Origin of the sequence: Arcobacter cryaerophilus gv. crypticus (assembly GCF_002993025.1) — a bacterium.
In the GTDB taxonomy this organism is placed as follows: Bacteria; Campylobacterota; Campylobacteria; order Campylobacterales; family Arcobacteraceae; genus Aliarcobacter; species Aliarcobacter cryaerophilus_B.
Map to the genome: position 1 here is coordinate 57,672 of NZ_NXGI01000005.1, position 57,671 is coordinate 115,342.

The 57,671-nt window shown below is 27.9% G+C and carries 63 protein-coding genes (2 of these 63 cut by a window edge); 29 read left to right on the forward strand and 34 right to left on the reverse strand.

Annotated elements, in window-relative coordinates:
- The 7 genes from queC to accA form a co-directional block, all read left to right on the forward strand.
- Window positions 1-148, forward strand: partial view of a 7-cyano-7-deazaguanine synthase QueC gene (gene queC, locus CJ670_RS03610; protein WP_105938878.1) — the final stretch only. Its footprint begins 539 nt before the window's first position; 148 of the gene's 687 nt are visible here — the last part of the coding sequence; its start codon lies off the left edge, out of view; its stop codon occupies window positions 146-148.
- Window positions 149-676 carry a 6-carboxytetrahydropterin synthase gene (locus tag CJ670_RS03615; protein WP_105938879.1) on the forward strand — a complete coding sequence of 176 codons (528 nt, stop codon included), beginning with the start codon at window positions 149-151 and terminating at the stop codon, window positions 674-676.
- On the forward strand, window positions 663-1,427 hold the full coding sequence (locus tag CJ670_RS03620) for a 7-carboxy-7-deazaguanine synthase QueE (RefSeq protein WP_105938880.1): 765 nt from the start codon (window positions 663-665) through the stop codon (window positions 1,425-1,427). The genes CJ670_RS03615 and CJ670_RS03620 overlap by 14 nt, the downstream gene beginning before the upstream one ends.
- 57 nt (window positions 1,428-1,484) lie before the next feature.
- Window positions 1,485-2,228 (forward strand): 3-oxoacyl-ACP reductase FabG, encoded by a 744-nt coding sequence (gene fabG / locus CJ670_RS03625; RefSeq protein WP_105938881.1) that lies wholly within the window; start codon window positions 1,485-1,487, stop codon window positions 2,226-2,228.
- Window positions 2,229-2,319: 91 nt separating this feature from the next.
- Window positions 2,320-2,550, forward strand: coding sequence for an acyl carrier protein (gene acpP / locus CJ670_RS03630; RefSeq protein ID WP_066156446.1), 231 nt, complete (start codon window positions 2,320-2,322; stop codon window positions 2,548-2,550).
- Between the two features lie 110 nt (window positions 2,551-2,660).
- Window positions 2,661-3,920 carry a beta-ketoacyl-ACP synthase II gene (locus tag CJ670_RS03635; RefSeq protein ID WP_105938882.1) on the forward strand — a complete coding sequence of 420 codons (1,260 nt, stop codon included), beginning with the start codon at window positions 2,661-2,663 and terminating at the stop codon, window positions 3,918-3,920.
- Window positions 3,921-3,967: 47 nt separating this feature from the next.
- On the forward strand, window positions 3,968-4,903 hold the full coding sequence (accA, locus tag CJ670_RS03640; RefSeq protein WP_105911585.1) for an acetyl-CoA carboxylase carboxyl transferase subunit alpha: 936 nt from the start codon (window positions 3,968-3,970) through the stop codon (window positions 4,901-4,903).
- 28 nt (window positions 4,904-4,931) lie between these two features.
- Here accA and CJ670_RS03645 read toward each other — a convergent pair whose 3' ends face one another.
- Entirely contained in the window at window positions 4,932-5,276 is a 345-nt protein-coding gene (locus CJ670_RS03645) for a histidine triad nucleotide-binding protein (protein ID WP_105938883.1), read from the reverse strand.
- 125 nt (window positions 5,277-5,401) lie between these two features.
- On the opposite strand from CJ670_RS03645, the gene pheS reads away from it, so the two are divergent.
- From pheS to efp, 7 genes are all read left to right on the forward strand, one after another.
- Window positions 5,402-6,394 (forward strand): phenylalanine--tRNA ligase subunit alpha, encoded by a 993-nt coding sequence (pheS, locus tag CJ670_RS03650; RefSeq protein ID WP_105938884.1) that lies wholly within the window; start codon window positions 5,402-5,404, stop codon window positions 6,392-6,394.
- Window positions 6,391-8,712 carry a phenylalanine--tRNA ligase subunit beta gene (gene pheT / locus CJ670_RS03655; RefSeq protein WP_105938885.1) on the forward strand — a complete coding sequence of 774 codons (2,322 nt, stop codon included), beginning with the start codon at window positions 6,391-6,393 and terminating at the stop codon, window positions 8,710-8,712. The genes pheS and pheT overlap by 4 nt, the downstream gene beginning before the upstream one ends.
- 9 nt (window positions 8,713-8,721) lie before the next feature.
- Window positions 8,722-9,999, forward strand: coding sequence for a 3-phosphoshikimate 1-carboxyvinyltransferase (gene aroA / locus CJ670_RS03660; RefSeq protein ID WP_105938886.1), 1,278 nt, complete (start codon window positions 8,722-8,724; stop codon window positions 9,997-9,999).
- Between the two features lie 9 nt (window positions 10,000-10,008).
- Window positions 10,009-10,848, forward strand: coding sequence for a 4-hydroxy-3-methylbut-2-enyl diphosphate reductase (locus CJ670_RS03665; protein WP_105938887.1), 840 nt, complete (start codon window positions 10,009-10,011; stop codon window positions 10,846-10,848).
- Window positions 10,849-10,912: 64 nt separating this feature from the next.
- Complete coding sequence (locus CJ670_RS03670) at window positions 10,913-12,568, forward strand: 30S ribosomal protein S1 (RefSeq protein ID WP_105911473.1); 1,656 nt, start codon at window positions 10,913-10,915, stop codon at window positions 12,566-12,568.
- A gap of 10 nt (window positions 12,569-12,578) precedes the next feature.
- On the forward strand, window positions 12,579-14,168 hold the full coding sequence (gene serA, locus CJ670_RS03675) for a phosphoglycerate dehydrogenase (protein WP_105938888.1): 1,590 nt from the start codon (window positions 12,579-12,581) through the stop codon (window positions 14,166-14,168).
- A 9-nt stretch (window positions 14,169-14,177) separates the two neighbouring features.
- Window positions 14,178-14,738 carry an elongation factor P gene (gene efp, locus CJ670_RS03680; RefSeq protein ID WP_105911475.1) on the forward strand — a complete coding sequence of 187 codons (561 nt, stop codon included), beginning with the start codon at window positions 14,178-14,180 and terminating at the stop codon, window positions 14,736-14,738.
- Window positions 14,739-14,783: 45 nt separating this feature from the next.
- On the opposite strand, the gene ribD is transcribed toward efp, so the two are convergent.
- From ribD to nadA, 12 genes are all read right to left on the reverse strand, one after another.
- Window positions 14,784-15,791, reverse strand: coding sequence for a bifunctional diaminohydroxyphosphoribosylaminopyrimidine deaminase/5-amino-6-(5-phosphoribosylamino)uracil reductase RibD (gene ribD / locus CJ670_RS03685; RefSeq protein ID WP_105938889.1), 1,008 nt, complete (start codon window positions 15,789-15,791; stop codon window positions 14,784-14,786).
- 13 nt (window positions 15,792-15,804) lie between these two features.
- Window positions 15,805-16,233 (reverse strand): ribosome maturation factor RimP, encoded by a 429-nt coding sequence (gene rimP / locus CJ670_RS03690; protein ID WP_105938890.1) that lies wholly within the window; start codon window positions 16,231-16,233, stop codon window positions 15,805-15,807.
- Complete coding sequence (gene rbfA / locus CJ670_RS03695) at window positions 16,230-16,595, reverse strand: 30S ribosome-binding factor RbfA (RefSeq protein WP_105911478.1); 366 nt, start codon at window positions 16,593-16,595, stop codon at window positions 16,230-16,232. The genes rimP and rbfA overlap by 4 nt, the downstream gene beginning before the upstream one ends.
- On the reverse strand, window positions 16,595-19,243 hold the full coding sequence (gene infB, locus CJ670_RS03700) for a translation initiation factor IF-2 (RefSeq protein ID WP_105938891.1): 2,649 nt from the start codon (window positions 19,241-19,243) through the stop codon (window positions 16,595-16,597). Before infB ends, rbfA begins: the two co-directional genes overlap by 1 nt.
- Complete coding sequence (locus CJ670_RS11085) at window positions 19,233-19,499, reverse strand: DUF448 domain-containing protein (protein ID WP_105911480.1); 267 nt, start codon at window positions 19,497-19,499, stop codon at window positions 19,233-19,235. Before CJ670_RS11085 ends, infB begins: the two co-directional genes overlap by 11 nt.
- Before the next feature lie 37 nt (window positions 19,500-19,536).
- On the reverse strand, window positions 19,537-20,418 hold the full coding sequence (gene thrB, locus CJ670_RS03710) for a homoserine kinase (RefSeq protein ID WP_105911481.1): 882 nt from the start codon (window positions 20,416-20,418) through the stop codon (window positions 19,537-19,539).
- 145 nt (window positions 20,419-20,563) lie between these two features.
- Window positions 20,564-21,016: a hypothetical protein gene (locus tag CJ670_RS03715; protein WP_105911482.1), complete on the reverse strand. Its 453-nt coding sequence runs from the start codon at window positions 21,014-21,016 to the stop codon at window positions 20,564-20,566.
- A gap of 4 nt (window positions 21,017-21,020) precedes the next feature.
- Window positions 21,021-21,932, reverse strand: a complete 912-nt coding sequence (gene lpxC, locus CJ670_RS03720) for a UDP-3-O-acyl-N-acetylglucosamine deacetylase (protein ID WP_105938892.1) — start codon at window positions 21,930-21,932, stop codon at window positions 21,021-21,023.
- Complete coding sequence (locus CJ670_RS03725) at window positions 21,929-23,314, reverse strand: M23 family metallopeptidase (RefSeq protein ID WP_105938893.1); 1,386 nt, start codon at window positions 23,312-23,314, stop codon at window positions 21,929-21,931. The genes lpxC and CJ670_RS03725 overlap by 4 nt, the downstream gene beginning before the upstream one ends.
- Complete coding sequence (locus CJ670_RS03730) at window positions 23,307-24,293, reverse strand: DHH family phosphoesterase (protein WP_105938989.1); 987 nt, start codon at window positions 24,291-24,293, stop codon at window positions 23,307-23,309. The genes CJ670_RS03725 and CJ670_RS03730 overlap by 8 nt, the downstream gene beginning before the upstream one ends.
- A 2-nt stretch (window positions 24,294-24,295) precedes the next feature.
- Complete coding sequence (nadC, locus tag CJ670_RS03735; RefSeq protein WP_105911485.1) at window positions 24,296-25,117, reverse strand: carboxylating nicotinate-nucleotide diphosphorylase; 822 nt, start codon at window positions 25,115-25,117, stop codon at window positions 24,296-24,298.
- A complete protein-coding gene (nadA, locus tag CJ670_RS03740) occupies window positions 25,114-26,103 on the reverse strand; it encodes a quinolinate synthase NadA (RefSeq protein ID WP_105938894.1) in 990 nt (329 codons plus the stop codon). Before nadA ends, nadC begins: the two co-directional genes overlap by 4 nt.
- Before the next feature lie 91 nt (window positions 26,104-26,194).
- Between nadA and plsY the strand changes: the two genes are divergently transcribed.
- From plsY to prfB, 4 genes are all read left to right on the forward strand, one after another.
- The gene (gene plsY, locus CJ670_RS03745) at window positions 26,195-26,821 is read left to right on the forward strand and encodes a glycerol-3-phosphate 1-O-acyltransferase PlsY (RefSeq protein WP_105938895.1); all 627 of its coding nucleotides are present in this window, start codon (window positions 26,195-26,197) and stop codon (window positions 26,819-26,821) included.
- A complete protein-coding gene (locus CJ670_RS03750) occupies window positions 26,818-27,129 on the forward strand; it encodes a dihydroneopterin aldolase (RefSeq protein ID WP_105938896.1) in 312 nt (103 codons plus the stop codon). The genes plsY and CJ670_RS03750 overlap by 4 nt, the downstream gene beginning before the upstream one ends.
- Before the next feature lie 55 nt (window positions 27,130-27,184).
- The gene (locus CJ670_RS03755) at window positions 27,185-27,799 is read left to right on the forward strand and encodes a c-type cytochrome (protein WP_165785174.1); all 615 of its coding nucleotides are present in this window, start codon (window positions 27,185-27,187) and stop codon (window positions 27,797-27,799) included.
- 92 nt (window positions 27,800-27,891) lie between these two features.
- Entirely contained in the window at window positions 27,892-28,989 is a 1,098-nt protein-coding gene (prfB, locus tag CJ670_RS03760) for a peptide chain release factor 2 (protein WP_105938897.1), read from the forward strand.
- 78 nt (window positions 28,990-29,067) lie between these two features.
- Here the strand turns inward: prfB and rpsR are convergent, their stop codons facing one another.
- The 4 genes from rpsR to holA form a co-directional block, all read right to left on the reverse strand.
- On the reverse strand, window positions 29,068-29,334 hold the full coding sequence (rpsR, locus tag CJ670_RS03765; protein ID WP_066156531.1) for a 30S ribosomal protein S18: 267 nt from the start codon (window positions 29,332-29,334) through the stop codon (window positions 29,068-29,070).
- 17 nt (window positions 29,335-29,351) lie between these two features.
- Window positions 29,352-29,843, reverse strand: a complete 492-nt coding sequence (gene ssb / locus CJ670_RS03770) for a single-stranded DNA-binding protein (protein ID WP_105938898.1) — start codon at window positions 29,841-29,843, stop codon at window positions 29,352-29,354.
- Window positions 29,844-29,866: 23 nt separating this feature from the next.
- Complete coding sequence (gene rpsF, locus CJ670_RS03775; protein ID WP_105911491.1) at window positions 29,867-30,223, reverse strand: 30S ribosomal protein S6; 357 nt, start codon at window positions 30,221-30,223, stop codon at window positions 29,867-29,869.
- Window positions 30,224-30,304: 81 nt separating this feature from the next.
- Complete coding sequence (holA, locus tag CJ670_RS03780) at window positions 30,305-31,285, reverse strand: DNA polymerase III subunit delta (RefSeq protein WP_105911492.1); 981 nt, start codon at window positions 31,283-31,285, stop codon at window positions 30,305-30,307.
- A gap of 68 nt (window positions 31,286-31,353) precedes the next feature.
- Between holA and fliW the strand changes: the two genes are divergently transcribed.
- Window positions 31,354-31,728 (forward strand): flagellar assembly protein FliW, encoded by a 375-nt coding sequence (gene fliW / locus CJ670_RS03785; RefSeq protein ID WP_105938899.1) that lies wholly within the window; start codon window positions 31,354-31,356, stop codon window positions 31,726-31,728.
- Here the strand turns inward: fliW and CJ670_RS03790 are convergent.
- Window positions 31,723-33,582, reverse strand: coding sequence for an RNB domain-containing ribonuclease (locus CJ670_RS03790; RefSeq protein WP_105938900.1), 1,860 nt, complete (start codon window positions 33,580-33,582; stop codon window positions 31,723-31,725). The genes fliW and CJ670_RS03790 overlap by 6 nt on opposite strands.
- A 108-nt stretch (window positions 33,583-33,690) precedes the next feature.
- On the opposite strand from CJ670_RS03790, the gene ilvC reads away from it, so the two are divergent.
- From ilvC to CJ670_RS03805, 3 genes are read left to right on the forward strand one after another with little or no spacing between them, the layout of a single operon-like run.
- Window positions 33,691-34,713, forward strand: coding sequence for a ketol-acid reductoisomerase (gene ilvC / locus CJ670_RS03795; RefSeq protein ID WP_105911495.1), 1,023 nt, complete (start codon window positions 33,691-33,693; stop codon window positions 34,711-34,713).
- A gap of 39 nt (window positions 34,714-34,752) precedes the next feature.
- Window positions 34,753-35,937 carry a divergent polysaccharide deacetylase family protein gene (locus CJ670_RS03800; RefSeq protein ID WP_105938901.1) on the forward strand — a complete coding sequence of 395 codons (1,185 nt, stop codon included), beginning with the start codon at window positions 34,753-34,755 and terminating at the stop codon, window positions 35,935-35,937.
- 42 nt (window positions 35,938-35,979) lie between these two features.
- Entirely contained in the window at window positions 35,980-36,762 is a 783-nt protein-coding gene (locus tag CJ670_RS03805; RefSeq protein ID WP_105938902.1) for a DNA-processing protein DprA, read from the forward strand.
- A 32-nt stretch (window positions 36,763-36,794) separates the two neighbouring features.
- On the opposite strand, the gene murC is transcribed toward CJ670_RS03805, so the two are convergent.
- From murC to CJ670_RS03820, 3 genes are read right to left on the reverse strand one after another with little or no spacing between them, the layout of a single operon-like run.
- Window positions 36,795-38,099 (reverse strand): UDP-N-acetylmuramate--L-alanine ligase, encoded by a 1,305-nt coding sequence (gene murC / locus CJ670_RS03810; protein ID WP_105938903.1) that lies wholly within the window; start codon window positions 38,097-38,099, stop codon window positions 36,795-36,797.
- A 1-nt stretch (window position 38,100) separates the two neighbouring features.
- Window positions 38,101-38,688: a hypothetical protein gene (locus CJ670_RS03815; protein WP_105938904.1), complete on the reverse strand. Its 588-nt coding sequence runs from the start codon at window positions 38,686-38,688 to the stop codon at window positions 38,101-38,103.
- Entirely contained in the window at window positions 38,685-40,124 is a 1,440-nt protein-coding gene (locus CJ670_RS03820) for a COG3400 family protein (protein ID WP_105911500.1), read from the reverse strand. Before CJ670_RS03820 ends, CJ670_RS03815 begins: the two co-directional genes overlap by 4 nt.
- Window positions 40,125-40,205: 81 nt before the next feature.
- Between CJ670_RS03820 and tgt the strand changes: the two genes are divergently transcribed.
- From tgt to CJ670_RS03835, 3 genes are read left to right on the forward strand one after another with little or no spacing between them, the layout of a single operon-like run.
- Window positions 40,206-41,327, forward strand: coding sequence for a tRNA guanosine(34) transglycosylase Tgt (gene tgt / locus CJ670_RS03825; protein ID WP_105938905.1), 1,122 nt, complete (start codon window positions 40,206-40,208; stop codon window positions 41,325-41,327).
- Between the two features lie 50 nt (window positions 41,328-41,377).
- On the forward strand, window positions 41,378-41,668 hold the full coding sequence (gene gatC, locus CJ670_RS03830) for an Asp-tRNA(Asn)/Glu-tRNA(Gln) amidotransferase subunit GatC (RefSeq protein WP_066168445.1): 291 nt from the start codon (window positions 41,378-41,380) through the stop codon (window positions 41,666-41,668).
- Between the two features lie 4 nt (window positions 41,669-41,672).
- A complete protein-coding gene (locus CJ670_RS03835) occupies window positions 41,673-42,014 on the forward strand; it encodes an arsenate reductase family protein (protein ID WP_105938906.1) in 342 nt (113 codons plus the stop codon).
- A 26-nt stretch (window positions 42,015-42,040) separates the two neighbouring features.
- Here CJ670_RS03835 and cysS read toward each other — a convergent pair whose 3' ends face one another.
- Together cysS and nusA are read right to left on the reverse strand one after the other, a co-directional pair.
- Entirely contained in the window at window positions 42,041-43,444 is a 1,404-nt protein-coding gene (cysS, locus tag CJ670_RS03840) for a cysteine--tRNA ligase (RefSeq protein ID WP_105938907.1), read from the reverse strand.
- Window position 43,445: 1 nt separating this feature from the next.
- Complete coding sequence (gene nusA / locus CJ670_RS03845; RefSeq protein ID WP_105911506.1) at window positions 43,446-44,615, reverse strand: transcription termination factor NusA; 1,170 nt, start codon at window positions 44,613-44,615, stop codon at window positions 43,446-43,448.
- 153 nt (window positions 44,616-44,768) lie between these two features.
- Between nusA and CJ670_RS03850 the strand changes: the two genes are divergently transcribed.
- The 4 genes from CJ670_RS03850 to CJ670_RS03865 are packed head-to-tail and all read left to right on the forward strand — an operon-like array spanning window position 44,769 to window position 48,536.
- Entirely contained in the window at window positions 44,769-45,011 is a 243-nt protein-coding gene (locus tag CJ670_RS03850; RefSeq protein WP_105911507.1) for an HP0268 family nuclease, read from the forward strand.
- Window positions 45,012-45,032: 21 nt separating this feature from the next.
- Entirely contained in the window at window positions 45,033-46,337 is a 1,305-nt protein-coding gene (gene miaB, locus CJ670_RS03855) for a tRNA (N6-isopentenyl adenosine(37)-C2)-methylthiotransferase MiaB (RefSeq protein ID WP_105938908.1), read from the forward strand.
- Window positions 46,337-46,948 carry a lysophospholipid acyltransferase family protein gene (locus CJ670_RS03860; protein ID WP_105938909.1) on the forward strand — a complete coding sequence of 204 codons (612 nt, stop codon included), beginning with the start codon at window positions 46,337-46,339 and terminating at the stop codon, window positions 46,946-46,948. The genes miaB and CJ670_RS03860 overlap by 1 nt, the downstream gene beginning before the upstream one ends.
- Before the next feature lie 13 nt (window positions 46,949-46,961).
- Window positions 46,962-48,536, forward strand: a complete 1,575-nt coding sequence (locus CJ670_RS03865; protein ID WP_105938910.1) for a DUF8569 domain-containing protein — start codon at window positions 46,962-46,964, stop codon at window positions 48,534-48,536.
- Window positions 48,537-48,571: 35 nt separating this feature from the next.
- Here the strand turns inward: CJ670_RS03865 and mltA are convergent, their stop codons facing one another.
- The 11 genes from mltA to coaBC all read right to left on the reverse strand — a co-directional run.
- Window positions 48,572-49,699 (reverse strand): murein transglycosylase A, encoded by a 1,128-nt coding sequence (gene mltA / locus CJ670_RS03870; protein ID WP_105938911.1) that lies wholly within the window; start codon window positions 49,697-49,699, stop codon window positions 48,572-48,574.
- On the reverse strand, window positions 49,696-49,998 hold the full coding sequence (locus tag CJ670_RS03875) for a hypothetical protein (RefSeq protein WP_105938912.1): 303 nt from the start codon (window positions 49,996-49,998) through the stop codon (window positions 49,696-49,698). The genes mltA and CJ670_RS03875 overlap by 4 nt, the downstream gene beginning before the upstream one ends.
- Before the next feature lie 11 nt (window positions 49,999-50,009).
- A complete protein-coding gene (gene dnaK, locus CJ670_RS03880) occupies window positions 50,010-51,893 on the reverse strand; it encodes a molecular chaperone DnaK (protein ID WP_105938913.1) in 1,884 nt (627 codons plus the stop codon).
- A 151-nt stretch (window positions 51,894-52,044) separates the two neighbouring features.
- A complete protein-coding gene (gene grpE, locus CJ670_RS03885) occupies window positions 52,045-52,620 on the reverse strand; it encodes a nucleotide exchange factor GrpE (protein WP_105938914.1) in 576 nt (191 codons plus the stop codon).
- 9 nt (window positions 52,621-52,629) lie between these two features.
- Window positions 52,630-53,421, reverse strand: a complete 792-nt coding sequence (locus CJ670_RS03890; RefSeq protein ID WP_105938915.1) for a heat-shock protein — start codon at window positions 53,419-53,421, stop codon at window positions 52,630-52,632.
- A 115-nt stretch (window positions 53,422-53,536) separates the two neighbouring features.
- Complete coding sequence (locus tag CJ670_RS03895; RefSeq protein ID WP_105938916.1) at window positions 53,537-54,187, reverse strand: transglutaminase-like cysteine peptidase; 651 nt, start codon at window positions 54,185-54,187, stop codon at window positions 53,537-53,539.
- Window positions 54,184-54,909 carry a tRNA pseudouridine(38-40) synthase TruA gene (gene truA, locus CJ670_RS03900; protein WP_105938917.1) on the reverse strand — a complete coding sequence of 242 codons (726 nt, stop codon included), beginning with the start codon at window positions 54,907-54,909 and terminating at the stop codon, window positions 54,184-54,186. The genes CJ670_RS03895 and truA overlap by 4 nt, the downstream gene beginning before the upstream one ends.
- A 2-nt stretch (window positions 54,910-54,911) precedes the next feature.
- The gene (locus tag CJ670_RS03905; protein WP_105938918.1) at window positions 54,912-55,928 is read right to left on the reverse strand and encodes an LptF/LptG family permease; all 1,017 of its coding nucleotides are present in this window, start codon (window positions 55,926-55,928) and stop codon (window positions 54,912-54,914) included.
- Window positions 55,925-56,431 (reverse strand): prepilin peptidase, encoded by a 507-nt coding sequence (locus CJ670_RS03910; RefSeq protein WP_228154197.1) that lies wholly within the window; start codon window positions 56,429-56,431, stop codon window positions 55,925-55,927. The genes CJ670_RS03905 and CJ670_RS03910 overlap by 4 nt, the downstream gene beginning before the upstream one ends.
- A gap of 4 nt (window positions 56,432-56,435) precedes the next feature.
- The gene (locus CJ670_RS03915; protein WP_105938920.1) at window positions 56,436-57,122 is read right to left on the reverse strand and encodes a di-trans,poly-cis-decaprenylcistransferase; all 687 of its coding nucleotides are present in this window, start codon (window positions 57,120-57,122) and stop codon (window positions 56,436-56,438) included.
- A protein-coding gene (gene coaBC, locus CJ670_RS03920) for a bifunctional phosphopantothenoylcysteine decarboxylase/phosphopantothenate--cysteine ligase CoaBC (RefSeq protein ID WP_105938921.1) crosses the window boundary here: on the reverse strand, window positions 57,119-57,671 show its 3' portion. 659 nt of this gene lie beyond the right edge of the window; only the last 553 of its 1,212 coding nucleotides appear in the window; its start codon lies off the right edge, out of view; the stop codon is at window positions 57,119-57,121. Before coaBC ends, CJ670_RS03915 begins: the two co-directional genes overlap by 4 nt.

Genomic DNA, 57,671 nt, shown 5'->3' on the forward strand with positions numbered 1-57,671 from the left:
AATAAAATTAGATGTTCCTTTGAATCTTACTTGGTCATGTTATAAAGAAGAGATCGAAGCTTGTGGAGTTTGTGATTCATGTAGATTAAGATTAAATGGATTTAAAGAAGCAAATCAAAAAGATCCAATACAATACAAGGAGAGTTAAATGTGGGAAATTTCAAAAGAGTTTGACTTTTGTTATGGTCATAGAGTTTGGTCTCAAGCTTTAAATGTAGAATTTTCACTTGATAGCTGTTTAATGTGCAGACATCTTCACGGGCATCAAGGAAAAGCAATTGTGTATTTAAAAGCTAGCAATTTAGAAAATGGAATGGTTACAGATTTTAAACACTTAAATTGGTTTAAAAAGTTTTTAGATGATGTAATTGATCATAAATTTATTATTGATATAAATGATCCACTATTTTCAACACTTCTTCCAAATATAGATAAAAATGATTTAATAAGTTTTAAAGAAGGCTACAAAACAGTAAATCTAACAAATTTTGAAAATGAACTATTAGAACTTTATGAGAGCTACATTATTGTTGATTTTGTTCCAACAAGCGAAAACATATCAGCTTGGCTTTTAAAAATTGTTCAAGAAAAAATGGATAAATTAAATATAAAAGTTTCAAAAATAGAGTTTTTGGAAACTCCAAAGAGTAAAAGCACATTTTATGCTAGAGATTAATGAAATTTTTGGTCCAACTATTCAAGGAGAGGGAAAATTAATTGGCTCTCCTTCAATTTTTATTAGATTTGGAAAATGCAATTTTAAATGTGTTGGATTTAATGTTTTGTATGAAACTCCAAGCGGGGTTAAAAAGTGTGCTTGTGATTCATACTATGCTGTTGATATGGAGTTTAAAGATAGTTGGAAAAGCTATGAAAATCATCTTGATATAGTAAATATTACCAATAAACTTCTTGAAACTTATAGTTATAAAAATAGTATTGATGTAGTAATTACAGGAGGTGAGCCACTTTTATATTGGAATAACATAGAATTTCAAAATTTGATAAAACATTATATTAATAAAAATCACAAAGTTACAATTGAGACAAATGGCTCTTTAAATATAGATTTAAAAGAGGATTATCAAAAAAAAATCATATTTTCAATGAGTGTAAAACTAAGCAACTCTTTAGAACCTTTAAAAAAAAGAGTTAATAAATTTACATTAACAAAAATTTTAAACAATACAAAAGAGTCTTATTTAAAATTTGTTATTGGAGATGATTTTTTAGAAAAAGCAATAGATGAGATAGAAGATATTTTAAGAGATATTCCAAAGTGTGAAGTATATCTTATGCCACTTGGAGATAGTTCAAAAGCTATTGATAAAAATTCAAAAGATGTTGTAAATCTTGCAATTAAGTATGGATTTAAATACTCTGATAGATTACATATTAGATTGTGGGATAATAAAAGAGGAGTTTAGTCTAATAAAAATATTGATATAATAAATCTTTATGCAAAAAATTAAAAGGATAAAAATATGAAATTTAGTGGAAAAAATGTTTTAATAACAGGTGCAAGCAAAGGAATTGGTGCAGAAATTGCAAAAAATCTAGCTTCTTATGGATTAAAAGTTTGGATAAATTACAGAAGTAAAATTGAAGAAGCAGAAGTTGTTAAAGAGGCTATTGAAAAAGCTGGTGGAACAGCAGCAATTATAAAAGCTGATGTATCAATAGAAGAACAATTTATCGCAGCTATTAAAACAATTATTGAAAGCGATGGTGAATTAGCATATTTAGTAAATAATGCTGGAATTACAAAAGATAAATTAGCTCTTAAAATGAGTGTTGAAGATTTTACATCTGTAATAGATGCAAATCTTACTTCAGCATTTATTGGTTGTAGAGAATTTTTCAAACAAAGAGGGAAAAAAGGCTTTGGTTCTGTTGTAAATATATCTTCAATTGTTGGTGAAATGGGAAATCCTGGTCAAGCAAACTATTCAGCTTCAAAAGGTGGATTAAATGCCATGACAAAATCATTCGCAAAAGAAGCAGCAAGTAGAAATATCAGATACAATGCTATAACTCCTGGATTTATTCAAACAGATATGACAGATTTATTAAAAAATGAAGTAAAAGCAGAATATGAGAAAAATATTCCTCTTTCAAGATTTGGAAATCCAAGCGAAATAGCAGATGCAGTCGCATTTCTACTAAGTGATCACTCATCGTATATTACAGGTGAAATATTAAAAGTAAATGGTGGATTATACGTTTAAAACTTATCTTTAAACTATAATTTCTTCAAATTAAAAAGTTTTTAAAACTTTTTTGCTATAATTTTGGGACAATTTTATTAAAGGAATTAAAATGGCATTATTAGATGATGTAAAAGCTGTTGTTGTTGATCAATTAGATTGCGATCCAGCTGAAGTTAAAGAAGATTCGAAGTTCATTGAAGACTTAGGAGCAGATTCACTAGATGTAGTTGAGCTTGTAATGGCTTTAGAAGAGAAATTTGATATCGAAATCCCTGATGAAGAAGCTGAAAAAATATTAACTGTTGGTGATGCAATATCATATATTGAAAACAACAAATAGTTTTTTCTTTTTTTTAGATAAAAGAGTTTCTCTTTTATCTATTTGTTTTTGTTATTGAGTTTTTAGCTTAAAGATTGAATAGTTTAAATAAAATATTGGAGCATTATTAGATGAAAAGAGTTGTTATTACAGGACTAGGTACTATAAATTCTACTGGACATAGTGTAAACGAATCTTTTGATGCCGTTGTAAACGGTGTTTGCGGGATTGATAAAATTACACTGTTTGATACAACTGATTTTTCAGTACAAATTGCAGGTGAGGTAAAAAATTTCGATCCTGAAACTGTTATGGATAAAAAAGAGGTGAAAAAAGCTGATAGATTTATTCAATTAGGTATAAAAGCGGCTTTAGAAGCTATGATTGATAGCGGTTTTGTTACAAGTGAAAATAAAAAAGTAGATGAATCTATAGCAAATAGATTTGGAATAATTTCAGGTTCTGGAATTGGTGGATTAAGTACAATTCAAAGAAATTCTACAATTTGCGATACAAAAGGTTCAAGAAAAATATCTCCATTTTTTATACCATCATCTTTAGCAAATATGCTAAGTGGATTTATATCTATCGAACACAACTTAAAAGGTCCATCTTTAAGTCATGTTACTGCTTGTGCTGCTTCAACTCATGCATTAAATGACGCTATGAAAACAATAGTTTTAGGTGGTGCTGATAGAATTTTAGTTGTTGGTGCTGAAAGTGCTGTTTGTGGTGCTGGAGTTGGTGGATTTGCTGCTATGAAAGCACTATCTACTAGAAATGATGATCCTAAAAAATCTTCAAGACCTTTTGATATAGATAGAGATGGATTTGTAATGGGAGAAGGTGCTGGTGCTTTAGTTGTTGAAACTCTTGATAGTGCACTGGCAAGAAATGCAAAAATTTATTGTGAGATTATTGGATTTGGAGAAAGTGGTGATGCAAATCATATCACTGCACCTGTAATGGACGGTCCACTAAGAGCTATGAGAGCTGCATTTGAAATGGCAAAAGATTTAACTGGAGAGTATCCAAAAATTGATTACATAAATACTCATGGAACTTCAACTCCAGTTGGTGATAAAAATGAGACAGCTGCTATTAAAGAACTTTTTAGTGGAAAAGAAAATTGCCCTCCTGTATCTTCTACAAAAGGTCAAATTGGTCATTGTTTAGGTGCTGCTGGAGCTATTGAAGCTATTATGGCGATTAAAGCTTTAAATGAAGGTATTATTCCTCCTACAATAAATGTTGAAAATCAAGATCCAGAATGTGATTTGGATATTGTTCCAAATGTTGCTAGAAAAGTTGATTTAACAACTGTTATGAGTAACAATTTTGGTTTTGGTGGAACAAACGGTTCAGTAATTTTTAAAAAATTTACAAAATAAATCTAAACCTTAAAGGGTATTATTACCCTTTTTCTTAAGGAAAAACATTGGCTACTTACTTAGAATTTGAAGAAAAAATAAAAAAAATTGAAGAAGATATAATAATCGCAAAAACAAAAGCAGATGAACCTGCTGTTGAGATATTAAATAAAAAATTAAATAAAGAAGTTGAAAAAACTTTTAAAAATTTGAATGACTATCAAAAACTTCAGCTAGCACGACATCCAGACCGTCCTTATGCACTTGATTATATTAATTCTCTTTTATCAAATGCTTATGAAATTCATGGAGATAGACACTTTGTAGATGATAATGCAATTGTTTGTTATTTAGGTTTTATAGGAACTCAAAAAACTTTGATAATTGGTGAGCAAAAAGGTAGAGGAACAAAAGAAAAGTTAAAAAGAAACTTTGGAATGCCTAGTCCTGAAGGTTATAGAAAAGCTTTAAGGGCTGCTTTACTTGCTGAAAAATTTCAAATTCCAATTCTTATGTTAGTTGATACTCCAGGTGCATATCCAGGGCTTGGAGCTGAAGAGAGAAATCAAAGTGAAGCAATTGCAAAAAATCTTTATGAATTTGCAAATCTTACAACTCCAACTGTTTCAGTAGTAATTGGAGAAGGTGGAAGTGGTGGGGCTTTAGCTATATCTATTGCTGACAAACTTGCTATGATGAGATATTCTGTATATGCTGTTATTTCACCTGAGGGGTGTAGTGCAATTTTATGGAATGACCCATCAAAAGTTGAAACAGCAGCTCAAGCGCTTAAGATTACAGCTGAAAATCTAAAACAACAAAATCTAATAGATGATGTTATAAATGAGCCTTTAATTGGTGCTCATAGAAATAAAGATGAAGCATTTATGGCTTTAAAAGAGTATTTTTTAAACTCTGTTGATGAACTTAAAAAACTAACGCCACAAGAAAGACAAGAGAAAAAATATCAAAAAATTATGAATTTAGGATCTTTTTCTGAGTAATAAGTAAGATAAACTAAAAAAGTTTATCTTATAAATCATTTTTTTCTCGAACTAACCTTCCAACTTTTTCGCCACCAATCAAATGAAAATGTAAATGTGGAACTTCTTGTCCTCCATCATTTCCAATATTTGTAATCATTCTATATCCAGTTTTATCTATTTTTAACTCTTTTGTAACTTTTTTTATAAAACTACTTAAACCTGACATAATATCCGATGGAGCATCTTCAAATGAGTCATAATGAGATTTTGGAATAACCAAAACATGCACCTTTCTTGTAGGATTTATATCATGAAAAGCCAAAAAATTATCATCTTCTAATACAATATTACTAGGTATCTCTTTATTTATAATTTTGCAAAAAATGCACATATTTTCTCCTTGATTTTTTATAAAAAATTATAACCAAACTCTAATAAAAAATTAGGTATAATCGCAACTTTTAGAGATTATAAATATATATTTTGTAAAAATAAATTAGAGATTAGGAATAAAAATTGGAACTTTGGATAAAGAAAATCGAATCTGCTTCAACACTTGAAGAACTGGAGAGTTTAAGAGTTGATACACTTGGGAAAAAGGGAATTTTGACTATAGAATTTGCAAAAATGAAAGATATTCCAGCTGATGATAAAAAATCATTTGCAGAAAATCTAAATAGACAAAAAGATCAAATAACGAAAGCTTTAGATAGCAAAAAAGCAGAACTAGAAGTAATTGCTTTGGATAAAAAATTACAATATGAAAAAATTGATGTTACAAAGTTTAATAACGAACTTAGCTGTGGTTCTGCTCACCCAGTTGCTGAAACTATGAATAGAATTATTAACTACTTTTTAAACCTTAATTTTACAGTTGAAGAGGGTCCTTTGGTTGAAGATGATTTTCATAATTTTCAAGCTTTGAATCTACCTGAATATCATCCAGCACGAGATATGGCTGATACTTTTTATAACAAAGATTATACACTTTTAAGAACTCATACTTCTCCTGTTCAAATAAGAACAATGTTAAGCCAAAAAGCTCCTATACGAATGATTGCACCAGGAACTGTTTTTAGAAGAGATTTTGATATTACTCACACTCCAATGTTTCATCAAATTGAAGCTTTAGTTGTAGATGATGCTGATAAAATCTCATTTGCAAACTTAAAACATGTTTTAGTTGAATTTTTACAGCATATGTTTGGAGAAGTTGAAGTTAGATTTAGACCTTCATATTTCCCATTTACAGAGCCTAGTGCCGAAGTTGATATTTCATGTGTATTTTGTAAAGGAAATGGTTGCAGAGTTTGCTCACAAACAGGTTGGCTTGAAGTTTTAGGATGTGGAGTTGTGGATCAAAATGTTTTTGATGCTGTTGGATATAAAGATAAATCAGGTTATGCATTTGGTTTAGGAATAGAAAGATTTGCTATGCTAATTCATAGTATTGGTGATTTAAGATCTCTATTTGAGAGTGATACAAGACTATTAGGACAATTTAAATGATAATTACAAGAAGATGGCTAGAAGAGTTTATAAATATATCAAACATAAGTACAGATGAGATTTGTAAAACATTAAATAGCATTGGTTTAGAAGTTGATAGTGTAGAAAAAAATAGTATTGCTTCGAAAGTTGTTGTTGCAAAAGTTTTAAGCAAAGAGAAGCATCCAGATGCTGATAAATTAAATGTTTGTCAAGTAGATTTAGGAGATGAAGTTACTCAAATTGTTTGTGGAGCATCAAATGTAGAAGCTGGACAAACTGTTGCAGTTGCTACTATTGGAGCTATTTTAGGAGATGATTTTAAAATAAAAGCAGCAAAACTAAGAGGTGTTGAATCAAATGGAATGATTTGCTCATCAACAGAACTAGGACTTCCAAAATTAAATGATGGAATTATGGTTTTAGACAACTCTATTGGAGAGCTTATTTTAGGAAAAGAGTTAAAAGATTACCCTATTTTAAATGATGATATTATAGAAATTGGTCTTACTCCAAATAGAGGTGATTGCTTAAGTATTTTAGGAGTTGCTAGAGAATTAGCAGCTTTTTATGATTTACCTTTGATAGAATTAGATAAAAATATAAATGATCACGAACTTAGTATTGGTCAAATATTTGAGATAAATAGTTCAAATATTGACACTTTTTTAGTATACAAAGCCATAGATTTTTCAAATTTCAAACTAGATTTAATAACAAATCTAAGAGTAGCTTTAATTGGTAAGTTTAAAGAAAATAGTAATATTAGAAACTCACTTTTCTATGCAACTCATTGTGTTGGTACTATTTTAAATGCATATCCTAGAGAAGATTTTGTTTTAAAAAATGAACTTAGTGTTTTGGATTTAAGAAAAAATGAAAAAGGATTTGATTGCTCTTATTCAAGCACAAATTGTCTAAGTCAAATCTGCGTAGAACAAAAAGATTTTAGTGAAAGCTCAAGTGATTTTTTACTTGAAGCATCTTATATAAATCCTGAAGTTATATCAAAAAGAGTTTTTGATGCAAAGATAAAAACAGGAGATATATTTTACAAAGCATCAAGAGGTAGCAATCCTGATTTAAATTATGGAGTTAATTATTTTTCTAGTTTTGCTTCTAAAATGGGAGCAACTATATACTCTGGAGCAAAAGAATTTTTGGAAGATATTGAAAAAACAACTCTTAGTATTAGTGCAAAAAATATAAACTCTATTATTGGACAAAAAATAGAAAAAATAGAGATAGAGAGAATTTTAACTTCTTTAGAATTTGAAATAAAAGAGTCTGTGGAAGATATTTTATTGATTAAAGTTCCACACTATAGACATGATATAAAAAATATTGCTGATATTGCTGAAGAAGTTATAAGAATGGTTGGAATTGATAATATTATTTCAAAACCTTTGGCTATTGATGAAGTAAATAGAGTGAATAAAACTAGTCTAGATTTACAAAAAAAGAATAAATTAAGATATAAAGCTATTGAAAATGGATTTTTTGAGACATTAACATATGTTTTTTCTTCAAAAGAAAATTTAGAAAAATATGGTTTTAAAACTGTAAAAGATGAGCTAGATCTTATTAATCCAATTGTAAAAGAGTTAAATACTTACAGAACTACACTACTTTTAAATATTGTTGAGGCCTGTTCAAATAACTTTAAAATAGGTGCTAGAAGTGCTAGTTTTTTTGAAATTGGAACTATTTTTGATGAAAATAGAGTTGAAAGTAAAAAAATTGCATTTGTTCACAGTGGAGCTTCATCACTAGAAGATGTAAGCAATGCTGGAAAACCAAAAAATATAGATTTTTTCTCATTTTCAAAAAAAGTTTTAAATACTATTGGTGAATTTGAGCTTGAACCTATGACAAATATTGATAATAAATTTATTCATCCATATCAAAGTGCAAATATTTTAATAGATGGAAAAATATCGGGATTTATCTCTAAGCTTCACCCAAGTGTTGCCTCTGATTTCGATTTAAGTGATACTTTTTTTGCACAAATAGATTTTGATAGTTTAAAAGATGGTCTAATAAAAGCATCTTCTTACTCTAAGTTTCAAGCTTCTAGAAAAGATTTAAGCATAATTGCTCCAAAAACTTTAGAGTTTAAAGAGATTAAAAAAGTTATAAACTCACTAAATAATAACCTGATTAAACAGTACAACTTAATCGATATATACAGTGATGATAAACTTGGAGAAGATGAGAGTTTAACTATTAGATTTACTCTTCAAAGTGATGATAAAACACTTGAAGATGAAGATATAAATCAAGTTATAAGTTCAATTTTAGATGCTTTAAAAGAGAAATTAAATATTACTTTAAGATAAGGGAAAAAGATGTCAAGTTTTAATATAAAAAGATTAAATAAGCCTTTTGATATTGTTATAGAAAATATTGCAAGTGATAAATCAATATCACACAGATGTGCTATGTTTTCACTATTTTCAAATAAAACTTCATATATTAAAAACTATTTAACGGCTGAAGATACTTTAAATACTCTAAAAATTGTAGAACAATTAGGTGCAAAAATAAAAAGAGATGGAAGTAGTGTTGAAATTACTCCTGTTGATAATTTAAGCGAACCAGATGATGTGCTTGATTGTGGAAACTCTGGAACTGCTATGAGACTTTTTTGTGGATTATTAGCAAGTGTTGATGGCTCTTTTGTTTTAAGTGGAGATAAATACTTACGAAGTAGACCAATGAAAAGAGTTGCCGATCCTTTAAGAAATATTGGAGCAAATATTGATGGAAGAGAAAATGGAAACAAAGCACCTTTATTTATAAGAGGTGAAAAATATTTAAAACCTTTCTCTTATATATCTCCAGTAGACTCAGCTCAAGTTAAATCAGCTATGATTTTGGCAGCTTTAAGAGCTACAAATGTTAGTAAATATAAAGAAAATGAACTAACACGTGACCATACTGAACGAATGCTAAAAGGTATGGGAGCAGAAATTTTTACAGATAATGAAGGCTTTATTAATATAAAACCTCTAACATCTCACTTAAAACCCTTAAATATAACTGTTCCAGCAGACCCTTCTAGTGGATTTTTCTTTGCTGTTGCAGCTGCAATTTCAAAAGGTTCTAGAGTTGTAATAAAAAATGCATCTTTAAACCCTACAAGAGTTGAAGCTTATGTTGTTTTAAAAAAAATGGGAGCAGTAGTAAACTTTATTGAAAAAGAGAATGTTTATGAACCTATTGGAGATATTGAAATTATTGGAGACGAACTAAATGGTGTTGAAGTAAGTGAAAATATATCTTGGCTAATAGATGAGCTTCCAGCACTTAGTATTGCAATGAGCTTAGCAAAAGGAAAATCAAAAGTAAGCAATGCAAAAGAGCTAAGAGTAAAAGAGAGTGACCGTATAAAAGCTGTTGTAGATAATTTAGCACTTTGTGGAGTTGATTTTACAGAGTTTGAAGATGGTTATGAAATAAGAGGTGGAAGCTTAAAAAGTGCAACTATTGACTCTTATGGTGACCATAGAATTGCTATGAGTTTTGCAATAGCTGGGTTAAATTGTGATATGAAAATAGATGATGTAGAGTGCATAAACTCATCTTTTCCAAACTTTAAAGAGATTTTAGACTCTTTGTATTAAGGATAAATTTTGAAAATAGAACTAGCGAGTAGCTATGGTTTTTGTTTTGGAGTAAAAAGAGCTATTGAAATTGCACAAAAATATGAAAATAGTGCAACTATGGGACCACTTATTCATAATGAAGATGAGATAAATAGATTAAAAAAAGATTTTAATGTTGGACTTTACTCAAACTTAAGTGATGCAAAACCAGATGATACTGTTATTATTAGAACTCATGGTATTCCAAAAAATGATTTAAGAGATCTTAAAAAAGGAGTTAAGAAAGTTATAAATGCTACTTGCCCATTTGTAACAACTCCACAAAATATAGTAAAAAATATGTCAAAAGAGGGTTACTCTATTCTTATTTTTGGAGATATTGAGCATCCTGAAGTAAAAGGTGTTAAATCTTATGCTTGCGATTTAGATGATGTTCATATAATATTATGCACTGAAGATTTAAAAAATATAAAATTTAAAAATAATAAAATTGCTTGTGTTGCACAAACTACAAAGAAAAAAGAGACTTACCTAGAAATCATAAATGAGCTAATTCTAAAAAATAAAGAAGTGCGAGTTTTTAATACAATTTGTGATGCAACTTTTGAAAACCAAGATGCAGCAAAAGATATCTCAATAAAATCTGATGTTATGATTGTAATTGGTGGAAAAAGCTCATCAAATACAAAACAACTTCACTCTATTTGTCTTGAAAATTGTGAAGATTCATATTTAATAGAAAATGAACAAGATCTTGAAATTTCTTGGTTTAAAGATAAAAAATTCTGTGGAATCACTGCAGGTGCGAGTACGCCTGACTGGGTTATTCAAAAAGTATGTGATAAAATAAAGAGTTTTAAACCATAATTTAAGCGATTTTTTTGTACAATCTTGCTATTTTAAATAAACTGGTAAACAAAGAAGGTACAAAATGCGTATGGAAGATATAGATTTAGGTGAAGACTTTGACTTTGAGCAAATGCTAAATGAGTCTTTTGAACAATCAGAGAATAACTCTGTGGTTGATGGTGTAATTGTTGATATAAATGATGAGAGAGTTTTAGTTGATGTTGGACAAAAAATAGAAGGTTTATTGTCAGTATCTGAAATTACAACAAATGGTGAATTAAAGTATAAAGTTGGAGATACAATTCCTGTTATGCTTATGGGAAGCAGAGGTGAAAGACCTAGTATTTCTCATAGAAAAGTACTACAAAGAGAGAAGTTTAATAACTTTATAGCTACTCATGGTGAAAACTTTGAAGATGTTACTATTGAAGCTAAAATAGTATCTGTTAAACAAAGAGGTGGTTTCACTCTTGAAGATACAGATGGTTGTGAATACTTTATGCCTCTAGCTCAATCTTACATGAAAACTATTGGTGCTATTGGAAAAACAATAAAAGCAAAAGTTATTAAAGTAAACAAAAATCAAAGCTCAATTATTGTTTCAAGAAAAAAATTAATTGAAGAGAGTAAATCTGTAAAAGATAGCAAAATTGCTGAAATTTTAGAGAATAAAGAGCCAATTGATGGAGTTATTAAAAAAATTACTTCTTATGGAATGTTTGTAGATTTAGGTGGAATAGATGGTCTTGTAAACTACAATGAGATTTCTTATAAAGGTCCTGTAAATCCTGCAAACTATTACTCAGAAGGAGATACTGTTTCTGTTATTGTATTATCTTATGATAAAAATAAACAACATTTAAGCCTATCGATCAAAGCTGCTTTATCAAATCCATGGGAAGAGATAAAAGATAGATTAGAAGTTGGTGATACTATTACTGTAACTGTTTCAAATTTTGAATCTTATGGTGCTTTTGTTGATTTAGGAAATGATATAGAAGGACTTTTACATATTTCAGAACTTTCATGGAATAAAAATATCAAAAATCCAAAAGAGATTTTAAACATTGGTGATGAGATAAATGTTGAAGTAATTGAGCTAAACTTTGACCAAAAAAGATTAAGAGTTAGTTTAAAAAACCTTCAAGAAAAACCATTTAATAAATTTGTAAACTCTCACAAAGTTGGAGATGTTTTAAAAGGAAAAATTGCAACTTTAACTGAATTTGGAGCTTTTGTTACTATAGGTGATGTTGATGGATTACTTCACAATGAAGAGTCAAGTTGGGAGCCAAATAGTAAATGTAAAAATCTTTTCAAAAAAGGCGATGAAGTTGAAGTTAAAATTATCAAAATAGATAGAGAAAAAGAAAATATCTCACTTTCTATCAAAGAAATAGCTACTTCTCCTGCAAAAGATTTCCAAGACAAATACAAAATTGGTGATATTGTAAAAGGTGCTATAAAAGATAAAAAAGATTTCGGTCTATTTATAAAACTTGAAAACAACCTAGATGGACTTGTAAGAACTGAAGATTTTGGTCCATTAAATATTGATGAAGTATCAATTGGTGATGAAATTGAAGCTGTTGTTATAAATATTGACACTAAAAAAAATAGAGTTAGATTATCTATAAGAAGATTAGAGCAACAACAAGAAAGAGATATTCTAAAGTCTGTAAATGATGATATGTCTATGACTTTGGGTGATGCTATAAAAGATCAATTCAAAAAGTAGGAATATTTTAATGAGTAAAAAAACAATTGTAGTTTGTGATCATATTCACGAAGCTGGATTAAAAATTTTAGAAAAAACAGAAGATATAAATTATGTATTTGCAGCTGATGTTGATAAAGTAAAACTATTAGATATTATAAAAGATGCAGATGTTGCAATTACTAGATCTTCAACAGATGTTGATGAAAAATTTTTAAATGCAGCAGTTAATTTAAAAGCAATTATACGAGCTGGTGTTGGTTATGATAATGTTGATATTGAAGGTTGCAGTAAAAGAGGAATAATTGCTATGAATGTTCCTACTGCAAACACAATAGCAGCAGTTGAACTTACAATGGCTCATATGTTATCTTGTATGAGAAAATTTCCATATGCTCACAATCAATTAAAAATTGATAGAGTTTGGAAAAGAGAAGATTGGTATGGAAATGAGCTTTATGGTAAAAAACTAGGTGTTATTGGTTTTGGAAATATTGGTCACAGAGTTGCTTTAAGAGCAAAAGCATTTGAAATGGATGTTATTACTTATGACCCATTTATTCCAAGCACAAAAGCAACTGATTTAGGTATTACTTATACTACAAATTTTGAAGACATATTAGCTTGTGATATTATTACAATTCATACTCCAAAAAACAAAGATACTATCGATATGATTAGTTTCGATGAGATAAAAAAGATGAAAGATGGTGTTGTATTAATAAACTGCGCAAGAGGTGGATTATACAATGAAGAAGCACTTGTAGAAAATTTAAAAAATGGAAAAATTGCAATGGCAGGAATTGATGTATTCAAAAAAGAGCCAGCAACTTCTCATCCACTTTTAGATTTACCAAATGTAACTTTAACAGCACATCTTGGAGCAAATACAAAAGAGAGTCAAAAAGAGATCTCTATTCAAAGTGCAAACAATGCAATAGAAAGTGCAAGAGGAATATCATATCCAAATGCATTAAACCTTCCAATAGATGAGAGCAAAATTCCTTCATTTGTAAAACCATATATTGAATTAACTCAAAAAATGGCATTTTTACTAGCACAAATTAGTAAAAGCGAAATTAGAGCTATTGAAGTAAGTGCAGAGGGTGAATTAGCTGAATTTGTTGAATCTTTACAAACTTTTGCAAGTGTTGGAGTTTTAAGTGCAAGTGCTAGTAGCAGTAGTGTAAACTATGTAAATGCAAACTTTATTGCTAAAGAGAAAAATATAGAATTAACTACTAAGAAATTAACAAATAGCAGTGGTTATAAAAATAAAGTATCTGTTAAAATAACAAATGCAAAAGGTGTAAAAACTATATCTGGAACTGTATTTGGTGATGATGTTCAAAGAGTTGTTAATCTTGATGGTTTTGCTATTGATGTTGAACCAAAAGGTAAAATGATTATTATGAAAAACAAAGATATTCCAGGTGTTGTAGGAAAAGTTGGAAATATTTTGGGTGAAAACGGTATCAACATATCTGACTTCAGACTTAGTCGTGGTAAAGAAGGAACTGCATTAGCAGTTATATTAATAGATGAAAAAGCAAACTCAAAAGTAACTAGCGAACTTGATAATTTAGAAGCTAGCATTGCTGTTGCTTATGCTGAAATATAAGGAGTAAAAATGGCAATTGGAATGAGCGAATTAAAAAAAGGTCTTAAGATTGAAGTTGAGGGAATTCCATATAAAATTGTAGAGTATCAACATGTAAAACCTGGAAAAGGTGCTGCATTTGTAAGAGCAAAAATTAAATCATTTTTAAATGGAAAAACTATTGAAAAAACTTTCCACGCTGGTGATAAATGTGAAACTCCAAATTTACAACAAAAACAGATGCAATTTTTATATGATGATGGTGAATTATTACAATTTATGGATACTTCAAATTATGAGCAAGAGGGTTTAACTTACGAACAAGTCGGAGAAGCTTTTGATTGGATAATAGATGGAATGCAAGTAGATATGATGTATTTCAACGGAAAAGCTATTACAGTTGAGCCTCCAATGGTAGTTGAACTAAAAATTGTAGAGACTCCACCAAACTTCAAAGGTGACTCTCAAGGTGGAAGAAAACCAGCTACTTTAGAATCAGGGGCTGTTGTACAAATTCCTTTTCATATTCTTGAAGGTGATGTAATCAAAGTTGACACTAGAACTGGTGAATACTTAGAAAAAGTAAAATAATTAAAAAGCTAGATTTACTCTAGCTTTTTATCAAATTTCAATATATTAACTCTTCTTTTTTAAAAAAACTATCTTTTCATCTCCCAAATAGTTTTCGTGCAATATTTCAAAATCTATATTTAGTTCATTTAAAGCATTAATCCCATTTCTAATTTTTGGGCTTATTATTAGAATAAAAAAATCTATTTTATCTTTTAAAATATCAAGAAGATTATAAACACCCTCAACCATAATAAACTTATAATCAAGTAGTTTAAATAGATCATCGCTAATGATTACATTTCTATTTGCTACGTTAAAAAGTGGTATATTTTGAGAAAAAAGCTTATTTTTACTATAAATAAAAACATCTGGTTCAGCTCCCTTTATATATCTTGTATCCAAAGTTGGTTTATCAGTTCGTACAGTGTTTCCACCAATCACTAGAAGGTCAATCTTATCTCTAAGCATATGAACATATAGTTTTGCTCTTTGTGAGCTTATTTGACCATCTATTGAACCATTTAAAGTTTGTGCCATTTTGAAAAATATACAAGTTTTATTTTGCCAAGATTTAAAAGGGATTAAAAGATTTTCACACTCTTTTTCTAAAACTTTTGTTGTAATATTTATGTTTTTATTTTCTAAAGTTTTTATACCACCACTTGCAATTTTGTTTGTATCAATTGAGCCAATAATTACTCTTTTTGGTTTTAAAATTGATAATAAATTTGCACAAGATGGTGTTTTTCCATCATGATTACAAGGCTCTAAAGTTGTATAAATTTCACAATCATTAAAGAAGTTATTATGATTTTTTATTAAATACTCGTGTATTTCAGAACTTTTATTTTTTATTTTTAGAACAGAATTTGGTTCTTGTGTAAGAAATGCGGTTTTTAGTGCATTTATTTCAGCATGAGCAAATCCAGCCTCTTTGTGAGCCTCTATTGCTATAAGCTTTCCATCTTTAACAACAACGCACCCAACTGCAGGATTTGGGTAGGTTAAAAGTTGATATTTCCAAGCCTCATCAATGGCTAATTTCATATAGAAATTATCATCAATCTTCATAAAAAACTACTTTTTACCACTCAAAATATGTTGCAGCACTTAAGATATTATCATAAGTAATTTCTTCTTCTCCAAGCTCTGTTTTTATAGTTATTTTTTTGTTGTCAGCATTCAAAAGTTCACCTTTAAAACTATCTGTTTCAATATTTTTTACTCTTACTTTTTCACCAACACTTGCTATAAAATGTTCTGGTTTTTTTAATTTTCTTTCAATACCAGGAGAACTTACTTCAAGATTATATTTTCCACCCATTGGCTCATCAATATCTAAAATTGGAGATATTAATCTTGAAATTTCAGCACATTTATCTAAATTTACACCATCTTTTGATGTTACAACAACTCTAAAAATATTTCTCTCATGCTCTTTTTTTGTAACAATATCATAAAGCTTTAGCCCACTATTTTCAACTATTAGTTTAATTTGCTCTTCTAAATTCATTCTTTTTCACTTTTTATTTTATCTTTTTTTATTTTTGCAAATAGGTCTTCGATATTTTTTGATTTTTCTAAAGATGTATCTAGTTCAAATTTAAAATTTGGACATTTATACCATCCAGTACTTGCCAATACATCACTTTTTATTCTTCCATTTGCTTTTTTTAGAGATTCAATTACCTCTTTTACCTCATTTTTATCAAAATCACTACCATCAAAATATACAATTGCATCGTATTTTCCGTTCTTACAGTTTACACCTGTTATTGGTAAAGAGTTTATTTTACTATTTTGTAGTTGCGACAGAGCTTGAGGTATAAGCTCCATCAATAAGGATTCAGTTCTTTGAAGATTTATACTTTTCATTAATTGTCAATTTTTACTTTCTCTTCAATTTGAATAAATGTCTCAATATAGTCTCCAACTTTTATATCATTGAATTTATCGAACATAATTCCACACTCATATCCACTAGCAACTTCTTTTGCATCATCTTTAAATCTTTTTAGTGATGAAATTTTTCCAGTATATGTAACAATTCCATCTCTAATAATTCTAGCATGACCGCCTCTTATTACTTTACCATCTGTTACTAAACATCCAGCAACAGTTCCTATTTTTGGTACAACAAATGTCTCTCTAACTTCTGCTTGACCAGTATTCTCTTCTCTTATAATAGCGCTCATCATCCCAGATAGAGTATTTTTTACGTCATCAAGTAAATCATAGATAATTGAGTATGTATTTATCTCAACTCCATCAGATTTTGCTTTAGCCTTTATTGCTCCTGTAGGTCGAACATTAAATCCTAAGATTATACAACCTTCACTAGCACTTGCTAAAACTATATCACTTTCAGTAATTCCACCAACAGCTGAATGAATAACTTTTACTTTTACTTCATCATTTGCAATTTTTTCTAAAGAACCTTTAATTGCTTCTAAAGAACCACCAACGTCTGCTTTAATAATTACTGGTAATTGTTTAATTTTACCTTCAGCTATTAATCCACTCAGCTCTTCAAGTGATACTTTTGTAGATTTTGATAACTCTTTTGATCTTGCGTGTTCAGCTCTTGTTGTTGCAATATCTCTTACTTCTTTTTCACTGTCCATTGCAACTAAACTTGAACCAGTTGTTGGTACTTCATTTAGACCTAAAACAGTTCCAGTTTCGCTAAGTCCTAACTCTTTTACAATTTCTCCCATATCATTTGTAATAGCTTTTACTCTTCCAAAAGTAGTATCACAAACAATATTATCTCCAACTCTTAAAGTTCCATTTTGAACGATAATATTTGCAACAGGTCCTCTTCCTTTTTCTAAAGAAGATTCTATAACAGTTACTTTTGCTTTAGCAGTAGGATCAGCTTTTAGATCAAGAAGTTCCGATTGTATTAAGATATTTTCAAGTAAATCTTCAACACCATCTCCAGTTCTTGCAGATACTCCAATAAACTCTATATCACCACCCCAATCAATAGGAGTTAGATTTTTTTCAGCCATTTGAGCTTTTACCATATCTGGATTTGCTGTCTCTTTGTCCATTTTATTCATAGCTACTATAATTGGGCAACCACTAGCTTTTGCATGAGAAATTACCTCTTCTGTTTGAGCCTTTACTCCATCATCAGCAGCTACAACTATAATAATAATATCTGTAACATTTGCTCCTCTTGTTCTCATTGCACTAAATGCTTCGTGTCCTGGAGTATCAACAAAAGTAATTTTTTGTCCATTTTTTGTGATTGTATAAGAGTTTATATGCTGTGTAATTCCACCAGCTTCTCCTGAAGCTACTTTTGAACTTCTAATTTTATCCAATAAAGATGTTTTACCATGGTCAACATGTCCCATGATTGTTACAACTGGAGGTCTTGTTACAAATGATTTAGTATCAATCTCTTCGTTATAACTCTCTTCATAATTTACATCTTCTAATGCATCTTTTACAGTTACTTCAATACCTAATTCTTCTCCAAGTATTTCTAATTCATCTTGTTTTAAGAAGTCATTTTTTGTAACCATCATTCCTAAGTTAAATAGTACAGTAATAACTTCAGATGTAGTTTTTCCACAAGCTTCAGCAAATTCATAAACTCTAATATCTTCAGGAATTACAACATAAGTTACATCTTCTGCCTCTTGAACTCTTACAATTCTTTTCTTTCTTTTTCTTCTTTTAAGTCCTGTTGGAGTATTCCCAAAAGCTGCTGGTTTTGAACTTCTTGAGTGATTTGCTGTATTTACAGGTTTTGGTTCATCGAATATTTTAAAATTATCTTGTAATCCCATATCAAGAAGAACAACTTCATCTCCCAAAAGAGAATCATCACTACTTCTAAACTCTTCATTGCTATGAGAAACTTCTAATCTTCTTCCATGATCTTGAGCTTTTGTAGGAGTTTTCTTTTTCTCTTTTTTTACTTTTTGATTTCTTTGGTTGTCTTCTCTTACTCTATTATTTTTTTCAAAATTTTTCTCTTCGTTTTCACCAAAAATATCACTTAAAGATTTTTGAGTTTTTTTAACTTCAAAATCTTCTTTTACAACTTTTACCTCTGGCTCTTCTGGTCTTTTTTTCTTAATGATTACAAGACCTTTTCTTTTTGGAACAACTTTTGTAGGATTGATTATATTATCTTCATCATTTAGTTTAGTAATATTTTCTTCTGTTTTTAAAACAGGTTTTGAAATAGCTGGTTTTGTGATTTCAGTTTTTATTGAGTTGTCAACTACTTGCTCTTTATCATTTATTTCTAAAGCTTTTACATCAGGCACTTGATTTATTTCTATCTCTTTTTCAGGTTTAGAAACTTTTTCCTCTACTGGTTCTTTAATTCTAGAACTTTTTCCAGTCATTATATACTGTGTAATCTCTTCCGCATCCGCATAAGACACAGTAGCTTGTGCCGTTTTCAAATCTATCCCTAGCTCTTTCGCTTTTTGCATAACCTCAGCGCTTGTTGATGCAGCTTCTTCTGCAATCTCAAAAACTCTTACTTTATCTGACATCTAATAAAATCTCCTCAAATTGTATAACATACTTATCTTTGTTTTTGCACTCTCTACAAAGTGCTTTTTCATATCTTTTAATATCTTTCTTAACCAAGAAATCAACTTTACATGGCTGGCAAATATAAAAGCTTCTTCCAATGTTATCATAAACTGATAACTGTTTATTTGAACATTTAAATCTTAAAAGCTCCTTTTGTTCGAGCTTTTTCCTACAAAATATGCAAGTTCTTAAGATTATTTTCAAATTAGCCAAATATTATACCTAAATTTTTCTTAATAATATAAAATAATTAAATTTCAATTTTTACACCATTGTTATCAAAATCTACACTCATTACTCTAAAATGAGAAAATTTCTCTTTTAAAGCAAGTTCAAGCTTTTGACTATCTTCACTATAGGCTACTGAGAAAAATGTAGAACCCGAACCAGAAAGAGTACTCATTAAAGCACCATTTTTCAGAGCTGTTTTTTGTACTTCAAATAGTTCTGGCATATGTCTCATTCTAAATTGTTGATGAACCATATCAGCTGATGCATACTTTAACATCTCCCAATTTTCACTCATAAACGCAGCCGTTAAAAGTGATGAATGAGATATATTAAAAATTGTATCCTCTTTTGAATATTTATATGGAAGAGTTTTTCTTGATAATGTAGTTGAAATTGGTCTATTTGGTACAACAACAACTGCTTTTAAAGTTCTAGGAATTGATTTATTTATAAATTTTACCTCATTTTCATGTACACTTGCCACATTAAATCCACCCATAACAGCTGGTGTTATATTATCAGGATGACTTTCGTATGCCAAAGATAGATTCAAAAGTCTCTCTTTTTCTACTTTTATTCCCTCAATTGCATAAGCACTAGCAATTGCAGAAACAATAACAGCAGAAGAGCTTCCTAAACCTCTTGAAAGTGGTATTTCATTAAAAAATTCAAATCTAAAATGTCTCTTTTTTTGTGTCAAATTGTAGTAAAAGTCATTAAAAATAGATATAAACATATTATTATCTTTTAATGCAGGATTATTTGAACCTTCACCTTTTAAAGATACACTATGAAATTTTGATGGTCTGATTATTACTTGATTTTTTAAGTTTAAAGCTAATCCTAAACAGTCAAATCCAGGCCCTAAATTGGCACTAGTTGCTGGAACACTAATTCTCAAATATTCTCCTTTTTAAATGGTTCCATTTAAAAAGGAACCGAATCTTTTATAACTACTTTTTATAGCCTAGATTAAAAATCTCCTAAAAGTAGCTAGTTGTTAAACTCTCTATGAGAAAAACCTAAAGAGCTTCAAAATGAAGCCTTTATACAGCGGGTAAATTATATATTGGCAAAGTATCTTTAGAAAAATCTATATTTTCTAAACTCTTTGGTAATTTAAAATCCGAGATTTTACACATATTTGGCAAAAAATCTACTTTAATCTCTTTATTTTCATTTATAAAATATTTTTTTCCTAATGCTTTTATTGGAGAATTTTGATTAAAAAGAAATCCATTTGCTGCTAGAAACTCAATATTTTTTATCATAGTTATAGTTTTTAAAAATATATAAGCAATTTTAATAGACATAAATGAACCCGGTGTATTTACATAAATTATAGTTTTTACATTAAATTCTTCTAATAAATCTTTAAATAAAATTGGCAATTCATCAGATGTTAAACCATTTTGCTCTATTTGTCTTAAAAGTTGTTTATCTTTATAAACACCAATTAAAAGTGGTTTTGAAATAGTTATAACTAAAATTTCTATCAAATTTTTACTCTGCACTTAACTGTTTTGCAAATGCAAGTTCAAACACTTCAGCTTCACTACTTGCCTCTTCTAAATCAATGATTTCATAATTTTCTTTATCTTCATAAAGTTTTTTTGTCAAAAGATGATTCAAATGGTGACTTCCAGCAACAGCTTGATACTCACCAATCATTGTATACTCTAAAAGTGCCATATCTCCAATTGCATCAAGGATTTTATGTCTTACAAATTCATCTTCATATCTAAGACCTTCTGGATTTAGAATCTTTATTTCATCCAAAACTATAGCATTTTCCATACTTCCACCAAGTGCTAAACCAATACTTCTTAAATATTGAACTTCATGTAAAAATCCAAATGTTCTAGCTTTTGCAATACTCTCTTTATACTCTTCAATTGAGTAATCAAAATGGAATTTTTGTTGCCCAATTGCTGGATGATTAAATTTAATCTCAAAATCATAAACAATTCTATTTGATGGTTTTAGACTTACTCTTTTTCCATCTTCTGTTGTTACAACAACCTCTTTTTTGATTTTTATTGCTTTTTTTCCCTCTTCTTGCTCTTGTATCCCAGCCTCTTCAATTAGCATACAATATCCAGAAGCACTTCCATCTAAAATTGGAATTTCATCATTATCTAAAACAATTCTTAAATTATCAATTCCATAAGCATAAATTGCAGATAAAAGATGTTCAATAGTTGAAACTATTACTCCATCTTTTCCTAAAACTGTTGCCATTTTTGTATCAACCACATACTCTTTTTTTAAAGGAATTGTAACTCCTGCATCACTTCTATATATTATAATTCCACTATTTGATGGTAAAGGCTCTAATCTCATTTTTACAGGAACTCCTTTATGAAGTCCTATTCCAACAATTTCAATATCACTCTTTATTGTTCTTTGTTTCATTTTTTGTTTCCATCTATAATTTTTATTGCACTATTTATTGTATTTGTAAGATTTAATTTCATCCAATTTGAATCCAACCACTCATTTGGATTTGCTTCAATTCCTTGAATTAAAATTCCAAAGTGTAAATGATCTCCAAAAACAGCTCCAGTAGAACCTGTATTTCCAATTTCTTGTCCAGCAACAACAATATCTCCTACATCAACACTTTGAGCACTTGTATGTGCATAAAGAGATGCTATTCCTAAACCATGGTCAATAATAATACTCTCTCCATAAATTCCTAAATAACCTCTAAATATAACTTTACCAGGATTTGTTGTAACAATACTTGCTCTTTTTACACTAGCCCAATCCATTCCTAAATGCCAAGCTTCATCTATTTTTTCATTATTATAAAAATAGTGTCTTCTCTCTCCAAACATTGCAAATGTTTTTGCATTTGTCATTCTTATAAAAGTTTTAACATCAAAAGGCATATTTTGACTATCTGCAAAATTCTTGATTACAACATTTCTCATAGTTGCTAGATTTTTTGCTCTTAAATCTTTGTTTGCTTTTACAAAAATTTCAGCAGCATTTGTAGGAATCTCCATATTACTAAGTTCTAAAACATTTTTACTAACACTATAAATAAAATCATCACTAATATTTAAATTATCAATTTTTTCTTTAAATCTATCATAATAAAAAGGTATTTTTGCAGAAGCTTTATTTCCTGCCATATCAATAGCAACAACTTTAACACCTTTAAAGTCTGTTAAATCTATTGGCCATGTAATAATTGAGATATAAAAATTTTTTTTATGAAATGGAAAAAGTTCAAAAATAACTTCATCGTTGAATGTAACATAATAATCTTTTAGATTTTCATCATTTATTTCAACAATTAAAATTCCACTACCACCTTGTTTTATCATATATGAATTTGAAATAACACTAGCTTGTGGAGATCTTCTATCAATTATTAAATTTGTATCATTAACAGCTTCATTTCCACCAAAAAAGTTCCAACTACTACTATCTTTTGCTTTTACTCTTAAAATCGCATTTGTAGCTTTAAATCCATCTGTTGGCTTAAAAGGTTTTATTTCAAAAGTCAAAATTCCACTATTTGGATCTTCATTTATTAACTCATTTTCTAAAACAAACTCTTTTTGCTCATCTATTAATATTGTTTCAAAAGATTTTAACTTACTTTTATCTGCAACTTCAACTCTTATTGGAGTTTGTAAATTCCAATAAATATCTTTTTGATTAACTTCTGTTTGAACATAAATATTTGGTTCTTCTCTATCCAAAGTTAAAATAACGCCTAAAACAATAACAACAACAATCATAACCGAAATACTTATATATAATAATCCGCTTTTTTTATCCATAATATTTTATAACTTCCTTTAATACTAAATTTTTTGCAACTTCTACATCTTTTGTATCTATTGTACATCCTGATGCGTTAAAATGTCCACCACCATCAAAAATAGAAGCTATTTTTGAGACATCAAGTTCATTTTTAGACCTCAAAGATACTCTACAAGCTCCATTTATAAATCGTATAAAAAATGCAATTTTTACAATTTGCATACTCATAATCATATCAAGAGCATCTTCACAATCTCGACTGTGTGCACCAGTAGTTTTAAACCACTCTTCAAGAGCATAAATAGTAGCTATTTCTCCATCTTTGTGAAGCTCTAAACTATCTAAAACTTTTGGAATGATTCTGTATTTTGCCAAACTATCTCTTCTTAAAAGCTTATTTGCAATAAATGATGGACTAGCACCACATTCAACTAAAAAGTTAACTTTTTTAAAAGTCTCTTCATCACATCTTCCTAAAGAAAATGCCAAAGTATCATCATATATTCCACAATAAAGTGATTGAGCACTATATTTTGATATGTTTAATCCATTATGTTTAAAAAATTCAAAAACAATCTCAGCTGTACTACTTTTATATGGATCTACTATATTTATTGTCCCAAAATTATTATTTGAAGCATGATGGTCAAAATTTATAAGAGGTATATCTTTTGGTAAATCAAATCCAAGCCTTTTATAAGTTCCACAATCAACACAAATAGCTAAATCATAAAAAGGTGGTAAAATATTTGTAATTTTATCAAATCTATTTAAAAAATCTAAATTTTTTGGTAAATCAGAACTAATATTAAAAACTTTATGTTTGATTTTATTTTCTGCAAATAAATTTGATAAAGCCAAAGCGCTCCCAATAGAATCAGGATCTGGATTTACATGAGTTATTATTAAAATGTATCTACTTTTTTCTATTAATTCTAAAGCTTTTGGATACAAACTCATATCTATTTTATTACTCAAAATAAAATCTTTTTTCAAAATCAATCAACTCTCATTGAAAAATCAAGCCAAGTTGCTTGATGAATTATACTTCCACTACTAACAGCGTCAACTCCTGTTTTTGCATACTCTTGAATAGTGTCAAGATTTATATTCCCACTAGCTTCTACCAAAATATGAGGATATTTATCATCTCTATATTTTACAACATCTTTTATTTGTTGGAATGTCATATTATCACACATTATAATATCAGCTCCAGCTTCCATAGCTGTTTCAACTTGAGAAAAAGTTTCACACTCAATTTCTATTTTTGTAACCCAAGATATTCTTTTTCTTGCTATTTTTACAAATTCTGCTAAATTTTCAATAGTTCTAAGGTGCGTATCTTTAAGCATCAAACAATCATCAAGACCCAATCTATGATTTATTGCTCCTCCAACTCTTGAAGCATACTTTTCAAAATCTCTTAAATGTGGTCGTGTTTTTCTAGTATCTAGTAAAACAACATCAAAACCATCTAGTTTTTCAACAAATTTACTAGCCATTGTAGCTATTCCACTTGCGTGTTGAAGCATATTCAAAAAAGTTCTCTCACTTGAAAGTAATTTTGAAGCTTTTCCTTCTAGTTTTGCTAAAATATCTCCAGCTTGTATTTTGTCACCATCTTTTTTCAAAAACTCAACTTTTATTTTTTCTGTTTGAGCCAAAATTTGAACATATTTAACCCCAGCTAATACTCCATTGCTTTTAGAAACAATTTTTGCTGTAAATTTTCCATCAGGAGCAATATCATAAAATAAATCTCCTCTTCCGTTGTCTTCTGTTATTGCTTGCTTTACAAACCTTTTAATATGAATCATATTTCGAACATCCTTTCAAGAGCTATTTTTGCCCAATATCTTGTCTTTTCATCTACTTTTATCTCTGATAATTCACTTATTTTATTCTCTTTTATAGATTTTAAAGTCAAATAAACATGCTCTAAAGTTGTCTCATTCATAGTAGGACACTCTGGTTTTGTTGAACTTAAAATATATGTATTTTTCTCTCTTAATCTATTAACCATATTAAACTCTGTTCCAACAACAACTTTTTGCTCAACTGGTAGCTCTTTTATAAATTTTATTAATTGAGAAGTTGAACCAACAAAATCAGCTTTATCACAAACAGCTGGATCACACTCTGGATGCACAGCTACAATAATATCTGGATATTTTTCTCTATAAAAATCTATATCATCAATATTAAATTGTTGATGAACACTACAAAAACCGTTATAACAAATAATATCAGCATCTTTTAAATTTGTTCCATCTCCAATAACTGCTGATTTCAATCCTAAACTTTTTGCAAAATTTTGTCCTAAACATCTATCAGGAACAAAAAATATTTTTTTACCAGATTTTAAACCTTTTTCAATTATTTTGTAAGCATTTGAAGATGTACAAACCATCCCACCCATTTCTCCAACTCTAGCTTTTACACTTGCACTTGAGTTAATATAAGTAATTGGTAAAATATCATCATTTGATATTCCAGCTTCATTCATTTTTTTTAAGTTTTCTAAAAAATAGCTCTCATCTATCATTCTAGCCATTGCACAACAAGCAATTCTTGGCATTAGAACTCTTTTTTGTGGATTTAAGATTTTTGCACTCTCTCCCATAAATCCAACACCACAAAATACAACAAATTCTTTGTCACTTTCCATAACCTTTTTTGCCAATTCTAGACTATCACCAGTTATATCAGCTAGTTCAAATACTTCATCTCTTTGATAAAAGTGAGCTACAAGTACAACATCTAGCTCTTTTTTTAGTTTTAAAATCTCTTCTTTATAATTCAATAATATTACCTTTTAAAAATTTTATTAAGTGAGAATATATCAAAAATTTAGTTATAATCTCATTTAATTTTAAAAACAACAAAGGTTATTGATGGATTTTTTTACAAATGAAAATATAATTTTTTATCTTTTAGCATATTTAATAGGTTCTATCCCTTTTGGTTTGATACTAGCAAAAACTTTCGCTGGTGTTGATATAAAAAATGATGGTAGTAGAAGTATTGGTGCCACAAATGTTTTAAGAGTAGTAAAAAAAACAAATCCTAGTTTAGCAAAAAAATTAGGAATAGCAACAGTTATTTTAGATGCTCTAAAAGGTACAATTTTGCTTTTAGTTGGTATGTTTATTTTTAATTTAAGTGAACAAACTCTTTGGACAATGGCTGTTTTGAGTGTTTTAGGACACTGTTATTCTATTTATTTAGGACTTGAAGGCGGAAAAGGTGTTGCAACAGGACTTGGAGTTTATATTGTTTTAATTCCAATTTCTACACTAATTGGTGCAATTGTTTGGTTTGTTTGTGCAAAAGTTTTAAAAATATCATCTTTATCTTCACTTTTAGCACTAATTGCAGTAATTATCAGCTCTATTTTTATAAATGATGGCTTAAATATAGGTTCAAATGCACCTATGTATTTAATTGCTTTTATTATTTTATACAAACATATTCCAAATATTATAAGACTTTTAAAAGGTGAAGAGAAAAAAGTAGTATGAAAATAGAGATCGAACAACTTACTTTTAAATGTATTATTGGGATTCTTGATTTTGAGAGAGTAAAAAAACAAAAGGTTATAATCAACCTTAGTTTTGATTATGATTTTAGCAAAGATAATTTCATAGACTATTCAGAAGTTGCAAATCTTGTAAAAGAAACTATGAAAGAGCATAAATTTGAACTTCTTGAAGATGCAATAAAAACAATAAAAACACTTCTAGAAAATACTTACACAATAAAAAATCTTAAATTAAAAATCTCAAAACCAAATATTTTAAAAGATTGTATAGTAAGTATTTCTTCTTAAAAAAATTTAGTAAAATTATGGTAAAATCTTGTATTTTTAAAAAAAGGATTTTATCTTGAAAAAATTTATTGCTTCTTGTGCGCTATTATGTGGAGCTTCTCTTTTAGCAGACACTACTATGTGCTTTAAAGAAAACCACCCATCTATGGCAACTATTGAAACTGTTCCTCTAAATGGTGGAGCTTGTGGAGGAAAATACTCTATTACTGATATGAAAAAAAAGGGTTGGCTTGTTGATGATATTAAAATAAATGGTTCTAGTTATATTTATATCTTAAAAACTCAAGATCATGGAAAAACTATGGCTGGTGTTGCACCATCTGGAATTAGTCAAGAACAAATGGAATCAAATATTCTTGCTAAGCTTGAAGCTAAACAAGAAGCTGAAGAACAAGCTGCTATTGAAAAAGCGAATGAAACTATGTTAGCTGATGCAAAAGTTTTATATACAAATCAATGTCAAAGCTGTCATGGAGAAAAAGGTGATAAAACAAGAGGTAATTCAAAACTTAAAAATGTAAGCCAAAAAGACATGGAACAAGCTCTGAGAGATTATGAATTAGGAATTAGTGAAGAGAAAAGAAGTTCTATTTATGGACCTGCTCATATTAATTTCTTAAATAACAAAAGCATAAAAGGTATCAAAGCTTATTTAGATAGTATTCAATAATTTTTAAAGAGCATATTGCTCTTTAAATAATATTTTATTTACTCACAACATATTTAAAAACCTCAAAATAGAAAACTAAAGGATAAAGCTATATGGATGCCTATGAATATTCAGAACTTCTAAAACTACTTAACACAAAACTAAACAACATAAAAGGTATTTTAAAGCCTGATTTATTAAATAAAAGATTGCAAGAGATTATAGAGCTCGAATCAGCTCAAGATTTTTGGAATGATATTGACAACGCTACAAAAATTGGAATAGAAAAAAATAGAATTTTAGGAAAACTAAATAAATTTAATAAAGCTTATGAATCATTAAATGGAACAAATGAACTTTATGAGATGGCAAATAGTGAAAAAGATGAAGATACTTTAGAACTTTTATATGAGGAAGCAGAAGATTTAGAAGACTTAATTAAATCAACCGAAATATCAGTAATGCTTTCAAATCCAGATGACACACTAAATGCAATTGTGACAATTCATCCAGGAGCTGGAGGAACAGAATCTCAAGATTGGGCTAGCATATTATATAGAATGTATTTAAGATGGGCTGAAAGAAATGATTTTAAAGTTGAAGTTCTTGATTATCAAAATGGTGATGAAGCTGGAATAAAAGATGTAAGCTTTGTAATACGTGGCGAAAATGCTTATGGTTATATGAAAACAGAAAATGGAATTCATAGGTTAGTGCGAATCTCTCCTTTTGACTCAAATGCAAAAAGACATACATCTTTTTCATCTGTTATGGTGAGTCCTGAAATAGATGATAATATTGATATTGTAATAGAAGATAAAGATATTAGAATTGATACATATAGAGCAAGTGGTGCTGGTGGTCAGCACGTAAACAAGACTGAAAGTGCTATTAGAATTACTCATATTGCTACAAATATTGTTGTTCAGTGTCAAAATGATAGAAGTCAACATAAAAATAAAGCAAGTGCTATGAAAATGCTAAAATCTAGACTTTATGAACTTGAACTTGAAAAACAAAGAGCATCTAAAGATACAGGTGATAAAAGTGAAAATGGATGGGGACATCAAATTAGATCTTATGTTTTACAACCATATCAACAAGTAAAAGATAGTAGAAGCAATATTGGATATTCAAATGTAGAAGCAATTTTAGATGGAGATATTACAAAAATTATGGAAGATGTTTTAATAGCTACTAGCTCAAACTAATCTTCTTATTAAAAATAAAACAAATAAAAAAGGCTAGAAGAAAATCTTCTAGCCTTTTTCTATTTTTGCAACAAAATCTTATAAAAATGATTTTGAATATGCACTATCAGATACATTTTGAGTATCTACAATATATGGAACAAGTGCCATATGTCTTGCTCTTTTTATTGCTTTTTCTACCATCTCTTGAGAATTTTTAGAATTTCCTGTAAGTCTTCTAGGCATAATTTTACCTCTTTCACTCATAGAAATTTTTAAAAGCTCAATATTTTTATAATCAATAAAATCTACTTTCATTTCAGTATATTTACAAGATTTTTTTCCGTATTTTCTTCTTTCAGCCATTTTTAACTCCTTATTTTCTAAAACGGTATTTCGTCATCGATATCGATTTCAGGAATATTTTGCTCAGCTCTTGCTTGAGTTACTTTTCCTGCACCTTGATTTGGATTGTATGAAGGTTCATTATACTGCTCTTTTGGAACTTGAGTATAAGAGTTATTCCCATAAGAACCACCCTCATTTGAACCTTTGCTATCCAACATTTTCATCTCTTCAACTCTTAAAGAGTGTCTGCTTCTAGAACTTCCATCTTGTGCAGTCCACTGTTCAAGAACTAATCTTCCTTCTAATAAAACTTTAGAACCTTTCTTTAAGTATTGATTAGCAACTTCTGCACTTCTTCCAAACATATTAAACTCTAGAAAACAAACTTCTTCTTTTTGTTCTCCTGTTTGAGATTTATATTTATAAGATGAAGCAATTGAACTTTTAGCAACTGCTGAACCGCTAGGTAGATATTTTAATTCAATATCTCTCGTTAGATTTCCAACCATAATTGTCTTGCTATACATAAAAGGCTCCTTATTTTAAAGTTTTACTTTGAAGCTCTTTTTATAGCTTCTTCGCTCATTTTAGTCCAAGAACCAACTTCTTTTTTAGTTTCATATTTAATAAACATAAATCTAATAAGCTCTTCGTTGTTTCTATAATTTCTTTCAATTTCTAAAATTGAATTTGTTGGAGCTCTAAAATAGATTACATAATAGTAACCTCTTTTACATTTTTCGATTTCGTATGCTAACTCTTTAACACCAATATTTTCAGTTGCAACTATCTCTGCACCATTTTTTTCAAATAGAGCTTTAACTCCATCAAGTTGTGCTACAGTCTCTTCTTCAGTTAAAGTAGGCTTTAAAATAAACATTGTTTCATAATGTTTTAATTTTGACATTCATTCTCCTTATAGATTGTGCCGATTTTCTTTACATTCCCATTTCATCAGCAAGGATATTTTTTTGTAAAGTTTGGGATTTTATCTAAATGAAACTATAAATTTTCTTAAACTTGCTTGTAAATATAAATTTATATTATCAATTTTCTCTGTTTTTATAGCTAATTCCAAATTTAAAATATACTCTAGCATCTCTAAAAATCGTTTTGGTTTTATATTTATTGCTAGTTTTGATTTTTTTTCCCAAATATTTTTTGGTGGATTATAACCTAAAACTTCAATAGGATTTACAACCGCATAAATTCTAGCATGTGAGCTAATCATAAAAAGTTGTTGAATAAATGAACTAATTTGATTTAAGATAAAAACCTCATTTAATCCCTCTTCCAAAAGAAGTGATAAATCATTTGATATATCTTTTGAAGCGATAAAATCGTGTAAAAAATCATCAAAATTCACACTTCCCACACCAAAACAGTGTAAATCTACTAATTTAGTAGTTACTCTTTCATTTAAAATGGCTAATTTACTTAAATCATTTGTACTAAGACTAATATTTTGTCTGTGCATAAAATATAGATGGCTCAAAGCATTTTCATCATAATCAATTTTTAATCTCTTTGCCTCATTTTGTAAAAAACCTATAGCTTCATTTGGCATTAATGCAAAAAATCTAACTGCACAAGCATTTTGTTTAGCACTAAAACTACTCTCCATAGATTTAAAATCAGTATCTCCAATACAAGCCAAAATAAGTGTGCTATCTTTATTTAAGTTTGCAGCTTCAACTAAAATATCTAACTCTTTTTTTGGGATTTTCTTATCTATTTTTATCAAAACTACATTATTTGATGAAAATAAAGATGACTGAAGAAGTCTATCTTTAGCATATTTAAAATTATACTCTTCAAAATATAGTTTTTCTACATCTTCATCTTTTGCTATTATTTTTGAGACCAAATATGCATATTGCTCAACTAAAAACGTTGATTGACCGTAAAACATATAAGAACTAAATCTTTTATCTGCTTTTAAATATTTATCAAATTCACTTTTATACATGGTTAAAATATTACCCTAAGTTTACTTTTATTATAATTTTTCTTATTTTAATTACTAAGGGGTTTATTATGTATAAAGTTGTTCTTCCTATTTTAGGGTTTGAAAAATTTTCAAAAATTGATGTAGAGAAAGTAGACGAGTTCGTTTCTTTTTTAAAGTTCGAAGATGGTTCTAAAATATCTATCATAAACATAAATGTTTTAAACAAAGTTTCATTTGATTTTCAAATTGACAATAAAACTTTAGACGCTTTAAAAATAAAATCAAAAGATGATTTTTCTACTTATTTTATTTTAGTTTCTCAAGAGCCTGTTGAACATTCAATTATTAATCTAGTTGCTCCAATTTTCATAAATGAAAAAGAGAAACTAGTTGGTCAATATGTTACAAGCGAAAAAGTTGAACCTTATTTAGCATCTTTAAATAACTGTATCAATTTATAATATTTTAGCAACTATTAATTTAGTTGCTAAATTGCTAGAAACTATTTTTACTTTATGTTTTGAAAATAGTTTTTGTCCCTTATAATTTTCTATAGTTACTTTTAATCCAATCATATTTTCATAACAAACAGCCTTTGCTCTTTCAATATCAACTATTTTTACTTTAATTTCACCATCAATATTTTCTTTTGCCCATCTTGCATACTTTCTATCTTCAAAATCCCAAACAAGTTTATCTATTTTTCTTTCTTGTTCTGAAATATGAGTGCAAATATCATCTATATTTTTTGGTAATTTTTTACTCTTTAAAATTCTATGAATTACTAAATCGGAATACCTTCTTATTGGACTTGTAAAGTGTGAATATGAACTAAATCCTAAACCAAAATGTCCTAAATTTCTTGAGCTATATTTTGCTTGTGTTAAACTTTGAATAACAAGTTCATCTATTTCATCTCTTAAAAATAATTTATTTGATTCTTCTTGAATATGAGAAATTGTTTCATGTACATTATTTTTTAATTTCGCTTTTACTCCCAAAATATTAACATCATCAATTAATTTTGATATCGCTTTAAAATTTGGCTCTTCATGAATTCTAAAAATTCCCAAAGCTCCAACTTTTTTACTAGCTTCAATATTTGCAAGTAGCATACACTCTTCTACTAATTGGTGAGAAGATGTTGATTTTTCCACTTCAATATTTTCTAATAAACTGTTTTTTAGTTTAAGTCTATTCTCTTGTGTTCTAAAGTCATAACCTTTTTTTAATCTATCATCTCTAAATTTTTTTGTAATTTCATAAAGAGGAAGAAGATAATCAAAAATTCTCTTTTCATTTTCATTATATTGGTCAAGTTTATTTTCTAAAACTCTATCAATTCTTCCATATGAAAAATTCCTATGATTTTTTATAGTTGCGCAAAGTAGTTCACTATTTTGTACTTTTAAATTTTTTAAATCTAGTTTTAGTTTAAAAACATAAGCGTATCTATCTTCATTTTCTTTAAGTGAACATAAGTTTTCACTTAAAAGTGGAGGAAGCATTGGCAATGTTCTACTTGGTAAATATATTGTTGAAGATTTTTTAAAAGCCAAAATATCAAGTTTACTTCCCTCTTTTACAAAATGTGAAACATCTGCAATTGCTACATAAAGAGTGTTATTCTCTTTATCAAAAAAGATAGCATCATCATGGTCTTTGGCACTATTTGGATCAATTGTACAAAATGGTAAATCTCTTAAATCAACTCTTATTTCTTCTTTTTTAGAATCATCTTCAATAAACCCATCTATTTCAATTTTCTCAACATCTCTATAAAGTTCTTCATAAATATACAAACTTATAAATTCATCTATTTTTGCATCATTCAAATTTCCAATAAACTTGATTTCTTTAAACTCTTTATTATCAATGATTAAAACATCGCCATTTGTATAAGTTTTTGTATTTTTACTAGGTAATTCTATATTCTCTTTTAAAGTAAAAAATGAACCATCTTCAACATATACTAAAATTTCAGCTCTTTTTCCTTCAAGTACTTTTATAACCTTTGCTTTAATTTTACTTCTTGGATTAAAAACTCTTTTTGCCAAAATTAAGTCATTATTGAATGCTCCATTTAATGCATCTAATTCTAATTTAATATTTTTTATTGGGTTTACTAAATCTTCTAAAATAGCAAAATTCTTCTCTATTTTTAAAACTCCAATTTTATATTTTGAATTTATCTCAAAATCTTCACCATTTTTTACTATTATCTCATCTTTTATATAATCTTCTATTATATTTTTTTCATCTTGGGAAAAATTAAATATCTTTTTTTCAATTTTTGTAAATATATTTTTTAACAATTCTTATCCTTTTATTTGCACTATTATATAGTTTTTCTTTTAAATCTAATATTTATCTATATTTTTGTATAATCTTTCTAAATTTTTAAAAAAATAGAGGGTAGATAAATGGCAATAAATGTATTCTATGACAAAGATTGTAATATAGAGTTAATAAAATCAAAAAAAGTTGCAATGATTGGATTTGGTTCACAAGGACACGCACACGCTGAAAACTTAAGAGATAGCGGTGTTGAAGTTGTTGTTGGTTTAAGAAAAGATGGTAGTTCTTGGAACAAGGCTGAAGCTAAAGGTTTCAAAGTTTTAACAGTTGCTGAAGCTACAAAAATTGCAGATGTTGTTATGATACTTTTACCAGATGAGACTCAATCTGAAATTTATGAAAAAGAGATTAAACCAAACCTAAAAGATGGTGCTTATTTAGCATTTGGACATGGATTTAATATTCACTATAAAAGAATTATTCCTTGTAAAAAAATGAATGTTATGATGGTTGCACCAAAAGCTCCAGGTCATACAGTTAGAAGTGAATTTACAAAAGGTGGAGGAATTCCAGATTTAATCGCAGTTCATCAAGATGCATCTGGTGATACAAAACAAGTTGCTCTTGCATACGCTAGTGCAATTGGTGGTGGAAGAACTGGAATTATTGAAACAACTTTCAAAGATGAAACTGAAACAGACTTATTTGGTGAACAAGCAGTTCTTTGTGGAGGAGCTACAGCTCTAGTTCAAGCTGGATTTGAAGTATTAACAGAAGCTGGTTATGAGCCTGAAATGGCATACTTTGAGTGTTTACATGAGTTAAAATTAATCGTTGACTTAATGTATGAAGGTGGAATTGCTGATATGAGATACTCTATTTCAAATACAGCTGAATATGGGGATTATGTATCAGGACCTAGAGTTATCAATGATGAGTCTAAAAAAGCTATGAGACAAATCTTAAAAGAGATTCAAAATGGAGTATTTGCTAAAGATTTCATCCTTGAAGGACAATCAGGATACCCAAGAATGAATGCTGAAAGAGCATATACAAGAGCTTCTTTACTTGAGCAAACAGGTGTAAAACTTAGAAATATGATGCCATGGATTGCATCTAAAAAAATAGTAAATCAAGAGACTAACTAATTATTTTAAGAGCTTTTGCTCTTAAAATAAAACTAACTTATGGCAAAAAGAACAAGAAAAAAACGAAAAATTTCACCTATAAAAAAAAGCTTAAGAAAAAGAAATCTTGCAAGAAATTTTATAGTACTTTTAACTCTTATTTTTCTACTTCTACTATTTGCTTATTTTTTCTTAAGTAAAAATAATCAAACAGTAAAATCTTCTTCTAACAACAATATCTTACAATCTCAAAAATTATATACAAATGATGAAATTATGGAAGAAGTTATAGAAAGTCTAAATCCAGATAGTAAAAATAATATTTTAGAAAAAGATTTACAAACAGAAGAAAATAGAAAAGAAATTTTTGAAAAAGAACTAAAAAAAGATATTTTAAAAGAAGTTTTAGAAAGACAAAAAGAGATTGAAAAATTAAAAATTGAACAAAATATAGAAATAAAACAACCAAAAGAACCTTCAAAAGAGATAGAAGAAGAGATAATCGAAGAAAAATCTAAAATAGAAAAACCTATAATTAAAGAAACAAAACAATTAATAACAAAAAAAGATAGCTACAAATATGATTTAAAAACTAAACCAAAACTAGTAATTATAATAGATGATGTAGTAACAAAATCACAAAAAGATAAAATTTTAAATATTGGATATCCTATAAATATGGCATTTTTACCACCTAATGGTGCACAAAAAGAGTCTGCTTCTATTGCACAAAATTTACCTTTTCATATGATACATTTTCCAATGCAAGCTTCTAAAAACTTTAAAAATATTGAAAGTGATACTTTAAATATATCTGATAGTTATGAAAAAATAGAAGCTCGAGTAAAACAGCTTAGAGCTTTGTATCCAAATGCTATTTATACAAATAATCACACTGGTTCGGTTTTTACAGAAAATTATGAAGCGATGGATAAACTTTTTCGTGCATTAAAAAAGTATAATTTTATATTCGTAGATAGTAAAACAACTCCAAACTCTGTAGCAAAAGAGTTATCTATAAAATATCAAATGCCATATATTGTAAGAGATACTTTTTTAGATAATGACAGAAGCTTTACAGCTATTCAAAATCAGCTAAAAGATGCAATAAGAGTTGCTAAAAAACAAGGTTTTGCAATAGCTATTGGACATCCTTATGAAGTTACTTTCAAAGTTTTAAAAGAGTCAAAACATCTTTTAAACGATGTTGAACCGATATTTTTAAACAAACTTCCATATTTATAAAAATTTAGTTAAAATAAATACAAAAATTATCAAGGGTTTTTTATGATAAATCAATTTGATTTTAAAATCAAAGAACTTGAAGCTATGAAAAAATACCCAAAAGAGCTCTATTTTATAGGAAATAGTGAACTTTTAAAAAGAAAAAAAATCTCAATTGTAGGCACAAGAAGACCATCAAGTTATACAAAAGAGTTTACATATAAATTAGCTTCAAAACTATCTTTAAATGGAATTTGTATAGTAAGTGGTGCTGCCATGGGAGTTGATAGTATAGCTCATAGTGGAGCTGGAGTAAATAACACAATTGCAGTTGTAGCAAATGGTTTGGATATAAGATATCCAACTGTGAACAAAAATCAAATTGTTGAGATTGAGAAAAATGGTTTAATTATTTCAAGTTTTAAAGAGGGCGAAAAAGCAAGAATCTATAGTTTTGTACAAAGAAATGAAATAGTTGTAGCTTTGGGTGAAAAATTAATAGTTACTCAAGCTGATTTAAACTCTGGAAGTATGACATCTGTGGAATTTGCACTTAAACAAAACAAAGAGATTTTTGTTTTACCACATAGAATAAATGAAAGCTTAGCCACAAATGAATTAATCAAAAAAGGCTTAGCAAAAGCAATTTATGATATTGATGAATTTATACAAAATATTGTTGGAGTTGGGCTTTTTGAGTTTGAAAATAGCTTTGATGAGATTTTAGAATATTGCAAAAATAACCCAATTTATGATGAAGTACTCTTAAAATATCCAGATAAAATTTTGGAATATGAGTTAGATGGCAAAATATCTATCAAAGATGGAAAAGTTTTTGTACTCTAATCACAAATATTAATAGATATAAAATATATCTATTAATATCTTAATTGATAAGTAATATCTCCAGCTCCAACGCCTAAAAATATTCCCTCATCATAAGTTTTTATGATTTTATCATCTTTTATAAGCTCGATTTTACCTTTATAAGAAACTATTCTATCTGCAAAAATAGGATTATAACTAGCAAACTCTTTTTCAAAATCAATATCTATTTTTTTCTCACCAGCAACTGTCCAAAGTGGAAGAATAATAAGCTCATCACATCTTCTAAAACATTTTTTAAAACCTTCAAGATTATCTGCTGTTCTACTATATTTATGAGGTTGCCAAAGAACTATTCTGTTATTAAAGTTTGTAAGATTGTCATATAACTCAACTGATTTCATAGTTGCTTCAATTTCTGTTGGGTGATGTGCATAATCATCAATTACTACAAATTTTTCATTTGATTGAACGACATCAAATCTCTTTTTAATACCTTTATAGTTTAAAAGATTTTTTCTAATAGTCTCAATATCAAGCTCATTTAAAGCGGCCATTATTGCCAAAGAAGCATTTGAAGCTATATGAAACCCAAATCCCCAAACCTCAAAAGTACCATAATCTTTTAAATCAAATTTAGTACAAGGTTGTCCATCTTTTAAAGTGTAACAAAGATTTTTTATATCTTTTGATGGATAAAAATATGTTGCATCTTCAATTTTTAATTTTTGGACATCTTTATCCTCAGCATTTACAACTCTTTTTTTTGCCAAATTTAAAAAAGTTTCATATGATTCATAAAATTTATCATAATCGTAGTGATAATACTCCATATGCTCAGGCTCCGCATTTGTAACTATTGCACAATATGGATTTGAAAGTAAAAAAGAGGCATCGCTTTCATCAGCTTCAAATGCAACTGTTTTATCTACATATCTAAAATTACTTCCAAACTCTTTTGAAATAGCACCAATTAATGCACTACTTTGTAAAATTGTTGCTAATATTGCTGTTGTTGTTGATTTTCCATGAGCTCCAGCAACACAGTAATTTTTCTTATCTCCTAAAATTATAGGAAGTGCTTCTTTTCTTGAAAGAGTTCTTATTTGTTTAAGTCTTGCTTCTATAAGTTCTGGGTTTTCATCTGTAACTGCTGCTGAATAAATTACTAAATCTAAATCATCCGTTATATTTTTTGCCTTTTGTGGACAAAATACTTTTATACCCTCTTTTTCTAAATCTTTTGTAATTGAAGAGCTTTTCATATCACTTCCACTAACACTATGCCCATCAAAGTTCAAAAATCTAGCTAGTGCTGAAAGACCAATTCCTCCAATTCCTATAAAATGAACTTTCAATTTATTTCCTTTTTTCGATTAAATGTTTTAAATTTTCATACTCTTTTTGTAGAAACTCTTGATTATTTTTCAAAAAATCATCTACATCAAAGTTAAAACTTGTAATAAAATAGCCATACTCTTCTTTAGATTCAAGTTCATATTTATTCACAAACTCTTCATAAAAATCTTCAAAATCAAGCTCTTTTGATAAATAAATGATTAAAATTTCCATATTTTTTTTCAAAAACTCATCATTAATACTATTTGCAAGAGTAAAAAATAGTGCTTTTGCTAATTCAAAATCACTATTTGACCATTTTTCAATAGCAAGTTCATAAAAAGCTCTAATAGTTAAAAAATCAATATTTTCTAATTTTAATAACTCATTTTTCTCTAATTTTTCTTGAAGATTAAGAGTAGCAACTTTTAAAATCTCATCATAAATTTTGTTTGTTTTTTCTTCTTCTAAATCTAAAACTAGCATAGTGTCTAAAATTTCATACATCATCTCTATATTTTGATTATTTATTGAATTTTGCATTGCTGCTTCTAAATATATTAGAAAATCTGGATTTGTTCTAGCTTCGTTTAAATCATCTTTGTTCATTTTTGTACCTGTTCTTCAGAAATTGGGATTAAGATTTGATTAAATTTATTCATATCAAAAGCAACTAAATCACTATTTGTATAGAAAAATTTAATAAATGACCTTTTTTTAAACATTTTTTGTTTTAAAGGTAATATTTGCAACATCTCTTTTTGTTTTTTTAACTCTCGTATTGGATTTTCAACACCTTTTATAATCTCTAGTTTTTCATTAAAAATTTTTGCCAGATTTTCATAGTGGTCTAGTAAACTTACTTGATTGTCTTTTTGTCCTATTGGATCATAATCAAATATTTTTGTTTTTAATTTTAATTGAGTTGCAACATCAAAAACTATTGGCGAAATCTGTTCATAACTTGCACTATCATTTAGAACAATTCCAACATTTTTTGAAGCTTTTAAACTCTCTTCTCCTATTTTAAAAATTGGAATTTTTAACTCCAAAAGAAAACTTAATTTATACAAATCTTTAAACATAGATTTTGTCAAAACAAGCAAACCAATATTATATTTTCTGCTATCTTCTTTAATTATCTCTTTAAATCCTAAATTTGCATAATCTATTTGTAAAATTATTGTAGGAAAATATTTTAATTCATTTTTTATAAGTTCCATAATTCCTACAGTTGTAGGTCTTGTAACTTTTACAATAAGTAAAGAGTTTTTTAATTTTTCATTTAGATATTTTACTTCATTAAGAGCTTTTTTTACACTCTTTTCATCTTCTAAATATAGATCTAAATATAAATAGATTTTACTTCCAAATGGCATAGGAAATTGACCTTGAGTTTTTCCTATAACATTATAAATATTCATTAAAACAGTTGGTCTTCCAATAACCAAAATCAAATCATTTGGTTTTAAAACTAAAGATGATTTTAGATTCATTAATTTTTGATTTCTATAAAGCCCAAAAATTCTCCAATCTTTTTGCTCAATAGAATCAATAGAACGATAAGCATAAGAGCTTCCAAATGGAATTTTTATCTCCATTATTTCGCCTTGTTTTAAACCAATATTTTGAGCTAAAACTGGTACATTTGGTAATCTTTCAACCATTCCATTTGCTAAAACATCAATTCCTTTGTAAACGCTAACCATTGGGTCTTTTATATTAATTCCCCAATAATCTAAAATAGTAATTTGAAGATTTTTTTTATATTCTCTAATATTTTTAATAACACTCATCATCTCATCTTTTGAGCTAAGTGCCATCAAAACTTCACTATGAATATTTTTGTCAAGAACCATTGATAATTTTGAATTTGAAGTAGGATCAAATTTATAGAATGTAAAATTTGAGGGTTTTTGAATAGGTAAAATCACATCATTCATATACACAACATCATAGTTGTTATCGCCTGTATTTGACTCTACAATTCTCTGCAAAAGCTTCTTTGCAACTATTCCATCAAGTATAATTAATATCTTTTTCATGGGCGAAATTATATCTTAAAAAGTTTAATAGTAGATTTTAGATAGAATATAGCCTTAATTAAAAAAAGGTTTATAATATCTATGGAATTTCAAATTGACGCAACCTCAAATGGTGCAAGAGCATGTACAATTAAAACAGCTCACAGCACTATTTTAACTCCTGTTTTTATGCCTGTTGGTACTCAAGGAACGGTAAAAGCTTTAGATGCTACTGATTTACTAGAAATGGGTACAAAAATTATTTTAGGAAATACTTATCACTTGTATTTAAGACCTGGAAGTAAACTAATCAAAAAGTTTGGTGGACTTCACGGTTTTTCAAAATTTCCAAACTCATTTCTTACAGATTCTGGTGGTTTTCAAGCATTTTCACTGAGCAATAATAGTAAACCAGATGAAAATGGAATAATGTTTAAATCTCATATTGATGGCAGCCGTCACTACTTTACACCAAAAAGTGTTTTAGATACTCAATATGATTTGAACTCTGATATTATGATGATTTTAGACGATTTAGTAGCACTTCCAAATACACAAGAGCGAATTTCTAAATCAATTGAAAGAACTACAAAATGGGCTCAAGAAGCAATTGATTATCATATGGAACAAAAAGCTAAAGGAATTGGAACGCATCAAAATATCTTTGCAATTATTCAAGGTGGAACAGATAAAGAGTTTAGAAAACAAAGTGCCGAACAACTTTGTGCAATGAGTGATTATGATGGTTTTGCAATTGGTGGATTAAGTGTTGGTGAACCAAATGCTCTTATGTACGAAACTGTAGAGTGGACAACACAATTTATGCCAAAAGAGAAACCGCGATATTTAATGGGAGTTGGAACACCTGAAGATTTAATAGAAAATATCGAACGTGGTGTTGATATGTTTGATTGTGTAATGCCTACAAGAAATGCAAGAAATGGAACACTTTTTACAAGCTTTGGAAGAATGAATATCAAAAAAGCAGAGTTTAAAGAAGATGCTAAACCAATAGATGAAACTTGCTCTTGCTACACTTGTAAAAATTTCACACGAGCTTACTTAAATCATCTTTTAAGAGCTGCTGAAATAACATATTTTAGACTTGCTTCAATTCATAATATTTTCTACTACTTGGATTTAATGAAACAAGCTAGAGAAGCTATTTTAAATGATAATTGGGTGGAATTTAAAAAAGATTTTTATGCTAAAAGAGGCAAATAAATCTTTTTTTTGATAAAATAAAAACTTTAAAAATAAAGGAAAAATTTATGATAACTGTAGATGATAATTTAATAGCAAAATTAGAAAAACTTTCAAGTTTAAAAATAGAAGATGATAAAAAAGAGAAAATAAAAAGTGATATTTCTCAAATGCTTGAGTTTGTAAACAACTTAAATGAAGTTGATGTTTCAAATGTTGAAGCAATAGCAAGTACAGTAAAAGGTGGAACTCCTTTTAGAGAAGATATTGCAGTTTCAAGCAAAGAGATTTCTGATGCAATTTTAAAAAATGCGCCAAAAAGTGAAGATAACTACTTTGTAGTTCCAAAAATTATAGAGTAAAAACATGATAAAAGTTTACGGAATAAAAACTTGTGGAAGTGTGCGAAATGCTTTGAAATTTTTCAAAGAAAACAATATAGAAGTTGATTTTGTAGATTTTAAAACTACAAAAATAGATTTAGAAACTGTCAAAAAATGGTCACAAAAAGTTGATATAAATATTCTTTTTAACTCAAAAGGGACTAAGTATAAAACTATGAATTTAAAAGAGTTAAATCTTGATGAGCAAGGTAAAAAAGAGCATTTAGCAAATGAACCTATGCTTTTTAAAAGACCTGTTATAGAGTATGATGACAAACTTCTAGTTGCTTGGAATGAAGAGGAGTATAAGAAGATTTTTTTATAAATCTTCTTATACAACTTTAAAAAAAATTATCTATACTCCCAAACAACTCCCAAAGCTGTATCCATAATTGAAATATTCATAGAAGATAATTCATCTCTTATGCTATCTGCTTTTGCAAAATCTTTATCTTTTTTCGCTTGAGTTCTTTTTAAAATTAACTCTTCTATTTGTTTTTTTAACTCTAAACTAACTCCAAATTGAAAATAAGAGAAAGCATCACTTCCCCCAAAACCTAAAATAGTTTCAATAAACTTAATATTTGCAACTATCTCTTGTTTTAGAATCTTATCTTTTGAATTTTTATCCAAACTATCATTTGAATTGTTTATAAATTCATCAATAGTAGCAAGTGCTAATGATGTATTTAAATCATCATTTAATGCTTCCAGAATAGTGTTTTCAAACTTTTCATTCACTTTTGAAGCAGCTATTTCATAAACTCTTTTTTTCACTCTATAAAGTTTGTCTAGTCTTTTTTTTGAGACAAGTAAATCCTCTTCATTGAAGTTTATATTAGCTCTATACGAAGAACTAAGAAGATAAAATCTCACAACTTCTCCACTATAAGATTTTAAAACATCTTTTAAGAAAAATGAGTTCCCCAAAGATTTACTCATCTTTTCACCATTTATATTTACAAAACCGTTGTGCATCCAATATTTTGCAAGATTTTGACCACTTGCGCATCTTGTTTGACTAGCTTCATTTTCATGATGAGGAAAAAGTAAATCAGCTCCACCACAATGAATATCAATTTGAAAAGGCTCATCTTTATATGCTAAATGTTTTTCAATCATAGCACTACACTCAATATGCCATCCAGGACGACCTGCTCCAAAATTTGAAGCAAAAGATACATCAGTGGCTTTTTCAAATTTCCATAAAGCAAAATCAGAGCTATTTCTTTTTTGATTATTTGTTTCAACTCTTGCAATTGAGTTTTCATCACTTGCTTGATGTGATAAAGAACCATAATAATTATCTTTTGAAACATCAAAATATACACTATCATCTGTTTTATATGCAACATCTTTTGAAAGTAAATTCTCTATCATATTTTTCATAGCATCAAGGTTTTCAGTAGCTTTTGGCTCAAAACTATTTGGTAAAATATTTAAAATTTCCATATCATTTTTATAAGTTTTTATATAAAAATTTGTAATTTCATCTAAAGATTTATCTTCTTCTTTCATCTTTTTGATAATCTTATCATCAATATCAGTAAAATTTTTTGCAAAAACTACTTCATATCCATTTGCTTTTAAAACTCTATGAAGCAAATCAAAAGCAATAGCACTTCTTGCATGTCCCAAATGAGAATTGTCATAAACAGTTGGTCCACAAACATAAATTTTTGCAATATTTGGTTTTAAAGATACAAATTCTACTTTTGATTTTTTTGATGTATCATAAAAATATATCTTTTTCATACTATTTAAATAGTGCCTCTAGGTTTGATGCATCTGTTATTTTTTCATCTTTTTTCATTTCAGAATTTGAAGATATTACACCTGTTTCAATCTCAACAATCTCTATATCATATTTTGTAAGCATAGAAGCTAATCTTATATTTAATCCAGCTTTCCCTATTGCTTTACTTTTTTGCTCACTATTGATTGTAACAATTGCTTTACCTTTTTCACCATTTTTTGGATGTTCTTCTATTTTTACACTATTTACTAAAGCAGGACTTAAAGCACGAGCAATAAACATCTCAGGAACACTAGAATATTCTATACAATCGATATTTTCACCACTTAACTCTTTTGAAACGGCATTTATTCTAACACCTTTTACACCAACAATTGCTCCAATTGCATCTATTTGTGGGCTTGTAGATATAAGTGCTATTTTTGATCTACTTCCAGGAATTCTAGCACTTGCTTCAATAATAATTTTTTCATCTTTAAGCTCTGGAACTTCTAATGTAAGCAAATTTTCCAAAAATTTAGGACTTGTTCTTGATAACTCTACCATCAAACCCATATTTTTATCAATATTTACAGATTTTACAACTGCTTTAAGTGTATCTCCTACTTTAAAATGCTCACCTTTTATTCTATTTTTTCTTTGAAGAATACCTTTTATTTCACCTATTTCAATAAAAGTGCTTTCATTTTTATCTACTCTTGTAACAACGGCAGATACAGTTTTTCCAACTTTTTCTTTATATTTTACCATGATATTTTCTTCTACAAATCTTTGAAGTTTGTATTCAAAATTACTTGAAAGAATTGTTGCTGCATTTCTTCCCATATTTTCAAATTCCAACTCATAACTCAAAGAGTCTCCTAGTTCTAAATCACTATTGATAGATTTTGCTTCATCTATTGCTATAAAATTCTCTTTATTTATAGGAGTTCCATCTTCATTTTCTAAATCTTCAAATAATCTTTTATCATCATTTGCTACAACTTCTATTTTTTGAAAAAGTGTTAATTTTTTATTTGCTCTATCTACTTTTGCATCAAAAATCAAAGTATAATCAATCATTTTTTGAGCAGTTTTAATCAAAGCCTCTCTTAAAGCATTTTCTACATCATTGATCTTAAGACCCTTTTCGTAAGCTATTGAGTCTAAAATATCTATTATTTTATCCATAATTATATCCTATAGTTTTTTTTAACATTGAAATGGTAGGTTTGATTTTCAATGCAAGTTTTAGGGCAATAGTATATCAAAAATACCTTTTATAGAAATTAAAGCAATTTTTCACTAAAATATACGATTATTTGAAAAAAAAGGTTTAATGAAATGGAATTATTACTTGCTAGAAATGAATTAAATGAAAAGCCAAAAAAAGTACAATTGGAAAAAATCAAAGATGAGTTAAAAAAAGAGGTTCAAAAAATACTTTACTTTGACAGAGAGAACTCTCACAAAGATATGATGGCTTTAGTTGAAGCTTTAGAAAAAGAGGGATTTAATATCTATTTTAGAGAGATTAAATTTGGATTAGCCGATGATGAGTATATGTATGAGGTTCATGCACTTTAATATTTTATAGTGATAAAAAATATGAGTAAAAAACTATTTATACAAACTTTAGGTTGTCAAATGAATGACACCGATAGTAAACATATTCAAGCAGAACTTGAGAAACACAAAGGCTATAGTTCTACACAAAATATTGAAGATGCTGATTTAATTATTATAAATACTTGTTCTGTTCGAGAAAAACCAGTTCAAAGACTATTTTCTGAAATTGGACAATTTAATAAGAAAAAAAAAGATGGTGCAAAAATTGGTGTTTGTGGATGTACAGCTTCTCATTTAGGTGAAGATATTATAAAAAGAGCTCCTTATGTTGATTTTGTTTTAGGTGCTAGAAATATTTCAAAAATCAAAGATGTTGTTGATATAAAAGGCTCTGTTGAAATCAGTATTGAAAATGATGACTCTCAATATGAGTTTGCTATAGCAAATAACAACAACTTTAGGACAAGTGTAAATATTTCTGTTGGTTGCGATAAAGAGTGTACATATTGTATAGTTCCTAGCACAAGAGGTGATGAGATATCTATTCCACCTTTTATGATAGTTTCACAAATACAAAAAGCTGTTGATAATGGTGTTGTTGAAGTTGCACTTTTGGGACAAAATGTAAACTCTTATGGAAAAAGATTTAGTAATAATACAGCTAAATATAGCTTCACACAACTTCTTCAAGATATATCAAAAATAGATGGTTTAAAACGAATTAGATTTACATCTCCTCATCCACTTCATATGGATGATGATTTTATAGAAGAGTTTGCAAGAAATCCAAAAATCTCAAAATGTATTCATATGCCATTACAAAGTGGTTCTTCAAATATTTTAAAAGCTATGAAAAGAGGATATACAAAAGAGTGGTTTTTAAATAGAGCTTTAAAAATGAGAGAGTTAATTCCTGATTTAAGAATTACAACAGATATTATTGTAGCGTTTCCAGGTGAAACACATGAGGATTTTTTAGATACTTTAGATGTTGTAAATCAAGTAAAATTTGATCAAATATTTAACTTCAAATACTCTCCTAGACCAAATACAAAAGCACTTGAATTAAAAGATTTAGAAATAGAAGACAGTATTGGAAGTGAAAGACTTGATGAACTAATAGAACTTCATAAAAGATATTTAGAAAAATCAATGCCTGATATGATTGGAAAAACAGTAAATGTTTTAGTTGAGAGTTTAAAACCAAATGGTGAAGTAAGTGGATATACAGATAATTACTTTTTGGTATTTACAAAAGGAAGCGATGAATTACTTGGAAAATTTGTAAATGTAAAAATTACAAGTGCAACAAGAACAGCTTTAAAAGGCGAAATTGTAGAGTAATGTGGAAGTCAATCAAAAAAAAGTATGCTCCATATTTGTTATATTTAATAGCAAAATTTATTTATGCAACAAATAAGAAAGTTTATCACCATCCTAAAGATGACAAAGAACCTTTTGTTTTATGTATGTGGCATGGTGATTTACTTTCACAAATCTTCAACTATCATCACTTTAGAAGAGGTTGGGTTGTAAAAGCAATAATAAGTGAAAATAGAGATGGAGAGATTATTACAAAAACAGCAGAACTTTTTAATTGTGGTGCAGTTCGTGGTTCTAGCTCAAATGGTGCTTCAAAAGTTTTAATAAGAGCATTAAAAGAGTTAAAAGTTGGGAATGACCTTGCTATAACTCCTGATGGTCCTAGAGGTCCTAGATATAGTATTGCAGATGGCGTTGTAATAATTTCACAAAAAAGCGGAAAAAATATTAGATGTTTTAATGCCATACCTTCAAAATATTGGCAGTTTAAATCATGGGATAAATTTGTATTACCAAAACCTTTTGGTAAAATAGATTTTTACATAAGCGAACCTTTTAGTGTAAAAGATATGGAACTAGAAGATGCAAAATCTTTAATAAAAACAAAGATGTTGCAATACTCTTTAATATAAAATAGGAAAAAAAATGTTTAAAAAAGAGACTATGTTTATAAATGTTGTAAAACAAAACAACAACCTAAAAGTTGAGTATAAAAAATATATAAATAACAAAGAAATAAGTGAAGACCACTCAACATTTTTACTAGATGGAGATATTCTTCCAGATAATATTGTCCAAAAATTAAATAATCTACAAAATGAAAATGATTTAAGCTATATATCGACTCTACTTTTAAGTGATACAACTAAATTAATTCCAAAATCAATATCACCAAAAGTAAAAGATTGTGAAATTATAAATTTCAATGATGCTTACGATATTATTGTATTAAAAACAACACTATTTGAAACACAAAATTATTTTGGAAAAACTGGAATTGATTATATATATTCAGCTTTTCACATAATGAATGCTCATATTCAAAAACAAAGTTCAAAAAATGAACTTCTATTTTTTATATACAACGACCGAGCTTATATTTTAATAGTAGATAAAAATAGTAAGATAGTTTACAATGAAGTTGTAGACTTGCTAACTTTTGATGCTGTAAAAAGAACACATTTTTATGAAGACAATTTAGAGGGTCAAAAACTTTTTGATGAACTTTATTACCTTGAATTAAGTGAACTTTTACAAAAAATTCTAAAAAATTTTCATGAGTCTCAAAAAGATATTTTTATACAAAAAATCTCTTTTTTGTTTGCTTTACGAAATCTTACAAAAGAGCAATTAACAAATCTAAGCCTTGAATTGATGTTGAAAGTAGATGATTATAGCGTTGATATTAATGATGAACTTTTTAGCTTATCACGAAATCAAAATGTTTTAAAAAGTTTTGTAGTTCCAAGAAAAAAGAAGAAAAAAAAGGATTCTAGATATATTTTTGTATTTATTCTATTTGCTATGATGTTTTATGGTGGATACAAAATTTACAATATGATAGATTTTAGAAAAATCGGAATAAACTTAAATCTAATAGAAGCAAATAAAACTATAAATCTTGAAAAACTTCCTGATCATATTTTAAACAACAGCAAAATTGAGCATAGAATAAAAGCTATTTTTAATACTACTCCACAAAATGTAATGATAAATGAGTTAGTTTTAAAAAATAAAATATTAGAGCTAAAAGTTACATCAAAAGATAATGAAAATCTAGATTTATTAAAACAATCTCTAAGCGCTATATATCAAATTGTTGAGACAAAAAAACTAGATGAAAAACAAGATAGTAATTTTGAAGCAATAGTTGTAGCAAAAGATGAATTAGAGATTAAAGATCTTGTATATGGAATATTCACAAAAGATTATTTACAAGATGAACTTTTTGATAAAGATAGTATAAATGAGCAGTTAAAAATCCTTTTACCAGAACACTCTATCATAAAATATATCGAAACATACAATGCAAATAAGGTTGAAATTTTTACTTATAGCGTAAACACTATTATAAAAGAACCAAAAGATTTATTTAATATCTTTACAAATATAAATAGTGAGTTGTACTCAATAACTATTTCAAAACCTATTTTGATGAAAAATACAAATTTAGGAATAGAAGTTGATTTTATTATAGAGTTTAATCAACTAAAAAATTAAGAAATTTATCTATTTTAAACTAAGTTGTTGTTCTTTTAGTATTTTGGCTTTAGAACATACAACTTACCTTTTTCCTTCATTCTTCCAGCATAGTTTAAAGCTTCAGGACCAAATCCCCAAAAAAAGTCAGCTCTTATTTCACCTTTAATTGCACCACCAACATCTGCTGCAACTGTGAGTTTATTTATAGGTTCTTTTGAAATAGGATTTTGTGTATTTAAAAAAACAGGCATTCCCAAAGGAATATATGTTCTATCAACGGCTATATTTCTTTTTGGAGTTAAAACAGTATTTAAGGCTCCTGTAGCTCCTTGATTTGCAACTTTAAAAAAAACATAACTCTCATTTATATTTAAAATATCATCTATTTTTGAAGGATTTTTCAATAACTCTTCTTTTATAGCTTGAACACTTATTTCATCTTTTGAAATTATCTCATTATCAATAAAATATCTTCCAATACTTTTATACTCTCGTCCATTTTGTCCAGCATATCCAATATTTAGAACTTCTCCTGAATCAAGTTGTATTTTTCCACTTCCTTGAACTTGTAAAAAAAATAGATCTATTTTATCATCTACATAAGCTATTGGCTCAAGGTTTTTATTGTTTGGATTTTTTTCTATAGAAGCTCTTGTATCATAAGGAAGAATTTTTTTACCAACTTTTTTTCCAATATTTTTATAACCTTGTAAACTATTTGTATTTGAAAGAACTAAATCTTTTGGGATTTTATAAACTGGATATTTATATCTTTGAGTCTTTATCAAACTTCCATATAAAAGTGGCTCATAATAACCTGTTATCATTCCCTCATCTTTTAAATTATTATCATAAAGTTTATATGCATGAAAGTTTGATACAAAAAACATTGCTCCATCATTTGTATGCTGTGCTTTTTGGCAAACATTTTTTAACTCTTCATATCTTTGCGATTTTTGACAATCTTTTTTGAAAACTTCTAAAGCATGATTTAAATCATCATCAAAAAAACCTTTTATTTGAGAAAAAGGGACTTGTTGCATTCCATTTAAAATATCTTTTTCATATTTTGATTCAAGACTATTTTGTGGATATTTTTTTTCTATTTTTATATTTTCATCTTTTTTTGAACAAGCTGTTACTAAAAAAATAAGCAAACCTAGAAATATTAAATTTTTCATATATTACACTCCATTTGAGAATTTATTGAATGTATCTCTTTTAAACCACAACTTGTACATAAAAATTCTACATCTTTTATGCCAGAGCAACCATGATATTTTAAAACGTTTGTTTTTATTATCTCTTGTGTAAAATTTGTATCACTATTTTTATCAAAAAATACTTTTTTTGTCTCTAAACAACTAGGACAAGTACCACTTAATAGTGAAAAAAGATGATTTTGTTTTGATTTAAAAAAGATATATATTAGAAGTACTACTACTATAAAAAGAATAAAAATATAAATAAGTGTTTGCATAAGGCAGAGTTTTACTCTACCTCAGCATCGATAACATCGTCATCTTTTTTTGCTTTTTGATTTGCATCTGCTCCAGAAGCAGCATCACCATCTTTTTTATACATAGCTTCAGCTAATTTATGAGATTTTTCAGTTAAAACTTTTAACTTCTCTTCAATTTGCTCTTTTGTAGCATTTTCATCTTTTAAAGTCTCTTCTAAATCAGCTGCTGCATCAATAATAGCTTTTTTATCTTCTTCACTAACTACATTTTCATTCTCTTCTAAAGTTTTTTTAGTAGAGTGAAGCATTGCATCTGCTTGATTTCTTACTTCAATTAATGCTTTTTTCTTAGCATCAACATCTTTATTTGCTTCAGCTTCAGCAACCATTTTTGCAATTTCATCATCACTTAATCCAGAACTTCCAGAAATAGTAATTTTATTCTCTTTTCCAGTTCCTTTATCTTTTGCACTTACATTTAAAACACCATTTGCATCAATATCAAACGTTACTTCAATTTGAGGAACACCTCTTGGAGCTGCTGGGATATCTGAAAGTTCAAACATACCTAAAGATTTGTTATCTCTTGCAAACTCTCTCTCACCTTGAGAAACATGAATAGAAACAGCTGGTTGATTATCATCTGCTGTACTAAATACTTGAGATTTTTTAACTGGAATTGTTGTTCCTTTTTCAATAAGTTTTGTCATAACTCCACCTAAAGTCTCAATTCCTAAAGATAGTGGTGTAACATCTAGTAATAATACATCTTTAACATCACCTCTTAAAACTCCAGCTTGAACAGCAGCACCAGCAGCTACAACCTCATCAGGGTTTACACCTTTATTTAAATCTTTTCCAAAGAACTCTCGTACTACTTGGTTTGCTTTTGGTAATCTTGTACTTCCACCAACCATGATAATCTCATCAATATCACCTTTGCTTAAGTTTGCATCTTTTAAAGCAACTTTTATATGCTCTAAAGTTTCATCTATTAACTTCTCAGTCATAGACTCAAATTTAGCTCTTGTTAAAGATTTTACTAAGTGAATTGGTCCTGCATTTCCCATAGAAATAAATGGTAGATTAATCTCTGTTGATTCAGCTGATGATAACTCTTTTTTTGCATTTTCAGCAGCATCTTTTAATCTTTGAAGTGCCATTTTATCATTTTTAACATCAAAACCATTTTCAGCTTTGAACTCATCTGCTAACCAATCAATTATCTTATTATCAAAATCATCTCCACCTAAGAAAGCATTTCCATCTGTACTTAAAACTTCAAAAGTTCCATCTCCAATTTCAAGAACTGTAACGTCAAAAGTTCCTCCACCTAAATCGTAAACTAGAACTTTCTCTTCACCTTTTTTATCTAAGCCGTATGCAAGAGATGCAGCTGTTGGTTCATTGATGATTCTAAGTACATTTAAACCTGCAATTGTTCCAGCTTCTTGAGTTGCTTTTCTTTGTGCATCATTAAAATAAGCAGGAACTGTAATAACAGCATCTGTAACACTACTTCCTAAATACTCTTCAGCATCAGCTTTTAGTTTTCCTAAAATTTTTGCTGAAATCTCTTGTGGAGTATAAACTTTTCCACCAATTTCAACAGCTGCTGCTCCATTTCTATCAACTATTTTATATCCAACTTTACTTTGAGCCTCTTTTGCATTTGGTTCATTCATCATTAAACCCATAATTCTTTTAATAGAATATATAGTTTTTTCTGGATTTGTAATAGCTTGTCTTTTTGCAGGATCTCCTACAAGTACTTCACCTTTATCTGTAAAAGCAACAATAGAAGGAGTTGTATTTTTCCCCTCTTTATTTGGAATAATTTTTGCTTCACCATTTTCGTAAACTGCAACACAAGAGTTTGTTGTTCCTAAATCTATACCAATAACTTTACTCATTTTTTCTTCCTTTTATTAAGTTTTTTTAATTTTAAATTCTATTCATAGTTTATTGACATTTCGGTCAAACAAAACCTTAGAAATATTAGATTTTAGACTAGTTCAAGGCAAACCAAAAATTTAACGACGAAATAGTCAAAATATCTTATTTCTAGTTTGCTATACTAACCATTGATGGTCTTAGCAACCTATCTTTTAACATATAACCTTTTTGTAACTCACTTACAATTTGCCCAGTTTCATGATTTTGGCTATCTACTTGCATTACAGCATTATGTATATTTGGGTCAAACTCACCAGCTGTATCAACTTTTGTGATATTGTGTTTTTCAAATGTTGTAATGAAACTTTTAATTGTAAGTTCAATTCCCTCTTTTAGTTTTGGAAGTAACTCTTCAGCACTTAAATCTGCATTTGCAGAGTTTAAAGCCATTTCCAAAGTATCAAGAGGAGTTAGTAAATCTTTTGCAAATTTTTCACTTGCATAATCAATTGCTTGATATTTTTCTCGTTCTAATCTTTTTTTAATATTTTCAAAATCAGCATGAACTCTTAAAAATTTCTCTTCACTTTGCTTTAAATCCTCTTCAAGCTTAGAAATAATATCTTCCAAACTCTCCTCTTTTTGTTCTTCTTTTGCTTCACAACACTCTTTCGAACTTTCACAACAATTTTGTGTATTTTCTATCTCTTCATTTAAAACTTCATCTTGTTTTAATTCGCTCATTTTATCTCCTTAAAAATTTATAATTTGTTCAAAAAAATATTCATAATCTTTTGATAACTCACCAACAACAAATATTTTATAATCTTCGTTATTGATTTTGCAGAATTTACAAATTCCTATGTAATTTTGTGGTAAAAAACCATCAAAATATAGACCCTCTTTTAACTCATCTAAAATCGAGCCTTTTAGAAATCTATTAATTGTAAACTCATCAAAATCAAAATTTAATGCCAAAGATAAAAACTCTTTGTAATTAAAAATATCAAAATCACTATTTTGTAAAGAGTGGTTTATAGAACTATAAAGCTCATAAGCACCAACATCTTTTGATATTTTTAGAATATCTTTCAAAGAACTTTGCAAAAAATCACTCAAAAATTTATATAAAGCTTGGCTAAATTTTATATTTACAACAAAAGTTGTAAACTCCAAAATTATATATTTATTTTCAACATTTATAATATTTTGTAAAATATCACTTTTCTCTTTTTTTAAAATAACTGTTAATCCAATTTTATTAGCCAAAAACTCTATAGCTTTTATATTAACACCAGAAATTGGAAAATTTAGTTTTCCTATCCAATACTGCTTTAAAGCTTCATTTGTAGGTGTTCTTCCACTACTTATATGCTCTTGAGCTAAAAAACCTTCATCGCCTAATTTTTTAAAATATCCACGAATTGTTGCAGGAGAATACTCTAATTCATACATAGATTTAAGCTCTTTTGAACCTATTGGTTCTAAATGCTCAATATATGCTTTAATAATAGATTGTAATAAGAACTCTTTTTTATCTATCATAAATCCTGCTTTTTCTAAACTTTAGCACTCTATCACATAAACTGCTAAAGAATTATATCTTATTGAGTCAATGTTTGTCAAGTATTTATTCTATAAATTATAAATAGATATATTTTTACTCATTAAGCTTATAAACTCTATTTAGAATTCTCTCCCATTTGTTGTTGTTTTGCCAATCAATGCTTACAATTTGTGTAAATTTATCTTTTGTAAATTGATATGAATTTAGTTCATTAAAAGCTACAACAGGAGTTAAATCATCTCTTTTTGAAAAAGGAAGAACTCTAAAACTAAGATTATCTAAAACTAGTGGAGAAGAGTTTTTATTTTCAACATATAATAAAACCATATGAGTTCCAGCGCTAGCTTCTACATTTACAATTGCCAAATACAAACTCTCTTTTTTTACTCCCAGTTCCAAAAGTGTAAAATATTTTGCTATTGCATAATCTTCACAATCTCCAAAACCTTTAATAAAAAACTCTTTGGGTGTCATCCAATAATCATCTATTCCAACACTTTGACTATCAAATTCAGGTAAAGTTTTATTTATAAAAAAGTTTACTTTCCCTAGTTTTTTATCAATATCAAGATTTTTTGTCTCTTTTTTAAACTCACTATATTTTTCTAATCTTTTTAAAATAGTTTTCTTTTGTTTTGAATTATTTATTATATTTTTATCTTTTGAGTTTAGTGTAAATTCGTATGCAAAGCTATTTGTAAAAAATAAAGAGTTTAAAAAGATTAAAAAAACTAATTTTATCATTTATAAAAAATCCTTGATAGATATAAACCATTTGGACTAATTGGTGTTTTAAATATATTTTTTTCACAGTTTAACTGTTTTTTCAAATCTATTATTGTTAGTTTTTTATCATTAATTGCTATTAAAAATCCTACCATAAGTCGTATTTGGCTTCTTAAATAAGAGTTTGCACAAAATTTTAAAACATAAATATCTTTATATTGATAGAATTTTGTATCAAAAATCTCTCTTTTTGTATTCTCTTTTTGGCTTCCTGTTTTATGAAAATATTTAAAATCATAAACACCAACAAACTCTTTTATGGCACTTTTTAAAAGTTCTTCATCTATATTTTTTATATAAGTTACAAATTTATCATTAAAAGGAGTTGTTGGTTTTGAACTTATTATATATCTGTAAACTCTCTTTTTTGCACTAAATCTTGAGTGGAAATCATCGCTTACTTTCGATATTTTTTTTATTTTAACCGCTTTTGAAAGCTTATTGTTTAAAATCTCTTTTAGTTTTGAAAAATCTTCCCAATAATCTGGGATAAAACAGTTAAAAATCTGCCCTGTAGCATGGACATCTCTATCTGTTCTTCCGCTTAAAACTATTTTTGTATCAATATTTATATTTTTAAAAGCTTTTAAAAGTTCATCTTCAACTGTATTTTTATTTGTTTGCTTTTGACTTCCAAAAAAAGAGCTTCCATCATAAGAGATTTCAAACTTTAAATTCAAATTTAATACTCTTTTTTTGTAGTTTTAGAGTATAAAATATAACTTGCAATTATCCAAATAGTTGGAATAATATACAAAGAGTGCAAGAATAATCTCTCACCAATATATTTAATTAATATAAAATAGATAACAACAGCCAAAACAGAGTATGCAACAGCTCTATTTTTTTCATATCTTGGATTAAAATAACCAAAAATTATAACTAAAAATAGAGATATTAAAGGAAAAATAGATGACAAAATGAAAAATGAAAAATCATCAATATCTTTATTGTTTTTCAAAGCATTTTTCCAAAAATTATAAGATGTATCAAAATTTACTATATCAGAATTTGATACTGAATCATTTATATACATCTCTTTATAATCAATCTGACTAAGCTCTTTATTATCTATTGCAAAAACTTTTCCATTTATTAATTTAAAACTCAAATTGCCTTTTTCATTTTCAAGTATAGCTTCATCGCTTACTATAAAATTTTCTGAATTTTTTTCACTCTTAAAAAGTGTAACTTCTTTATAAACTTTTTCATCTTTTCCATTTATATAAATCAACCAATCACCGAATTTTTGTCCAAATTGACTCTCTTTTATATTAAAACTTGCCTCTTTTTTCTTAATTTCAGAGAAAGTTTTTGTTAAATATTTTGTTTTTGGAATAAGACCTAAAGATATAACTAGTAAAAAAATAGTTAAAATAGCTGTTAAAGGTAAGAAAATTTTAATTATATTTAGCGGGTTTAAACCATAAGATGTAATAACAACCATTTCATATTCGCTTGATAATTTTGACAAACAAATTGTTAATGATATAAAAAAAGATATTGGTAATGTATAAAATACAACTTGCGGAATTGAATAGATATAAAGTTTTAGAAGTTCAAAAGATGTCATTGTAATCACAGAAGTAAGACTTGCGATTTTAACCAAAAAAACAACAGAAGTTATAAAAAAAAGTCCTAAAAATATAGGAAAAAAGCTAATAGCTAATTGTGAGTGTAAATAGTTACTTAATCTCAATAAAAATCCTTAAAAATATTTGATAAACTAAAAAAATACTCCAATAAAAAACCAAAAACGAGAAATGGAATAAAAGGTATCTCAAGGTCATTTTTTATATCTTTATTTTTTATTTTTCTTAGATAAACTGCATAAAACATAGCTGCAATTGCACTTAAAAATATTGCAATAAATGTATTATAAACTCCTAAAATTACACCAAAAGATGCAATCAAAGGAATATCTCCTTCTCCTAGTGCTGCTTGAGTTTTTAAACTCTCATCTTTTAAAAATCTTGATTTTATATTTTGTATATAAAAAGTAACCAAGAAATTTAATATTACAAAAGCTCCAGAAACTATAAAAGCACTTTGTAATGCTTCAAAAATATCAAGATTTGTAATAAAAAAAGATGATAACAATGCAAATAATAAAAGATAATCAGGCACAGCTTTATACTTAAAATCATATAGTGATAAAACTACCAAATTTATCAAATATAGTATTAAAAGTATACTTTGCAAAATACTAAACTCCACCAAATCTTCTTTGTCTTTTATTAAAATCTTCTATTATATTATCTAACTCTTCAATAGTAAAATCAGGCCAAAGTGTTTTTGTAAAAAACATCTCTGCATAAGCATTTTGCCACAACAAATAGTTTGAAAGCCTAATTTCTCCACTTGTTCGTATAAGCAAATCAACATCTCCAAATCCAGCTGTATCAAGACATGACTCAAAGTTTTCTTCATTTACTTCAAGTTTTTTCTCATTTAATTTTTTTATTGCTCTAATTATCTCATCTTTTGAACCATAATTTAGTGCTAAAACTTGAGTAAGACCTGAGTTTTCTAATGTCTTTTCTTCAATATCTCTTATAGTTTTTTGTAAATTTTTTGAAAACTTACTTAAATCTCCTATTGCTTTAAATCTTATACTATTTTGCATAAATGTTTCAAGTTCATTTTTTAAATATTTTTCCAAAAGTTTCATTAAATACTCAACTTCAAGTTTTGGTCTTGTCCAGTTTTCAGTTGAAAAAGCATATAAAGTAAGATATTTAACCCCTATTTTTGCACAATATTTTGTGATATTTCGAACAACTTTTGCTCCAGCTTCATGCCCAGCTGTTCTTTTAAGATCTCTTTGTTTTGCCCATCTTCCATTTCCATCCATAATAATCGCAATATGAGATGGGCAACTAGAGTTAATCATTTTTCAAACTCTTTTTCTAAAGTTTCTAAGATATTTAATGAAATATCTAATTTATCACCACTAAAATGAAAACTTCTATCTTTTAAAATAAGCTCTATATTATTGTTTTGGTTCCCAAAAGTGTTATTTTCATCTAAAATATTTAAGCAAACGGCATCAAGATTTTTATTTTTTAACATATTTTGAGCATTTGTTTTGGCCTCTTTTTTATCCATTTCAGCTTTAAAGCCAATAGAGTAAATTTCACTTTTGTTTAAAGTTGCTAATATATCGATATTTTTATTAAGCTCCAAACTCCAATTATCACCTAAGCTCTCTTTTTTTAGTTTTCCATCAAATTTTTGCTTTGGAATATAATCACTAATAGCAGCTACCATAAATAAAAAACTCTTTTTATCTAATTTGCTCTCTAAAGATAATTTCAAATTTTCAAACATCTGTTGTGCACTAGTTGAAACTTTTAAGTCTATCTCATAAGGTACATTTTCATATCCTCTGCTAGATACTAAACTTACATCAGCACCCAAATAGTAAAGCGCTGTTGCTAAA

What these genes read in the sequence shown, in the direction of transcription:
- CJ670_RS03615 (WP_105938879.1), top strand. Translation starts at nt 149, where the DNA reads ATGTGGGAAATTTCAAAAGAGTTTGACTTTTGTTATGGTCATAGAGTT.
- CJ670_RS03620 (WP_105938880.1), top strand. Translation starts at nt 663, where the DNA reads ATGCTAGAGATTAATGAAATTTTTGGTCCAACTATTCAAGGAGAGGGA.
- fabG (WP_105938881.1), top strand. Translation starts at nt 1,485, where the DNA reads ATGAAATTTAGTGGAAAAAATGTTTTAATAACAGGTGCAAGCAAAGGA.
- acpP (WP_066156446.1), top strand. Translation starts at nt 2,320, where the DNA reads ATGGCATTATTAGATGATGTAAAAGCTGTTGTTGTTGATCAATTAGAT.
- CJ670_RS03635 (WP_105938882.1), top strand. Translation starts at nt 2,661, where the DNA reads ATGAAAAGAGTTGTTATTACAGGACTAGGTACTATAAATTCTACTGGA.
- CJ670_RS03645 (WP_105938883.1), bottom strand. Translation starts at nt 5,276, where the DNA reads ATGTGCATTTTTTGCAAAATTATAAATAAAGAGATACCTAGTAATATT.
- pheT (WP_105938885.1), top strand. Translation starts at nt 6,391, where the DNA reads ATGATAATTACAAGAAGATGGCTAGAAGAGTTTATAAATATATCAAAC.
- aroA (WP_105938886.1), top strand. Translation starts at nt 8,722, where the DNA reads ATGTCAAGTTTTAATATAAAAAGATTAAATAAGCCTTTTGATATTGTT.
- CJ670_RS03670 (WP_105911473.1), top strand. Translation starts at nt 10,913, where the DNA reads ATGCGTATGGAAGATATAGATTTAGGTGAAGACTTTGACTTTGAGCAA.
- serA (WP_105938888.1), top strand. Translation starts at nt 12,579, where the DNA reads ATGAGTAAAAAAACAATTGTAGTTTGTGATCATATTCACGAAGCTGGA.
- efp (WP_105911475.1), top strand. Translation starts at nt 14,178, where the DNA reads ATGGCAATTGGAATGAGCGAATTAAAAAAAGGTCTTAAGATTGAAGTT.
- ribD (WP_105938889.1), bottom strand. Translation starts at nt 15,791, where the DNA reads ATGAAGATTGATGATAATTTCTATATGAAATTAGCCATTGATGAGGCT.
- rimP (WP_105938890.1), bottom strand. Translation starts at nt 16,233, where the DNA reads ATGAATTTAGAAGAGCAAATTAAACTAATAGTTGAAAATAGTGGGCTA.
- rbfA (WP_105911478.1), bottom strand. Translation starts at nt 16,595, where the DNA reads ATGAAAAGTATAAATCTTCAAAGAACTGAATCCTTATTGATGGAGCTT.
- infB (WP_105938891.1), bottom strand. Translation starts at nt 19,243, where the DNA reads ATGTCAGATAAAGTAAGAGTTTTTGAGATTGCAGAAGAAGCTGCATCA.
- lpxC (WP_105938892.1), bottom strand. Translation starts at nt 21,932, where the DNA reads ATGAAACAAAGAACAATAAAGAGTGATATTGAAATTGTTGGAATAGGA.
- CJ670_RS03725 (WP_105938893.1), bottom strand. Translation starts at nt 23,314, where the DNA reads ATGGATAAAAAAAGCGGATTATTATATATAAGTATTTCGGTTATGATT.
- nadC (WP_105911485.1), bottom strand. Translation starts at nt 25,117, where the DNA reads ATGATTCATATTAAAAGGTTTGTAAAGCAAGCAATAACAGAAGACAAC.
- plsY (WP_105938895.1), top strand. Translation starts at nt 26,195, where the DNA reads ATGGATTTTTTTACAAATGAAAATATAATTTTTTATCTTTTAGCATAT.
- CJ670_RS03750 (WP_105938896.1), top strand. Translation starts at nt 26,818, where the DNA reads ATGAAAATAGAGATCGAACAACTTACTTTTAAATGTATTATTGGGATT.
- prfB (WP_105938897.1), top strand. Translation starts at nt 27,892, where the DNA reads ATGGATGCCTATGAATATTCAGAACTTCTAAAACTACTTAACACAAAA.
- rpsR (WP_066156531.1), bottom strand. Translation starts at nt 29,334, where the DNA reads ATGGCTGAAAGAAGAAAATACGGAAAAAAATCTTGTAAATATACTGAA.
- ssb (WP_105938898.1), bottom strand. Translation starts at nt 29,843, where the DNA reads ATGTATAGCAAGACAATTATGGTTGGAAATCTAACGAGAGATATTGAA.
- rpsF (WP_105911491.1), bottom strand. Translation starts at nt 30,223, where the DNA reads ATGTCAAAATTAAAACATTATGAAACAATGTTTATTTTAAAGCCTACT.
- holA (WP_105911492.1), bottom strand. Translation starts at nt 31,285, where the DNA reads ATGTATAAAAGTGAATTTGATAAATATTTAAAAGCAGATAAAAGATTT.
- fliW (WP_105938899.1), top strand. Translation starts at nt 31,354, where the DNA reads ATGTATAAAGTTGTTCTTCCTATTTTAGGGTTTGAAAAATTTTCAAAA.
- ilvC (WP_105911495.1), top strand. Translation starts at nt 33,691, where the DNA reads ATGGCAATAAATGTATTCTATGACAAAGATTGTAATATAGAGTTAATA.
- CJ670_RS03800 (WP_105938901.1), top strand. Translation starts at nt 34,753, where the DNA reads ATGGCAAAAAGAACAAGAAAAAAACGAAAAATTTCACCTATAAAAAAA.
- CJ670_RS03805 (WP_105938902.1), top strand. Translation starts at nt 35,980, where the DNA reads ATGATAAATCAATTTGATTTTAAAATCAAAGAACTTGAAGCTATGAAA.
- CJ670_RS03815 (WP_105938904.1), bottom strand. Translation starts at nt 38,688, where the DNA reads ATGAACAAAGATGATTTAAACGAAGCTAGAACAAATCCAGATTTTCTA.
- CJ670_RS03820 (WP_105911500.1), bottom strand. Translation starts at nt 40,124, where the DNA reads ATGAAAAAGATATTAATTATACTTGATGGAATAGTTGCAAAGAAGCTT.
- tgt (WP_105938905.1), top strand. Translation starts at nt 40,206, where the DNA reads ATGGAATTTCAAATTGACGCAACCTCAAATGGTGCAAGAGCATGTACA.
- CJ670_RS03835 (WP_105938906.1), top strand. Translation starts at nt 41,673, where the DNA reads ATGATAAAAGTTTACGGAATAAAAACTTGTGGAAGTGTGCGAAATGCT.
- cysS (WP_105938907.1), bottom strand. Translation starts at nt 43,444, where the DNA reads ATGAAAAAGATATATTTTTATGATACATCAAAAAAATCAAAAGTAGAA.
- nusA (WP_105911506.1), bottom strand. Translation starts at nt 44,615, where the DNA reads ATGGATAAAATAATAGATATTTTAGACTCAATAGCTTACGAAAAGGGT.
- CJ670_RS03850 (WP_105911507.1), top strand. Translation starts at nt 44,769, where the DNA reads ATGGAATTATTACTTGCTAGAAATGAATTAAATGAAAAGCCAAAAAAA.
- miaB (WP_105938908.1), top strand. Translation starts at nt 45,033, where the DNA reads ATGAGTAAAAAACTATTTATACAAACTTTAGGTTGTCAAATGAATGAC.
- CJ670_RS03860 (WP_105938909.1), top strand. Translation starts at nt 46,337, where the DNA reads ATGTGGAAGTCAATCAAAAAAAAGTATGCTCCATATTTGTTATATTTA.
- CJ670_RS03865 (WP_105938910.1), top strand. Translation starts at nt 46,962, where the DNA reads ATGTTTAAAAAAGAGACTATGTTTATAAATGTTGTAAAACAAAACAAC.
- mltA (WP_105938911.1), bottom strand. Translation starts at nt 49,699, where the DNA reads ATGAAAAATTTAATATTTCTAGGTTTGCTTATTTTTTTAGTAACAGCT.
- CJ670_RS03875 (WP_105938912.1), bottom strand. Translation starts at nt 49,998, where the DNA reads ATGCAAACACTTATTTATATTTTTATTCTTTTTATAGTAGTAGTACTT.
- dnaK (WP_105938913.1), bottom strand. Translation starts at nt 51,893, where the DNA reads ATGAGTAAAGTTATTGGTATAGATTTAGGAACAACAAACTCTTGTGTT.
- grpE (WP_105938914.1), bottom strand. Translation starts at nt 52,620, where the DNA reads ATGAGCGAATTAAAACAAGATGAAGTTTTAAATGAAGAGATAGAAAAT.
- CJ670_RS03890 (WP_105938915.1), bottom strand. Translation starts at nt 53,421, where the DNA reads ATGATAGATAAAAAAGAGTTCTTATTACAATCTATTATTAAAGCATAT.
- CJ670_RS03895 (WP_105938916.1), bottom strand. Translation starts at nt 54,187, where the DNA reads ATGATAAAATTAGTTTTTTTAATCTTTTTAAACTCTTTATTTTTTACA.
- CJ670_RS03915 (WP_105938920.1), bottom strand. Translation starts at nt 57,122, where the DNA reads ATGATTAACTCTAGTTGCCCATCTCATATTGCGATTATTATGGATGGA.